Source organism: Gordonia effusa NBRC 100432 (assembly GCF_000241305.1).
Classification (GTDB): domain Bacteria; phylum Actinomycetota; class Actinomycetes; order Mycobacteriales; family Mycobacteriaceae; genus Gordonia; species Gordonia effusa.
Genome location: NZ_BAEH01000022.1, coordinates 1 through 56475, shown reverse-complemented (window position 1 = coordinate 56475; position 56475 = coordinate 1). Strand labels below are relative to the sequence as shown.

General features: G+C 61.9%; 57 protein-coding genes and 1 pseudogene (1 of these 58 only partly in view). 32 read left to right on the top strand and 26 right to left on the bottom strand.

The genetic code is table 11. The features are described from left to right. Together dnaN and dnaA are read right to left on the bottom strand one after the other, a co-directional pair. A protein-coding gene (gene dnaN, locus GOEFS_RS04105) for a DNA polymerase III subunit beta (protein ID WP_007316616.1) crosses the window boundary here: on the bottom strand, positions 1-967 show its 5' portion. 203 nt of this gene lie to the left of the window's left edge; the window shows 967 of its 1170 coding nt (coding positions 1-967); it begins with the start codon at positions 965-967; its stop codon lies beyond the left edge, outside the window. Between the two features lie 450 nt (positions 968-1417). Further along, positions 1418-2944, bottom strand: coding sequence for a chromosomal replication initiator protein DnaA (gene dnaA, locus GOEFS_RS04100; protein WP_007316615.1), 1527 nt, complete (start codon positions 2942-2944; stop codon positions 1418-1420). A gap of 473 nt (positions 2945-3417) precedes the next feature. On the opposite strand from dnaA, the gene rpmH reads away from it, so the two are divergent. From rpmH to GOEFS_RS04055, 9 genes and pseudogenes are all read left to right on the top strand, one after another. After that, positions 3418-3561 carry a 50S ribosomal protein L34 gene (rpmH, locus tag GOEFS_RS04095; RefSeq protein ID WP_006337454.1) on the top strand — a complete coding sequence of 48 codons (144 nt, stop codon included), beginning with the start codon at positions 3418-3420 and terminating at the stop codon, positions 3559-3561. A gap of 30 nt (positions 3562-3591) precedes the next feature. Next, complete coding sequence (gene rnpA / locus GOEFS_RS04090) at positions 3592-3978, top strand: ribonuclease P protein component (protein ID WP_007316613.1); 387 nt, start codon at positions 3592-3594, stop codon at positions 3976-3978. After that, positions 3975-4226: pseudogene (gene yidD / locus GOEFS_RS04085) on the top strand (membrane protein insertion efficiency factor YidD); the annotation flags it as partial. The gene rnpA and the pseudogene yidD, both read left to right, overlap by 4 nt. Positions 4227-4259: 33 nt before the next feature. Continuing rightward, positions 4260-5372 carry a membrane protein insertase YidC gene (yidC, locus tag GOEFS_RS04080; protein ID WP_007316611.1) on the top strand — a complete coding sequence of 371 codons (1113 nt, stop codon included), beginning with the start codon at positions 4260-4262 and terminating at the stop codon, positions 5370-5372. Between the two features lie 57 nt (positions 5373-5429). Beyond that, positions 5430-6047, top strand: coding sequence for a Jag family protein (locus GOEFS_RS04075; RefSeq protein ID WP_040524474.1), 618 nt, complete (start codon positions 5430-5432; stop codon positions 6045-6047). A 154-nt stretch (positions 6048-6201) separates the two neighbouring features. Then, complete coding sequence (rsmG, locus tag GOEFS_RS04070) at positions 6202-6888, top strand: 16S rRNA (guanine(527)-N(7))-methyltransferase RsmG (RefSeq protein ID WP_007316609.1); 687 nt, start codon at positions 6202-6204, stop codon at positions 6886-6888. 113 nt (positions 6889-7001) lie between these two features. Then, the gene (locus GOEFS_RS04065; protein ID WP_007316608.1) at positions 7002-7961 is read left to right on the top strand and encodes a ParA family protein; all 960 of its coding nucleotides are present in this window, start codon (positions 7002-7004) and stop codon (positions 7959-7961) included. Then, the gene (locus GOEFS_RS04060; protein WP_007316607.1) at positions 7958-8959 is read left to right on the top strand and encodes a ParB/RepB/Spo0J family partition protein; all 1002 of its coding nucleotides are present in this window, start codon (positions 7958-7960) and stop codon (positions 8957-8959) included. Before GOEFS_RS04065 ends, GOEFS_RS04060 begins: the two co-directional genes overlap by 4 nt. Before the next feature lie 139 nt (positions 8960-9098). After that, positions 9099-9809, top strand: a complete 711-nt coding sequence (locus GOEFS_RS04055; RefSeq protein ID WP_007316606.1) for a hypothetical protein — start codon at positions 9099-9101, stop codon at positions 9807-9809. Between the two features lie 6 nt (positions 9810-9815). On the opposite strand, the gene GOEFS_RS04050 is transcribed toward GOEFS_RS04055, so the two are convergent. The 10 genes from GOEFS_RS04050 to GOEFS_RS04005 all read right to left on the bottom strand — a co-directional run bounded on the left by GOEFS_RS04050 (position 9816) and on the right by GOEFS_RS04005 (position 17477). Continuing rightward, positions 9816-10985 (bottom strand): N-acetylmuramoyl-L-alanine amidase, encoded by a 1170-nt coding sequence (locus GOEFS_RS04050; protein ID WP_007316605.1) that lies wholly within the window; start codon positions 10983-10985, stop codon positions 9816-9818. Between the two features lie 138 nt (positions 10986-11123). Next, complete coding sequence (gene trxA / locus GOEFS_RS04045; RefSeq protein WP_007316604.1) at positions 11124-11456, bottom strand: thioredoxin; 333 nt, start codon at positions 11454-11456, stop codon at positions 11124-11126. A 22-nt stretch (positions 11457-11478) separates the two neighbouring features. Then, a complete protein-coding gene (gene trxB, locus GOEFS_RS04040) occupies positions 11479-12450 on the bottom strand; it encodes a thioredoxin-disulfide reductase (protein ID WP_007316603.1) in 972 nt (323 codons plus the stop codon). 87 nt (positions 12451-12537) lie between these two features. Continuing rightward, a complete protein-coding gene (locus GOEFS_RS04035; RefSeq protein WP_040524458.1) occupies positions 12538-13257 on the bottom strand; it encodes an RsmA family anti-sigma factor in 720 nt (239 codons plus the stop codon). 62 nt (positions 13258-13319) lie between these two features. Beyond that, the gene (sigM, locus tag GOEFS_RS04030; protein WP_007316601.1) at positions 13320-13886 is read right to left on the bottom strand and encodes an RNA polymerase sigma factor SigM; all 567 of its coding nucleotides are present in this window, start codon (positions 13884-13886) and stop codon (positions 13320-13322) included. A 118-nt stretch (positions 13887-14004) separates the two neighbouring features. Next, on the bottom strand, positions 14005-14502 hold the full coding sequence (locus tag GOEFS_RS04025; protein ID WP_007316600.1) for a nuclear transport factor 2 family protein: 498 nt from the start codon (positions 14500-14502) through the stop codon (positions 14005-14007). A gap of 19 nt (positions 14503-14521) precedes the next feature. Beyond that, complete coding sequence (locus tag GOEFS_RS04020; RefSeq protein WP_007316599.1) at positions 14522-14821, bottom strand: winged helix-turn-helix domain-containing protein; 300 nt, start codon at positions 14819-14821, stop codon at positions 14522-14524. After that, positions 14818-15282: a hypothetical protein gene (locus GOEFS_RS04015; RefSeq protein WP_007316598.1), complete on the bottom strand. Its 465-nt coding sequence runs from the start codon at positions 15280-15282 to the stop codon at positions 14818-14820. The genes GOEFS_RS04020 and GOEFS_RS04015 overlap by 4 nt, the downstream gene beginning before the upstream one ends. Before the next feature lie 54 nt (positions 15283-15336). Beyond that, positions 15337-16857: a glycerol-3-phosphate dehydrogenase/oxidase gene (locus GOEFS_RS04010; RefSeq protein WP_007316597.1), complete on the bottom strand. Its 1521-nt coding sequence runs from the start codon at positions 16855-16857 to the stop codon at positions 15337-15339. Continuing rightward, a complete protein-coding gene (locus tag GOEFS_RS04005) occupies positions 16857-17477 on the bottom strand; it encodes a TetR/AcrR family transcriptional regulator (protein WP_040524457.1) in 621 nt (206 codons plus the stop codon). The genes GOEFS_RS04010 and GOEFS_RS04005 overlap by 1 nt, the downstream gene beginning before the upstream one ends. A gap of 59 nt (positions 17478-17536) precedes the next feature. Here GOEFS_RS04005 and GOEFS_RS04000 point away from each other — a divergent pair, with 59 nt between their 5' ends. The 3 genes from GOEFS_RS04000 to GOEFS_RS03990 all read left to right on the top strand — a co-directional run bounded on the left by GOEFS_RS04000 (position 17537) and on the right by GOEFS_RS03990 (position 20971). After that, positions 17537-19117: an FAD-binding oxidoreductase gene (locus GOEFS_RS04000; protein WP_007316595.1), complete on the top strand. Its 1581-nt coding sequence runs from the start codon at positions 17537-17539 to the stop codon at positions 19115-19117. Continuing rightward, complete coding sequence (locus GOEFS_RS03995; protein WP_007316594.1) at positions 19117-20037, top strand: YegS/Rv2252/BmrU family lipid kinase; 921 nt, start codon at positions 19117-19119, stop codon at positions 20035-20037. The genes GOEFS_RS04000 and GOEFS_RS03995 overlap by 1 nt, the downstream gene beginning before the upstream one ends. Positions 20038-20401: 364 nt before the next feature. Then, entirely contained in the window at positions 20402-20971 is a 570-nt protein-coding gene (locus GOEFS_RS03990; RefSeq protein ID WP_007316593.1) for a TetR/AcrR family transcriptional regulator, read from the top strand. Positions 20972-21017: 46 nt separating this feature from the next. On the opposite strand, the gene GOEFS_RS03985 is transcribed toward GOEFS_RS03990, so the two are convergent. From GOEFS_RS03985 to GOEFS_RS03970, 4 genes are all read right to left on the bottom strand, one after another. Then, positions 21018-21950, bottom strand: coding sequence for an MBL fold metallo-hydrolase (locus tag GOEFS_RS03985; RefSeq protein ID WP_007316592.1), 933 nt, complete (start codon positions 21948-21950; stop codon positions 21018-21020). A 203-nt stretch (positions 21951-22153) separates the two neighbouring features. Beyond that, positions 22154-22546, bottom strand: a complete 393-nt coding sequence (locus GOEFS_RS03980) for a hypothetical protein (RefSeq protein ID WP_040524456.1) — start codon at positions 22544-22546, stop codon at positions 22154-22156. Positions 22547-22863: 317 nt separating this feature from the next. Continuing rightward, positions 22864-24303, bottom strand: coding sequence for an aldehyde dehydrogenase family protein (locus GOEFS_RS03975; protein WP_007316590.1), 1440 nt, complete (start codon positions 24301-24303; stop codon positions 22864-22866). 200 nt (positions 24304-24503) lie between these two features. Continuing rightward, a complete protein-coding gene (locus tag GOEFS_RS03970; RefSeq protein WP_007316589.1) occupies positions 24504-25523 on the bottom strand; it encodes an alcohol dehydrogenase catalytic domain-containing protein in 1020 nt (339 codons plus the stop codon). 335 nt (positions 25524-25858) lie between these two features. Between GOEFS_RS03970 and GOEFS_RS23120 the strand changes: the two genes are divergently transcribed. Next, a complete protein-coding gene (locus GOEFS_RS23120) occupies positions 25859-26077 on the top strand; it encodes a hypothetical protein (RefSeq protein WP_138917872.1) in 219 nt (72 codons plus the stop codon). A 21-nt stretch (positions 26078-26098) separates the two neighbouring features. Here the strand turns inward: GOEFS_RS23120 and GOEFS_RS03965 are convergent, their stop codons facing one another. Further along, positions 26099-27109 carry an alpha/beta hydrolase fold domain-containing protein gene (locus tag GOEFS_RS03965; protein WP_007316587.1) on the bottom strand — a complete coding sequence of 337 codons (1011 nt, stop codon included), beginning with the start codon at positions 27107-27109 and terminating at the stop codon, positions 26099-26101. A gap of 98 nt (positions 27110-27207) precedes the next feature. Next, a complete protein-coding gene (locus tag GOEFS_RS03960; RefSeq protein ID WP_050949776.1) occupies positions 27208-28599 on the bottom strand; it encodes an ABC1 kinase family protein in 1392 nt (463 codons plus the stop codon). Between the two features lie 296 nt (positions 28600-28895). Between GOEFS_RS03960 and GOEFS_RS03955 the strand changes: the two genes are divergently transcribed. The 14 genes from GOEFS_RS03955 to GOEFS_RS03890 all read left to right on the top strand — a co-directional run bounded on the left by GOEFS_RS03955 (position 28896) and on the right by GOEFS_RS03890 (position 43349). Further along, complete coding sequence (locus GOEFS_RS03955; RefSeq protein ID WP_007316585.1) at positions 28896-29798, top strand: MlaE family ABC transporter permease; 903 nt, start codon at positions 28896-28898, stop codon at positions 29796-29798. Then, on the top strand, positions 29798-30664 hold the full coding sequence (locus GOEFS_RS03950) for an ABC transporter permease (RefSeq protein ID WP_007316584.1): 867 nt from the start codon (positions 29798-29800) through the stop codon (positions 30662-30664). The genes GOEFS_RS03955 and GOEFS_RS03950 overlap by 1 nt, the downstream gene beginning before the upstream one ends. Before the next feature lie 3 nt (positions 30665-30667). Beyond that, a complete protein-coding gene (locus tag GOEFS_RS03945) occupies positions 30668-31714 on the top strand; it encodes an MlaD family protein (RefSeq protein WP_007316583.1) in 1047 nt (348 codons plus the stop codon). Next, complete coding sequence (locus GOEFS_RS03940; protein WP_007316582.1) at positions 31711-32721, top strand: MlaD family protein; 1011 nt, start codon at positions 31711-31713, stop codon at positions 32719-32721. The genes GOEFS_RS03945 and GOEFS_RS03940 overlap by 4 nt, the downstream gene beginning before the upstream one ends. Continuing rightward, entirely contained in the window at positions 32712-33755 is a 1044-nt protein-coding gene (locus tag GOEFS_RS03935) for an MlaD family protein (protein ID WP_007316581.1), read from the top strand. The genes GOEFS_RS03940 and GOEFS_RS03935 overlap by 10 nt, the downstream gene beginning before the upstream one ends. Before the next feature lie 2 nt (positions 33756-33757). Further along, on the top strand, positions 33758-34876 hold the full coding sequence (locus tag GOEFS_RS22315; RefSeq protein ID WP_007316580.1) for an MlaD family protein: 1119 nt from the start codon (positions 33758-33760) through the stop codon (positions 34874-34876). Beyond that, positions 34873-35892: an MlaD family protein gene (locus tag GOEFS_RS03925; protein WP_007316579.1), complete on the top strand. Its 1020-nt coding sequence runs from the start codon at positions 34873-34875 to the stop codon at positions 35890-35892. The genes GOEFS_RS22315 and GOEFS_RS03925 overlap by 4 nt, the downstream gene beginning before the upstream one ends. 27 nt (positions 35893-35919) lie before the next feature. Continuing rightward, on the top strand, positions 35920-36840 hold the full coding sequence (locus GOEFS_RS22310) for an MlaD family protein (protein WP_007316578.1): 921 nt from the start codon (positions 35920-35922) through the stop codon (positions 36838-36840). 58 nt (positions 36841-36898) lie between these two features. Then, on the top strand, positions 36899-37822 hold the full coding sequence (locus GOEFS_RS03915) for a hypothetical protein (protein ID WP_007316577.1): 924 nt from the start codon (positions 36899-36901) through the stop codon (positions 37820-37822). A gap of 77 nt (positions 37823-37899) precedes the next feature. Further along, on the top strand, positions 37900-39492 hold the full coding sequence (locus GOEFS_RS03910) for a flavin-containing monooxygenase (protein ID WP_007316576.1): 1593 nt from the start codon (positions 37900-37902) through the stop codon (positions 39490-39492). Further along, positions 39489-40358: an SDR family NAD(P)-dependent oxidoreductase gene (locus GOEFS_RS03905; RefSeq protein WP_007316575.1), complete on the top strand. Its 870-nt coding sequence runs from the start codon at positions 39489-39491 to the stop codon at positions 40356-40358. Before GOEFS_RS03910 ends, GOEFS_RS03905 begins: the two co-directional genes overlap by 4 nt. Then, on the top strand, positions 40355-41974 hold the full coding sequence (locus GOEFS_RS03900; protein WP_007316574.1) for a flavin-containing monooxygenase: 1620 nt from the start codon (positions 40355-40357) through the stop codon (positions 41972-41974). Before GOEFS_RS03905 ends, GOEFS_RS03900 begins: the two co-directional genes overlap by 4 nt. Before the next feature lie 80 nt (positions 41975-42054). Continuing rightward, entirely contained in the window at positions 42055-42711 is a 657-nt protein-coding gene (locus GOEFS_RS03895) for a TetR/AcrR family transcriptional regulator (RefSeq protein WP_007316573.1), read from the top strand. After that, positions 42708-43349, top strand: coding sequence for a TetR/AcrR family transcriptional regulator (locus tag GOEFS_RS03890; RefSeq protein WP_007316572.1), 642 nt, complete (start codon positions 42708-42710; stop codon positions 43347-43349). Before GOEFS_RS03895 ends, GOEFS_RS03890 begins: the two co-directional genes overlap by 4 nt. A gap of 25 nt (positions 43350-43374) precedes the next feature. Here GOEFS_RS03890 and GOEFS_RS03885 read toward each other — a convergent pair whose 3' ends face one another. The 4 genes from GOEFS_RS03885 to GOEFS_RS03870 form a co-directional block, all read right to left on the bottom strand. Next, positions 43375-44928: a flavin-containing monooxygenase gene (locus GOEFS_RS03885; protein ID WP_007316571.1), complete on the bottom strand. Its 1554-nt coding sequence runs from the start codon at positions 44926-44928 to the stop codon at positions 43375-43377. 25 nt (positions 44929-44953) lie between these two features. Then, positions 44954-45481 (bottom strand): SRPBCC family protein, encoded by a 528-nt coding sequence (locus GOEFS_RS03880; protein WP_007316570.1) that lies wholly within the window; start codon positions 45479-45481, stop codon positions 44954-44956. A 240-nt stretch (positions 45482-45721) separates the two neighbouring features. Beyond that, complete coding sequence (locus GOEFS_RS23020) at positions 45722-46069, bottom strand: DoxX-related protein (protein WP_085949504.1); 348 nt, start codon at positions 46067-46069, stop codon at positions 45722-45724. Between the two features lie 224 nt (positions 46070-46293). Continuing rightward, on the bottom strand, positions 46294-47292 hold the full coding sequence (locus GOEFS_RS03870) for a stage II sporulation protein M (protein WP_040524454.1): 999 nt from the start codon (positions 47290-47292) through the stop codon (positions 46294-46296). Between the two features lie 85 nt (positions 47293-47377). Between GOEFS_RS03870 and GOEFS_RS03865 the strand changes: the two genes are divergently transcribed. Next, positions 47378-48232 carry an RDD family protein gene (locus GOEFS_RS03865; protein WP_007316567.1) on the top strand — a complete coding sequence of 285 codons (855 nt, stop codon included), beginning with the start codon at positions 47378-47380 and terminating at the stop codon, positions 48230-48232. A 13-nt stretch (positions 48233-48245) separates the two neighbouring features. Here the strand turns inward: GOEFS_RS03865 and GOEFS_RS03860 are convergent, their stop codons facing one another. Then, entirely contained in the window at positions 48246-49433 is a 1188-nt protein-coding gene (locus GOEFS_RS03860; protein WP_007316566.1) for an acyl-CoA dehydrogenase family protein, read from the bottom strand. Positions 49434-49502: 69 nt separating this feature from the next. Here GOEFS_RS03860 and GOEFS_RS03855 point away from each other — a divergent pair, with 69 nt between their 5' ends. Beyond that, a complete protein-coding gene (locus GOEFS_RS03855; protein WP_040524453.1) occupies positions 49503-49868 on the top strand; it encodes a TfoX/Sxy family protein in 366 nt (121 codons plus the stop codon). Positions 49869-49874: 6 nt separating this feature from the next. Here GOEFS_RS03855 and GOEFS_RS03850 read toward each other — a convergent pair whose 3' ends face one another. Next, the gene (locus tag GOEFS_RS03850; RefSeq protein ID WP_007316564.1) at positions 49875-50267 is read right to left on the bottom strand and encodes a hypothetical protein; all 393 of its coding nucleotides are present in this window, start codon (positions 50265-50267) and stop codon (positions 49875-49877) included. Between the two features lie 164 nt (positions 50268-50431). On the opposite strand from GOEFS_RS03850, the gene GOEFS_RS03845 reads away from it, so the two are divergent. Further along, positions 50432-50992 (top strand): Uma2 family endonuclease, encoded by a 561-nt coding sequence (locus tag GOEFS_RS03845; RefSeq protein ID WP_211600639.1) that lies wholly within the window; start codon positions 50432-50434, stop codon positions 50990-50992. An 8-nt stretch (positions 50993-51000) separates the two neighbouring features. Here GOEFS_RS03845 and leuS read toward each other — a convergent pair whose 3' ends face one another. Next, the gene (leuS, locus tag GOEFS_RS03840) at positions 51001-53862 is read right to left on the bottom strand and encodes a leucine--tRNA ligase (RefSeq protein WP_040524452.1); all 2862 of its coding nucleotides are present in this window, start codon (positions 53860-53862) and stop codon (positions 51001-51003) included. Positions 53863-53897: 35 nt separating this feature from the next. On the opposite strand from leuS, the gene GOEFS_RS03835 reads away from it, so the two are divergent. Then, positions 53898-54410 (top strand): SdpI family protein, encoded by a 513-nt coding sequence (locus GOEFS_RS03835; protein ID WP_040524451.1) that lies wholly within the window; start codon positions 53898-53900, stop codon positions 54408-54410. Between the two features lie 2 nt (positions 54411-54412). Beyond that, on the top strand, positions 54413-55408 hold the full coding sequence (locus GOEFS_RS03830; protein WP_007316560.1) for a bile acid:sodium symporter family protein: 996 nt from the start codon (positions 54413-54415) through the stop codon (positions 55406-55408). Here the strand turns inward: GOEFS_RS03830 and GOEFS_RS03825 are convergent. Beyond that, a partial coding sequence (locus tag GOEFS_RS03825; protein WP_007316559.1) for a CocE/NonD family hydrolase occupies positions 55405-56475 on the bottom strand: 1071 nt, incomplete at its 5' end. The genes GOEFS_RS03830 and GOEFS_RS03825 overlap by 4 nt on opposite strands.

Below are 56475 nucleotides of genomic sequence, written 5' to 3'. Positions count from 1 at the left end.
TGGTCAGCGGCTCACCGTAGAAGCTGACCGGCAACTCCTCCTCGGCGCGGCCAGCGTCATCGCCGCCCGCGGTGAGCAACACCGATCCTTCGCTGAATTCCATCCGGACCTGGGCACCACGCTCGGCGACCAACGCGACGCGCTTGATCGCCTCAAGCAGCGGTCCGCTGTCTATGGTTGCGATCGAGGTGTGGCTGGCCGGCAGTAGCTGACGGAATTTGGGGAATTCGGCGTCGAGCAACCGAGTCGTGGTGCGCTTGCTCGCGCCCAGGATGCCGAGGATGCCCTCGCCGCCGATTGCCGAACCGCTACCGAAGGCGAGCGAAACGTCAGTACCGGCCTCCGAACCCGCGGTTTTAGCCGATTCGGAAAGAGTCTTGGCCGGCACGAGCACGGCGCCGGTGACGTCGGAATCCGTTGGCTGCCATTCGAGTTCGCGCACAGCCAGCCGGAATCGGTCCGTGGCGGCCAGCACAACTTTCGCACCCTCGATCTCCACCCGGACACCGGTCAGCATCGGCAGAGTGTCATCACGTCCCGCAGCGACAGCAACCTGGGAGATCGCTTCAGCAAAGATCGTGGCGGGCACCGTGCCGGTGACCGTCGGAACCTCGGGCAGCTGCGGGTAGTCCTCGACCGGCATCGTCGGCAACGAGAATCGCGCACTGCCGCAGCTGATCGCGACTCGTGAGCCGTCGAGAGCGACATCAACCGGCTTGGCCGGCAGCGCCTTGGTGATCTCCGCCAAGAGGCGACCGGAGACGAGCACGGTTCCGGGTTCGGCGATCTCGGCGGCAAGGCTTTCCTGCGCCGACACCTCGTAGTCGAAGCCGGAGACGCTCAGGCCGGTGTCAGTGCTGGTGATCAGAACGCAACCCAAGACAGGAACGGGTGGCCTCGACGGCAGGCTGCGAGCAACCCAGGCAACTGCGTCTGCAAAGTCGTCGCGTGCAACACGGAATTTCATGCCTGGGAGTCACCTTTGCCTGAAGTCGATCGTCGGTTGGGATTCCACTGTAGAACGCCAGGACGTGGTGGGGGTTCCCTGGGCCAGATTCGCCCGCACTCGAACTCAAGAACCGGCTTGCGAACCACAGTTGTGCACACACCTGCTTTTAAAGATCTTCTTAAAGAAAGAACTACTCATAGTCATAGGTCCTGTGGATTCTGTGGAGAACTGTCGTCGTCGCTGGCCAGCCCGGAAATTGGCATGTGTACGAGCGGTGGACGACACCGGCGTGATCGGGCGAGGCTGTGTACAGCTACGAAACTGTTCGTGAACTGTCCCCGGTCTGTCCACAGGTTGTTGTAGTTGTCCTCATGTTTGTGCACAGGCGTGTGGGAGTGGTGACAGCGGTATTCGACGACAGAACGGGTGAGAAAAACTCTCGGGCAGCGGTTGAGAGTCGGGCTTCGATCAGCCTTCTGCGCCCTGCTTGATTCGCGCGGTGAGTTCTTGAACGTGGTTGTACACATCTCGACGTTCAGCCATCGCGCCACGGATCTTCTTGTCGGCGTGGATGACCGTGGTGTGATCACGGTCGAAGGTCTCGCCGATCTTCGGCAGTGACAGATCGGTGAGTTCACGGCAGAGATACATCGCGATCTGCCTGGCCTGGGCAATGGCACGAGTGCGACTGGGCCCACGTAATTCGTCGACGGAGAGGTCGAAGTAGTCCGCGGTGGTGGTGAGAATCCGTGCGGCGCTTACCTCGAAGGCATTGGTTTCGGGCAATAGAGCCTGCAGCACAACCTCGGCTAGCGAGCGATCGAGTTCGGTGTTGTTCAGCGATGCGAACGCGGTGACACGGATCAGAGCACCTTCCAACTCACGAATATTGCGCTCGATCTTCGACGCGATGAGCTCAAGCACGTCGTCGGGCACGGTGATGTCGTCCATCTGGGCTTTCTTGCGCAAGATGGCGACCCGTGTCTCGAGGTCGGGCGGCTGGACGTCGGTGATCAGTCCCCATTCGAACCGCGTGCGGAGCCGATCCTCAAGTGTCGCAAGCTGTCTCGGCGGTCGGTCCGAAGAAATGACGATCTGTTTTCCGGAGTTGTGCAGCGTGTTGAAGGTATGGAAGAACTCTTCCTGAATACCCTCGCGGCCCATCAGGAACTGAATGTCGTCAACGAGAAGGATGTCAATGTCGTCGCGGTAGCGACGTTTGAACGCGACGCGGCGATCGTCACGAAGTGAGTTGATGAAGTCGTTGGTGAATTCTTCGGTCGATACATATTTGACGCGCATACCCGGGAACAGACGTTGAGCGTAGTGGCCGGCCGCGTGCAGCAGGTGTGTCTTGCCCAGCCCCGACTCACCCCAGATAAAGAGTGGGTTGTAAGCCCGCGCCGGCGCTTCGGATACCGCCACGGCAGAAGCGTGGGCGAAGCGGTTCGATGCGCCGATGACGAAGGTGTCGAAGGTATATCGAGGATGCAAGCTACGGGCAGTAGGCCCGGTCATGCTCGTGTCGGGCGTTTCGTTGCTGAAATACGTCGACCAGTCGCCGCGAGTATTCGCGTCCGGCTCGTCCCGACCGGAGAAATGTCGACGCTCGGGATGGTCGTTGATTCCGGTGGCCTGGCTGGTTTGTTCTGCTTGAGGTGCGTCGAAGACAGTCGGTGCTGGCTCGCCGGACGCCGGAGTCGATTCCTCGGTCGGCGGTGCGATGCGAACCCCCAACTCGACCGGTTGGCCCAGGTGACGGGAGAGTGCCGACCGAATTGGTTCACGAAGTGTTCGTTCGATCTGTTCCTGTACCAGCGGCGTCGGCACGGTCAGCAATGCGAAGCCTTCGGCCAGGGTCAGCGGATGAACCAGTGAGAGCCAGGCCTTTTGTTGCCTGGTCAGCGGCTGGTGGTCGATCGCGTCGGAGTTGGCGTTGAGTTCGGCGACAACGCGAGCCCAAACCTCGCTGAAAGATTCACGTTCCGATGTCATCGGTCCCAGGACCTCCTGCACGTCGGTAGTTTCGACAACTGTTCCGCAGTGACATTGCCATTGATTGGGCTCGAGTGCCAAGTTGTCCACATGATCTATCCACAGGTGTGAACAAGTGGTGCAGGGATAGCGGAAGCGCGCCACAATGCGCGCGGGAAGTGCCCCAGTCCCCGGGGCGTCTGGAGAAACTTAGCAGAGCTGTATGTCGTTGCGAAAGAAGAATCTGAAATTTATGTTGACCCCGGGCGTGTCGCAGCCAAAGTGTTACCGAACACCACGGTTTGATTTGTCACCGCCAGATCAGTAGTCTCGAGCGGTCTACCAGGTGTGGATTTGCGGACTGGCCTGCGCGAAAACTCAGGCCGTCGAACCGAGATCACTCGGCACCACCCCGGGACCGCCAAGACCGCAAATGCTGTCAATCAAAGGTGCGCGTGTGCCTGGGGTTGATGGCCCGATACGAGGAGTACCTCATGGCCAAGGGCAAGCGTACCTTCCAGCCGAACAACCGTCGTCGTGCCCGTGTGCATGGATTCCGTCTGCGTATGCGGACCCGCGCCGGCCGCGCGATCGTGAACGGTCGCCGCAGCAAGGGTCGCGCCAAGCTCACCGCCTGAGCTCGTCGGGCAAGTCCTGACTAGGCGTCGATGAATGCACAGCAGACTTCGCGCCGATTGGTTCGCGGTGACTTTGGCCGCACGATCAAATCCGGTGCGCGCGTGGGTAGTCGGGATCTGACTATCCACTTCCTCAGGGTCGGCTCGGCCTGGCCCGACGCCGCCGGTGTGCGTAAAGACGTCGCTCTGGTCGGCGGACCCTGGTTTGGACTGATTGTCAGCAAAGCCGTCGGCAACTCGGTAGTGCGCCACACTGTGGCCCGCCGGCTGCGGGCGGCTTTCGCGTATCTGTGCGATTCGGTGGATCTTGGCGAGACCTACGTGGTTATTCGAGCGCGGCCGAGCGCGGCTACCGCGAGCAGCCTGGAACTGGGCAAGCAGTTGGTACAAGCGCTCAAGAAGATGGAATCGCGATGACAGAACACTCCTGGTGGTCGGCGATCTACCGGTCGCCGCGTCGAGCCGTCATCTTCATCATCGAGCTGTACCGCACCTGGGTGTCCCCGATGCGGCTTCCCACGTGTCGGTTCGAGCCGACATGCAGTGCTTATGCGGTCGAGGCACTGGACACACACGGATTTCTAATTGGCAGTTGGCTGTCGGTGGTGCGGCTCGCGAAATGCGGCCCGTGGCATAAGCCTGGATATGACCCGGTCCCCGAGCGCCGGGTCAGCAAAGCAGTGAGGGGTTCATAAGAAGTGCTCAACTTCATCTACTACCCAGTGTCGGGAATCATGTGGGTGTGGCATTGGCTATTCGATGCCATTCTGCCCAGCAGTCCCGGGTGGGACGGTTTCGCTTGGGCCTTGTCGGTCGTGTTCCTGGTGTTCACCCTCCGCGCGATTCTCTACAAACCTTTCGTCAAGCAGATTCAGACGACGAAGAAGATGCAAGAGATACAGCCGCAGATGCAGGCTGTGCGTAAGAAGTACGCCAAAGACAAGGTCAAGATGACCGAGGAGATGCAGAAGCTGCAGAAGGAGCACGGCTTCAATCCGCTCCTGGGCTGTTTGCCGATGCTGCTGCAAATCCCGGTGTTCATTGGTCTGTTCCACGTGCTGCGGTCGTTCAACCGGACCGCGACCGGTATGGGTCAGCTCGGGCTCACCCCCGAAGAGACCAGGGAGCTCCCGAACTACTTCTTCAGCGTCGATCAGGTACAGAACTTCCTCGACGCCCGGTTCTTCGGTGTACCGCTGTCGTCCTTCATCACCGAACCGATCTCTGAGTGGCAAGCCTTCATGGCTCATCCCACCGACCCCATCGACTTCACTCGCGGCAATATTGCTGTCGTCGTCATTCCGATCATGCTCGTCGCTTCCTTCGCCACCTATATGAATGCGCGGGCGTCGGCAAAGCGGATGACCGCCGAGGCTCTGGAAAATCCACAGACCCGATTTATGACGATGCTGTCGCAGTACATCTTCCCGCTCGGCATCTTGGTGACCGGACCGTTCTTCCCTGTCGCCATCCTGCTCTACTGGGTGTCCAACAACGTCTGGACTTACGGACAGCAACACCTCGTCTTCGGTCGTATCGAGCGTGAAGAACAAGCAGCGCGCGAGGCGAAACAAGAAAAGCTCAAGGCGAACGCGCCTAAGCCGGGCGCACGTCCCGATCGCAATAAGACGAGCCTCGCGAAGGAATCTGGCGACGCCGACGATGTAGCCGCGACGGTTGACACGACCACGAAGCAGAAGACGACGAAAACATCCGCCGGATCGGGTCAGGGGCAAGCGAAGAAGCCCCAGCCTCGTCCGAACAGCAACAAGAATCGGCGTAAAGGCGGCCGTAAGGGTGGGCGGCACTGACCTGATGGTCGGGTCGCGAGACGAACTTTATTGAAGGCAGAGAGTTAGGTGAACGAGATGACTACGGAAGCTGCGGCACAAGACGCCGCACAGTCCGACGCGGCGGAGACGGCGTCGGCGGACGCGGTAGAGGAAGTACACTCCCCCGCCAACGAGACGGTAGCCGAAGTGGAAGACGCGGCAGACGCCGCTGCAGACGAAGGCGACGAAGAGGATCGGCTTGTCGAGGAGGGTGAGATCGCGGGCGACTACCTCGAGCAGTTGCTCGACGTCCTCGACTTCGACGGCGATATCGATCTGGATGTCGACGGCGATCGTGCGGTCGTGAGCATCGACGGCGGCGACGACTTGACGAAGCTGGTCGGTCGGAAAGGCGAAGTCCTCGATGCGTTGCAGGAGCTGACCCGACTTGCGGTTCAACAAGCGACGGGTGATCGCAGCCGACTGATGCTCGATGTCGCTCGCTGGCGCGCCGATCGTCGTGATCGCTTGGCTCGGTTGGGTACCGAGGTTGCCAACCGCGTCGCCGAGAAGGGTGGTCGCGAAGCTCTCGACCCGATGACTCCGTTCGAGCGGAAGATTGTGCACGACGCTGTCGCGGCCGTTGCTGGTGTAGTCAGCGAGAGCGAGGGCGTCGAGCCCAAACGTCACGTTGTGGTGATCAAGACCGACTGACACATTAGAGTGTTGCGAAGGAAGTGAAGAGTCCCGGCTTCTAGCCGGGACTTCTTTCGTTGTAGGGCCATAAATTACGAGGGTGTAATTCACCGTGCTGTCGACACGCGGTATCCGTGTTTCACGTGAAACATCACCCCGGAGGGATCGATGAATGCCTGACGCCGCAGCGCGGGACGCACCCGCGCTCGCACGAGAGATCTTCGGCGCACAAGTAGATGTCGCCGAGAAGTACTGGGATTGGCTCGCGGAAGCCGCGGTTGTCCGAGGATTGATAGGGCCACGCGAAGCGCCGCGTCTATGGGAACGCCACTTGATCAATTGCGCTGTCGTGAGCGAGTGCCTTGCCGAGGGCGAGTCCATCGTCGATATCGGGAGTGGCGCGGGTTTGCCTGGAATCCCGTTGGCGATTGCACGACGGGATGTGCGGATGACACTCGTGGAACCGTTGCTGCGCCGTGCGACCTTCCTCGAGGAAGTCATCGCGGACTTGGGTCTCGCGATTGAGGTGGTGCGTGGTCGAGCAGAAGAGAGCGCGGTGATTGACCGTGTGGGCGGCGCCGACGTCGTGACTTCGCGAGCGGTTGCACCTCTCGATCGATTGGCGAAGTGGTCCGCTCCCCTGATCCGCACTGGCGGCCGGTTGGTCGCGTTGAAGGGGTCGTCGGCAGCGGAGGAGATCGGCGAGCATGCGGAGGCAGTCAATCGGCTGGGCTTAGTCGATCTCGAGGTGCGCGAGTGCGGTGCTGACCTTCTGTCCGTCCCGACCATCGTCGTCGTCGGGACCAAGGTTTCGGTCTCGAAGTCGAAGCGACGTAATCGATCGTCTGGAAGGTCTTGAAGTTGGCTTGGAAGCGCGCGAAAGCGCACAATAGAGATCGCGACAGGACGGCGTCCGTAGCCGTCGAAGATGTCGATTCGCATTCGTCGAGTGAAGCACCGAGGAGTTCCAGCGTGGCCCAGAAGAGACCGACTGTTTCACGTGAAACAAGTGGATCCGGCACCGCTGGACGGTCACCGCAGCCTGACTTCAACGACACCCCGATCGCCGCTGCCGCAGCACGCGCCAGTCAGGTTCTGACGCCGGGTGCCAGTGGTCAACTCCCCCGCCCCCCAGCTATCCGCGTGATCACTGTGGCCAATCAGAAAGGCGGCGTCGGCAAGACCACCACCGCGGTCAATATGGCGGCCGGCCTCTCGATACATGGGCTCGGCGTTCTCGTGATCGATCTCGACCCGCAGGGAAATGCGAGCACCGCGTTAGGAATCGACCATCGGCAGCCCGACATCGCGTCGGTCTACGAACTACTCCTCGGCGAGGTCACACTTCGGGAAGCGATTCAGAAGTCCCCTAGCAACGACAATCTCTACTGTGTCCCGGCGACTTTGGATCTCGCCGGCGCCGAGATCGAACTGGTCTCACTGGTCGCCCGAGAGAACAGATTGCGCAATGCGATAGACCAGGACACGCTCGCCGAACTTGGTATCGACTACGTGCTCATCGACTGCCCACCATCGCTTGGGCTACTGACGGTCAACGCGATGGTGGCTGCGCGCGAGGTGCTGATCCCGATTCAGTGTGAGTACTACGCACTCGAAGGCGTGGGCCAGCTACTTCGGAATATCGAGTTGGTCCAGGCTCATCTCAATCGCGATCTTCATGTCTCGACGGTGCTATTGACGATGTACGACGGCCGGACGAAGTTGGCCGATCAGGTCGCCGAGGAAGTACGCACTCACTTCGGTGACAAGGTATTGAGCACGATCATTCCGCGAAGCGTCAAAGTCTCCGAAGCTCCCGGCTACGCGATGACGATCATCGAATACGACCCGGGTTCACGTGGAGCGATGAGCTATCTCGACGCCGCTCGTGAGTTCGCAATCAAAGCGGTTAGCCCGGAGGGGGTCAAGTGAGCCGGGAAACACAACGCCGTGGCGGTCTGGGCCGGGGTCTGGCGGCCCTGATCCCGACGACACCGACCGAAGAAGCCGGGCCCGGATTGGGCAGCGCGGCCGCCGACGTCGTGATCGGCGGAGGCGCTCCCCCAAGCACCGACGCGCCGACGCCGTCGGTCTCCGACGAGATCGCCGTCTACCGCGAGATCGCTCCCAAGCTGATCCAGCCAAACCCGCACCAGCCGCGAACTGTCTTCGACGAAGAGGCAATGGATGAACTCATCCATTCGATCCGCGAGTTCGGGCTGATGCAGCCGATCGTCGTCCGGACGCTTCCCAAGCCGACCGCCGACGGCGTCAAATTTCAGATCGTCATGGGCGAGCGTCGCTGGCGCGCGAGTCAGGAAGCGGGTCTCGAGGCAGTCCCCGCCATCGTCCGGGAGACGAATGATGGCGACATGCTGCGCGACGCGCTCCTCGAAAATATTCATCGGGCGCAGCTGAACCCGTTGGAAGAGGCAGCCGCATATCAACAGCTGCTCGAAGAGTTCGACGTGACACATGAGCAGTTGGCCGCGAAACTAGGTCGTTCGCGTCCCCTGATTACCAACATGATCCGACTGCTGAAGTTACCAGTCCTGGTGCAGAGTCGAGTCGCTGCCGGAGTTCTATCGGCCGGACACGCTCGCGCATTGCTCGCTCTGGAGACCGGAAGCGACGCACAGGTCGAGTTGGCCGCCCGCATCGTTGCCGAAGGTATGTCGGTCCGCGCGACTGAAGAAGCGGTCACGCTCGCCAACCGGGAAGACGCTCCGACTAAGCCGACCACACAGCAGCGCCGCAAACCGATGCAGATGCCGGGTCTTCAAGACGTCGCCGAACGGCTCTCCGACAAGCTCGATACCCGGGTGACGGTGAGCCTCGGCAAGCGCAAGGGCAAGATCGTCGTCGAGTTCGGCTCGGTCGATGACCTCGAGCGGATCGTTGGGATGATTTCCGAACAGAGTCGCGGATAGAGGTGAAATTCTCCCTTACACGGACACCAGGGAATAACGTCACAGTGACGATATCGTCGGAGAAGGTTGGCCATCGTGCGAAAAGCATTGCAGGACAACAGTTTTCGAATGACTGCTGCCACGGTCGGGTGAACTGACCGTGGGACTGTCGATTGTGCGCCTCGATCTCAGTGGATTCGAGAATTTGCCGTCGCATACTCGCCGGTGTGTCTTCTGGGAGGTGGACCCGGCGACCATCGAGCAAAGTTTGGCCACTCCGATGTTTGCCGAGACCGCGTCGACGACGACGGCGATCTTCGAGAGCGAGTTCGACAAGGAAGCGTGGGTTTCCGGGCTGCTGCTCGAGTGGGGTACCTGTGCGCAGCTCGCCGTCGACACCACCATGCAGTCGGTGGTCGGCACCGCGTTCTACGCCCCGCCCGCCCGAGTACCTCGCGCGAGCCACTTCCCTACTTCGCCGGTGAGTCACGACGCCGTGCTGTTGACGTCGATCACGGCCGAGGCCGGTTTCACCGAGGCGGCGCCGATTCTGCTCGACGCGGTGGTGTCCGATCTGATACAGCGTGGTGTCCGCGCGATCGAAGCATTCGGCATCATCGGAGCCGACGACGGCATTGCCGAGCTCATCAGCGAGTTGTGCACCAACTGCATGATGGATGCCGAATTCTTGAAGGACTCGGGCTTCGACCTCGTCGCTCCCCATCCGCGGTTCCCGCGGTTCCGGCTCGAACTCGACGAAGGCCTCGGCTGGAAATCCGCCGTCGAAGGTGCGTTGGAGAAACTCGTGATCGAGGCAACGATGGAGTTGACCTCGCGTGAGCGCAAGGTCGACGCGCTGCCGGTTGGCTAAGAGCGACTAGGTCGCGACTTCTTCGGCGGCCAATAGATCGGCGAAAGTGTATGTGCCAGTAGGGCGATCGTCTGCGTCGAGTAGATACAGTCGCTTGACGGCAACGAGAATGGCTTCGGCGATTACGTCGCGGGTCCGCGGATCGTCGAGCTTGCTGGCGTCGAGCGAGTTGGTCAGATACCCAATGTCGATGAGCGACACCGGCATTCGGGTCAACCGAAGAAGATCCCAGGTGCGTTGATGGGATCGGCAGTCGGCGAGTCCGGTCCGCGCGACGATCTCCCGCTGGATGAAGCCGGAAAGGTTGCGGCCGATCATCGACGACGAACCATGCGAGTTACCGAAGTAGAACGTCGCGACCCCGTTGGCGGATTCGGTGCTGCTTGACGCACAGCGGAGCGCCAAAACTATATCCGCGTCAACGGCATTCGCGACGCGGGCACGTTCTTCATCGGTCGGCCGCTCGCGGCCATCGTGCGACAGGAAGGTTTCCATTCCAGCCGCCGACATCCGTCCTTCGAGCCGTGACGCGAGATCCCAGAGCACCCGTGCCTCGAGGTCGGCGAGCTCTTCGGTTGGCTGACCGCTCCCCGAGCCGGGGTCGATGACGATACGTTTGCCGGTCAGTCGAGGTCCGGAGCGTCGAACGCGCTCTTCCTCGCGAATGGCATGCGGTGAGCCACCGGTAATCCGGGTGCCGAGACGTTCGAGCGATCGCAGCGTTGCCGGACCGCAGATGCCGTCGGAGGACAGTCCATATTCACTTTGGTAGAGACACACCGAGTTATGGGTGGTCTCGCCGAAGATACCGTCAACGATGGACGTGTAGTACCCGAGATTCTGAAGCCGGGATTGGAGCGTCGCGACGTCGTCGCCAACCATCGGCGAGGACAAGCGATACAGCAAAACCCGTGCGCCCAGGTGGTATGACGATTCGCGCAACGCACGATAGGTCGCCTGGCCGACGACGCCGTCGACGAGAAGTCCGCGCTGCTGCTGAAAGGCGCGCACCGCATGATCGGTCGCGACGTCGAAAACGGCGTCGGGGCTGGTCCAGCCGTTGGCCGAGACCACGGCACCCTCGGAAACAGACCCGGCCAGGAGACCTTGGTTGATCAGGATGGACCGGATCTCGGCGACTGCCGAGCCGTGGTCACCCAACCTGAACGACGGCATCCAAAGCTCTCCTCGCTGACAATCTGGGTACGGACAATGTGGCAAGTCAGATTGTCGCAGGGTTAGGCGTCGACAACCAAATAATCGTGAGTTATCGCATCATCTCGTCGACTTTACCCAGGCCACGACCTTGGGCGACTACCCTTCGACGACGCTACCGAGCTCGCGCAGCAGGGCAGCTTTACCCTTGGCGCCAACGATGGTTTTGGTCGCCTTCCCGTTCTCGAACAGGATCAGCGTCGGAATCGACATGACCTGGAAGTCGCGGGCGGTCGTCGGATTCTCATCGACGTCGAGTTTGGCGATGGTCAACTTGTCCGCGTAGTCGCCGGCGATTTCTTCGAGAACAGGTGCGACCATCTTGCATGGTCCGCACCAGGTTGCCCAGAAGTCGACGAGAACCGGCTTACCGGACTCGATGACATCGGCCTTGAAGGTGGCATCGGTGGTGGCAATTGTGTTGTTACCCATGGGATCTCCCTAGATGATGGTGTTAAGAAGCGGAGGCAGCGGCGACGGGCGCGGCATGCTTTTGGTCGGCGAGCCAGCGCTCGGCGTCGATGGCGGCGGCACAGCCGCTGCCCGCGGCGGTGATCGCCTGACGATAGGTGTGGTCGACCAGATCGCCCGCGGCGAAGACGCCCGGCAGCGACGTATAGGTGGTGCGGCCCTGAACCTGTACATAACCCTCGGCGTCGAGCTCGACCTGGTCGCGTACGAGTTCGCTGCGCGGATCGTGGCCGATCGCGACGAACATGCCGGTGACGTCGAGGGTTGCCGTTTCGTCGGCGACGTCGGTCTTACGCAGTGTGAGACTGGTGACGCCGGTCTCCCCGTGTACCGATTCGACCGCGGCGTTTGTGATGAACTCGATCTTCTCGTTGTCACGGGCGCGGTCCAGCATGATCCGCGAGGAGCGGAACTCCTCGCGCCGGTGGACCAGGTAGACCTTGCGGGCGAATTTCGTTAGGAAGGTTGCCTCTTCCATCGCGGAGTCGCCGCCGCCGATAACGGCGATGTCTTGGTCTTTGAAGAAGAAGCCGTCGCAGGTAGCGCAGGCGGAGACGCCGCGGCCGAGCAGGTCTTGTTCGCCGGGGACATCGAGGTATCGGGCAGCGGCGCCCATCGCGAGAATCACCGCGCGGGCACGGTGCACTTCACCGTCTACCTCTACTTCTTTGATCTCGCCGGTCAGGCGGACCGCGTCGACGTCTTCCATGCGCAGGTCAGCGCCAAATCGGAGCGCTTGCTCGCGCATCTCGTCCATGAGTGCCGGGCCTTGGATGCCGGACTGGAAGCCGGGGAAGTTCTCCACCTCGGTGGTGGTCATCAACGCGCCGCCGAATTGGGTGCCCTCGAATACAACCGGAGACAGCTCAGCGCGGGCCGCGTAGACGGCTGCGGTGTAACCAGCGGGGCCCGATCCGATGATGATGATGTCGTGGATCTGGTCGGTGTCGGTCAATTGGTCCTCCGGGTTACCTGGCGTGTTATTCGGCTAATTCAACATAAGGGTAGAGATAGTTGTTCCCGGCCGGTGGGACCGGCTTGATCAGGCACCGATCGTTGATCTGGCGATGGTGGTCGGGGTGCCCGTGTCACATCCCGCTCCGACTAGCAGAACGTCGAATCTTCCGGCGATGCCGGTGGCCAACAGAATCATGACGGCGGTCCGCTGACGGACCTGGACCGGTCCGTAACCGACGATCGCGGTCGACTCGGGAACACCGTTTGCCGCGGTGCACCTGCGAAGTGCCCGAGTGTCGGCGAACGGTGCACCCGAGACTCGCCCCAGCAACGCCAAGCTGGCGATAGTTTCGTTGGAGCTGAGGGTGATATCGGAGCCGACGTCGGGCGGGGTCGCCGCGTCGGGCCGGGTGATTTGCCAGATGCTCAGCGCCAGCGCCGCGACGACCAGTACCGACGCCGCGGTCGCGACCAGGGAAATCCGGCGATGCGGGCCCGCGACTCGGTGATTTCGGTCAGCGACGTCGGCGGCGACAGTGGCGAGGGTCCGATCGGTCGCGGCGCGAACCGCCGGTCGCACCTCATGCTCGACGACCGGTAACTCACGCAATAGCAGCTGGGTTCGGTCGAGGGAGGCGAGAGTTTCCCGCGCTACCGGATCGTCGGCGATACGCGCCCTGATGTGAGTGGCGACGTCGGGCGGCAGGACATCGGCGTGCAGGTCGGCCAGAAGTTCCGGTGGATAGGGCGGTTCGGGTGGACTGATAGACCCAGGCTCGGTTCTGCCGCGTGCCGGTGGGGTCATTGCCATGCTTTCGTCGACTTCATGGGATGGGTCGGTCAGGTTCTATTACTTTACGACGTGTCTCAGACTGGTTCCTGGAGATGGCCGAGAAGTGTCGCGAGCTTCAAACGTCCTCGCGCACAGCGACTTTTGATGGTTCCCGCTGGCACTCCGAGACGTCTGGCAGCCTCATGGACCGGCAGTCCTTCGACGTCGACGGCGACCACGGCAGCTCGCTGGTCGGGCGGCAGAAGGTCGAGGGCGCGGCCGACGGACACGGCTAGGTCGACTTCGGTGGTGTGGTCATGTGGGTCGGCGAGCGGCAAAATGTCGAACTCGGGAATCGGAATGGTCCGATGGCTCTTATTCCGACGGATTCGGTCGAGGCATGCATTCACGACGATGCGGTGCAGCCACGAGATCACCTTGGCTTCGGCCCGGTAGTGCGTCGCCATGCAATGGGCGCTCAACAGAGCTTCCTGTAAAGCGTCGTGTGCGTCTTCGGGGTTGTTGGTGGTGCGATAGGCGATCGCGAGAAGTCGGGGTTGATGTCGCTCGATCAGCCTGGCGAAGGCATCGGTATCGCCAGCAATATGTGCGTTGAGTAGTTGTTCATCTGTACGGCCATCACCGTTATCCCCCCGGGTCATGCGACGACAGTAATAGCGCGAAGTGCACTTTTCGGCCTATCCGGGAAAATCCCGCGAAGATCTGTGGACAGCTGGGTTCAGCAAGAGCGAGTGTGCACAATTGGGTGGTTGATGCGTGTTAGTACTTTCCCATCTGCGCGTACCACGCGGCCGCCTCGTCGGTGATCGTTCCCAACTCTCTTGCCCGCTCACACCACCCTTTGGCCGAGGCGAGGAACTTCATCGGATTGTAGATATCCTCTTCCTTCGCCCACTGCCCTTCGCCGGCGTAGGTGAGGATGGTGAGATTCGTGGCCGAATGGACCGAGCCGTCGCCCGGGTCGCGGAGCGGATTGTCGATCTCGTAGATAACTCGTGCGGTGTCCTCATCGATCACGTGCCACAGCGAGGGGAAGGCGACCATATGATTGCCCGGAAATCGACCCATTGTCTTCTTGATCCACGGACGGATCTCCTCGCGTCCGTGGAACGTGCCCATCGCATGCTCCACATAGAGCGCGTCGACGGCGAACTGCTCGGCCCACGGGTCCCAATCATGTGTCTGCGCAGCAGAATTCGCGCGGCCCTCGAAAAGCTGAAATTCGGCTTCGATCTCGGCTCGGGTGAACTGTCCCATCTCAGAACTGTAACACGTTCTACTTGGCGAGACTCTGCGCCACAATGGCCTGCAGCGCAGCCATATGCCCGGCGAACGCGTTTCGTCCACGATCGGTCAGCTGCGCCCGCACCGTTCGACGACGCCCGGTGGCCTGCCGATCAGTGGTCAGGTATCCGGCGTCCTCCAGCGTCGAAAGTTGTTTGGAGAGAGCCGAATCCGACAGTCCGAGTTGCTCCTTGAGATAGGCGAACTCGGCCCAGTCGGCGGCGGCGAGGGTGGCCATCAACGACAGTCGCGTACTCGGATGGATCAGTTCGTCAAAGCCATCGGGTGTCATGCGTGCACCAAACGTCTTGTGCCGGAAAGGATTTCTGGGCCGCCGAAGCCGACGATGGCCGCGACCGTCAGCGCAGCCCAGGTGCCCGCATGACTGGCCCCGTCGGCGTTGAGGCCGAATCCGAGCGCGATGGTCAGTGCCGTCATCGCGAGCAGTACCGCGATGACCGCCAGTGGGATTCGCTTGCCCGCGACATCCCGGCTGACCTGTAGTCGCGAAGTTCGACGGCGCCCGTCGAGCAGCGTTGACGCGACGACCGAATGGCCGAAGGCGAAGGCGATTGTCGCGACCGTGGTCACCCACGACGGTGCGAAGTCGCCGAGTACCCCCAGGGCGAGCCAACCCGCGGCCAACGCCCACCAGTACATACGCGGCAGGCCGACTTGGCCGGCCACCGATCGTTGTGCGCGCGCAGCGGCATCGAGCGCGTCTTGCGCCTGGTTGTGATCGAGATCTGACATGGCTTCCTCACTTTCCTTGTTGGAAAGTAGCGTGTCACTTTCCTAGTAGGAAAGTCAAGAGGCGGCTGCGACGACGTCCTCGACCGCCTGCCTTACCCGCGCCGCATCGTCGGGAACCAAACCGATCCTCGTCCGGCGTTCAATGACATCGTCGGCACTCAGAGCGCCCTCGTGGGTCACTGCGTACTCGACTTCGGCGCGGGTGACATCTATGCCGTTGGCGATAGATGCCGTGGCGTCGGGAATGGACGCGCTATCGAGCACCCGTGCCGACTCGGTGCCGAATCGTGCGACCAACGATGCGGGCAGGCCGCGTCGCACGGCGCCGCCGGTGGCGCCGATCAACGGCGTCGACGTGGTGATACACGAACCAGATTGCAGCCCAGCCGCTTTCACCGCGGCGTCGACGGCATCCTGTGCCATTCGGCGGTAGGTGGTGAGCTTGCCGCCTACGATGCTGACCAACGTCGAATCATTCACCCGCACAGCATGTTTACGGGACACGTCGGCCAGTGAGCCTCCGTCGCCGCCCGCGCCGTCGATGAGTGGACGAAGACCCGAATAGGTGCCGCGAATATCGGAGCGGGTAAGCGGTTGTCGCAGAGCGACATTCACCGTATCGAGCAGAAAGTCGATCTCCTCGTCGTCGGCGTCGGGAACGTCGGGGATCGCTCCCGGTGCGTCGACGTCGGTAAGTCCCAGGTATACCCGGCCGAGTTGTTCTGGCATCGCGAAGACGAACCGGCTGATTGAGCCGGCGACCGGAACCGTCAGTGCCGCGGTCGGATTGCCGAAGGCGGCGGCGTCGAACACGAGGTGGGTTCCGCGGCTCGGCCGAATGGTGAGCGTCGAATCGACGTCGCCCGCCCACACGCCCGTCGCGTTGATGACGCTGCGCGCGGAGATGTCGAAACTCTCGCCGGTCAGCGAGTCAGTGAGTGTCGCGCCGGCGCCAGAAACCTTACTGGCTTTGGTGTAGGTGCAGATATGGGCACCGAAAGCCGCTGCGGTGCGGGCAATTCCGACGACTAGCCGCGCGTCGTCGATGAGCTGCCCGTCGTATGTGCCGACGCCGCCGCGTAACCCGGCGCGAGCAACGGTCGGCGTGACCGTCGCCATCTCCTCGACACTCAGGTTGCCGGGTCCCGGGAGCACCGACTTTGGGGTGCGCGCGACTCGTCGCAGTGCGTCCCCCGCACGGAATCCCGTCCATACCAACTGCTTTGTGCGGCGTTCACCAAAGTCGGGTACCACCTGACGCAGTGGTGAAACAAGATGGGGCGCAATGGTTGTCATAAGGTGATGACGTTCGATCGCGCTTTCGTACGCGATTCCGACGCTGGCCGAGGCCAGGTACCGCAAACCACCATGGACCAGTTTGCTGCTCCAGCGCGATGTTCCGAACGCGAGGTCATGCGCTTCCACCAGTGCCACTGAAAGACCGCGTGATGCGGCGTCGAGCGCTGCGCCGCAACCGGTTACGCCGCCGCCGATCACGAGAACGTCGAGTGGTTCGCGGCGATCGGCCAGTGTTTGTAGGTCCGCGCGGCGTCGCTGTGCGGTCAAGGCAGACATCAAGAGTTCTCCGGTTTCAGATAGGCCGACAGCGCGTGATGAAGTTCGATAGTCCAGTCATCGCCGAGGATCGGTTCCACCAGCGGCCGCGACTGCACCGCCGATTGCGTGATCAGTAGAACCATCGCGGCGAGTTTGTCGGGATCGCCGGCCCGGATATGTCCGTCGCGCTGACCGTCGGAAATCCCATCGGCGAGCAGTCGGAGCAGGCCACGCTGACTCTCGCCGAGACGGTCGAAGACGTAGGGCGTCATGAAGTCTGAGCGTGCGGTCCACAACACCGCGAATAGCTCGTCGTCGCGCATGGCCGCCGCGATACGCACGACTTGATCGATAGTCGCGTCGAATCGCGGGCCGGTGTGCAGCGGAGTGGTTTCGGTGACGGCGGCGACGATCCGGCCGACTTCGCGGGTCATCAGGTCGCGCAGCAGAGTGTCCATGTCGGGCCAGCGGCGATAGACCGTCGGGCGGCTGACGCCGGCCTCGCGAGCTACTTCGGCGAGAGTGACCCGCCTGCCCTGATGTCGTAGCACCGCCGTCCGGGCCGCGTCGAGAACGCGGTGGGCGATCTCGTCGACCTCTGAACTGGGATTACGAGAATAGTCGTTACGGATTGACATTATGTGTAACACTGTAGCTCATGACGACAGATCGCGCCGCTCAATTTCCACAGCCGCCGATGAAGTGGAATGCCTGGGGTGACCCCGAGTCGGCCGCGCCGCTATCGGAATCGGTGTCGACACTGATACGCGGCATGCTGGGTGTGTCGGGTGAGCCGTCGGCGCAGGTGAGTGCCGCCGACGTCGAGTTGACGCCGTCGCGGTTGAGTGCGGCCGACGTGGAGGCGATTGCCGGGATCGTTGGAGCGCAATGGATCTCGACCGCTGACGCGGACCGTCTGCCACGCGCCGGTGGAAAGTCGACGTTGGATTTGCTCCGTCGCCGGCTAGCCGCGCAGGATGCGCCCGACGCCGTGGCACTGCCCGCCGATGGCGACGTCGTCGGACAATTGCTGCAGTGGTGTTCGGCCAATCGCGTAGCCGTCGTGCCGTTTGGCGGCGGGACGAGCGTCGTCGGCGGGCTCGATCCCCTTGCCGGCGATCTTCGCGCGGTGCTCAGCGTCGATCTGTGCAGGCTCGACTCGTTGATCGCGCTCGATGAAGTATCCGGTATCGCGACGTTCGGCGCCGGTGTCACCGGTCCGGCGGCTGAGGCCGCGCTCGCGGAGCGGGGATTCTCGCTCGGTCACTTCCCGCAGAGTTTTCGATTCGCCACCATCGGCGGGTTCGCGGTAACGCGATCGTCGGGCCAGGCGTCGGCGGGGTACGGCCGTTTCGACGACATGGTCGTCGAGCTGACATTGGTCTCGCCATCGGGTGTACTGACCGTCGGGCGGGCGCAGAAGTCTGCCGCCGGCCCCGACCTGCGGCAGCTCATCATGGGTTCGGAAGGGACGTTCGGCATCGTCACGCAGGTGTCGGTACGCGTGCATTCAGTGCCCGAAACCACCGGCTACGAGGCGTGGCGGTTCGACTCCTTCGACGCCGGAGCGGACGCGTTTCGCAAACTCGCCCAAGAAGGTGTGATGCCGACGGTCCTGCGACTGTCCGACGAGGCGGAGACCGCACTGAATCTGGCCCGCCCCAGCGAAATTGGTGAACAACAAGCTGACGATGCGCTCCCTTCGGGAGGTTGCCTGGCAATCACCACCTTTGAGGGCTCCCCCGCCGCCGTCGCGGCGCGGATGACTGTTGCGCGCGAAATCTTCGCCGCGGCAGGAGGACTCAGCGGTGGCGAGATGCCCGCGCGAACCTGGGAGCATGGGCGCTTCAACGCGCCGTACCTCCGCGACGCGCTGCTGGATATCGGAGTTGGTTGCGAAACATTGGAGACCGCAACGGTCTGGTCGAAGGTTGACGACGTAAAGGCGGCCGTTACAACGGCATTGACCGCTTCTCTCCCCGAGCCGACGGTCGTGATGTGCCACATCTCCCATACCTATGCCGCCGGTGCATCGTTGTATTTCACCGTCGTCTATCGGCAGGAAGGCGATGCGATCGCGCAGTGGTCGGCAGCTAAAAAGGCTGTGTCGCAGGCGATCATCGATGCCGGTGCGTCGATCACTCACCACCATGCGATCGGAGTGGACCATAAACCCTGGCTCGCGCAGGAGGACGGCGAACTCGGAGTCGCAGCACTCGCCGCGGTGAAACGAGTATTCGACCCCGCCGGGGTATGCAATCCCGGCAAACTGATCTGATGACAGCTATCAAACAGGTTGCGCTGCTGGTCAATCCACACTCGCGGCACGGACACGGGGCGGCCGTCGCCGCGCAAGCCCAGGAGGCATTCGCCACGCTGGGCGTGAGGGTCGAAGTGCTCACCGGGTCCGACGCCGCCGATGCCGAACGGCTTGCCGTCGAAGCCTGTGAACGAAGCGATGTCGACGCGCTCGTCGCCATCGGTGGTGACGGCAGTATTCGTTTAGCGGTGGACGCTGCACTGGAGGCCGGCGGCACGAAGCCGGTCGGGGTGATTCCCGCCGGTACCGGAAACGATCTGGCGCGGGCGTTGAACGTCCCGATTGACGATGTGCCAGAGGCAGTTTCGGTGATCGCCAGCGGCCGAACGACGAAGATCGACCTCGGGCGGGTGAGCCTCGGCGACGGCGTGACGACCACGTTCGTAACCGTTGCCGCAACGGGTTTCGACGCCGAGGTCACCGCACGGGCAGTGTCGATGGCGTGGCCACGCGGACAGGCCAGGTACACGTTGGCCGCTCTTCGCGAACTAGTGGGGTTGAGTTCGCGGCGGTACCGGATCGTCGTCAATGGTGAGCTCAAGGTCGACGGTGATGTGGTCTTTGCTGCGGTTGGCAACACCCGCTCCTACGGTGGCGGCATGCTCATCACCCCCGGTGCTTCGCTTACCGATGGCGAGTTGGATGTGACGCTGGCGTCGTATCAACGGCGATTCGGCCGGATCACCGTCGCGCGGATCTTCCCGCGTGTCTTCAAAGGAACTCACGTCGAACATCCGTTGGTACAGACCTTGCGCGGCGCCAAGATCGAAATCAGTTCGCAGCCAACGGCTTTGGTGTCGGTGGACGGTGACGTGATCGGCTCGCTGCCCGCGACCTTCGAGGTGTTGCCGTCGGCGGTGGCTGTGCTGACGCCGTAGGACGAGACTAATGGGCGACGTCGGTTAGGCAACGCGTTTGTCTTTGGTGTCGAGGAGACTGCGGACGATGTGCGAACCAGGGCGATCCGTCCCTCGGGGATGACGTCGCACCGGCTGAAAAGACGTGGATTTGACCGTTGTAGACGGCGGTGACTGCGAATGCCGCCGACGAGGAAGGCCCGCCGTGCAAGTACAAGATCGCGCGCGGTTTCTCCGCCCCCCAGACGGTGACCTCGTTGGTCTGAAACGGCCCTTTGACCGCGCGCGGCAGATCTCAGTGCGTGCCGGTCGGCGGCGACCTAGCCGCAGGTTCGACGGCTGGTTAGTTGCCGGTAGGTGCAGGTACAGCGGGTACAGTTACTCCGTGCCACCTAATGCCTCCGCCACAAAACAGCGCTTGCTGGGTGCCGCGCACGTCGAATTCGCCCAGTACGGTTTGGCGGGGGCCAGGGTCGATCGCATCGCTGAGCGGGCCCATAGCAACAAACGACTCATCTACGTGCATTTCGGCAACAAAGACGCGCTGTTCGACCTAGTGGTAGCTAGAGCGTTAGCTACTATGGCCGAACGCGTTCCGTTTACGGAGACTGATCTGCCGGGCTACGCAGCCAATCTCTACGACTATCTCGAAGCAAATCCCGATGTGCTTCGACTATCAAATTGGGCCGTGTTGGAACGATCTCATGCTGCAGAAGCTGAGGTCGATGCCTATCGACCCAAGATAGAGGCAATTTCGCGGGCCCAACACCAGGGACTCGTTGAACCCGCCATTCGAGCCGAAGTACTGTTAGCGCAAATATTGGCCCTAGCCACCGCTTGGGCCAACTCGTCGCAGTCACTGCGCACCCTCGCCATTGACAGGGGCATGCGAGACGTGCGAACAATACCGGCTGCACTTGCTATTGCCACTCGCAAACTCATTGCACCGTCGTAAGGCATGGACTACTAGTGCCACACTGGCACCGCCGCGCGGCTTGGGCTCAGCTGGGCGCCTCGAATCTGTAAGTGTCGCCGTCCGCCACGACCACGCCTGCCCACGGTTCGGCGAAATGTGTACCGACTAGCAGCGTGTCAGTCCCGACTAATTCAGTTAGCAGTGCACGTCGGGAGGCAAGCGCCTGCACCGAATCAGAGTCAGGCACGGCGACGTTGTCTGGTCGCGCGAGCTGGTACGGGTGGTGGAACATATCGCCGGTGACGATGGCGCGCCTGCCCTCGCTGACGATCTCAACGCTGATGTGACCAGGGGTGTGGCCAGGGGTGGGGAGCATGCGTACGCCGGGGACGACGTCGTAGGGCGGGTCGACCAGGTCAACAAGTTCTGCGTCGACCACAGGTTGGATGGACTGCGTGAATACGCGGCGTTGGGTGTGCTCGAAAGACTGAAGGAGCGCGTCGCGGTGGTTGCTGGGGTCTCGATCCAACTGGGTGGGATCGTCCAGCAGGGCTCTCCAGTGGTCGAACTCGCGCCTGCTGAAAATGTGGCGCGCGTTGGGGAACATCACTTGCCAATTCGTCCCGTCCCATCGGGTCTGCCAGCCCACATGATCGACGTGTAGGTGCGTGCACAATACGTAGTCGACCTTGTCCGGAGTCACTTGCTCGCGGAGTCGTTCCGGATACGGTGAGTGCAGGTTGTTCCAGCCCTCTACGACGGTCACTTCCTTGTCGTTGCCGACACAGGTGTCCACCAGAATTGTCGTGCCCTCGTGGTGGACGAGGAAGGACTGGATGTTACCGACGAGTTCACCTTCGGCGGTTGCGTAATGTGGTGCTAGCCAATCAATTTGGCGCACTTGGTCTGCGCTGGCATCAATCAGCATGTTGATATCGCCGAGGGGTTGCTCATAGATCCCGGTGATCGTGGAGTTTCCGACCGCAATCTGTATGGCCGCGACGTGTTCTACGGACATTCGCTAGGCCTTTCTGGGAAATACGTTGTGTACTCGGGACTCGCTAATCGCCAGTGTCAGTGGATCGACTCCGAGGCTCCCTGGGACCGTGCCGACTCGCCATGTAACGCAGCTAATGTGGCTACCACCACGGACCCGAGCCCGCCAGAAACCACGTGAGGTGCTACCGCCCTATGGCCAGCACGTACGCCGCCTTCGGACTCTCACCGCTGGCCCAACCGCCAAGCGCGAGCCGCCATAACGGCCGCGCCGACCCATCCCAGTGCCGCCACATCGATGAACCAACCAACTAGGTAGGGCGCGCGGTGCCGGTAGACGTCCACAACGCCAATAGCGGCTCCCGCCGCGATCACTATGTCGGCGATCACAAGAGTGGATGCGGCTGGTCTGCCAAATACGGCGACTGTTCTGGAAATGTGTCGCGTCCCGATCAGCGAAGCGGCACCTGCGAGTGCGGCAACCGCAATAAGCTCTCCCCGAACGTCTGAGACCGTCTCATCGCTTACAAAGCGGAAGCCAAAGAGCGAGGCGAACGCGATTGCCGGCATCGCGAACGGAGCTACCCCATTACCGGTCCGAGCTTCGACATCAACCATTCTGCACACCATCACTTCCTTTCGCCGAGAGTGAGCTGCTAAGGGTGGGTAACTATCTGGATAGTGACAGCATACGCTTTCCGCATCGTCAAGGTCCGCAGGCGCTTAGGCGATTCAGTCGGGCCCACATGACACTTGCAGGTGCACATATCGAGAATTCTTGCCGTTACGCGATGGCGCCTTTGGCGTCTAAAGCCCTAGTCATGTCCAACAGCGCCCCGGTCCACGTATGTCCTGAGGAATCACTACGTGGAAGCTGTAGTGGAGTGGGTTGACTGGACAATCAGCACAACGGCCCACCGTGGTCGTGTATCGAATCAGCCAGTGAGACCGACGATAGATTTGGTTTCGAGGTATTCGCTGATACCGAACTCGCCCCACTCGCGGCCGTTGCCAGATTGTTTGTATCCACCCCATGACGTAGTGAAGTCAAACTGGGCGTCGTTGATGAGCACGTATCCGGTACGCATCTGCTCAGCGACTGCACGGGCTCGCCCCAAGTCTGCGCTCGTGACGTAACCACACAACCCGTAGGGTGAGTCATTGGCGATACGGATCGCATCGTCGACTGTGTCGTAGGCGATCACGGACACGACCGGACCGAATATTTCTTCTCGGGCGATGGTCATGTCGTTGGTGACGTCAGCGAATACGGTGGGTCGGACGAAGTGGCCGCCCTGTAGTGGCTCGGGTAGACCTGGCTTTCCGAGCCCGCCGATGACCAGCCGGGCTCCCGCAGCGATGCCCTGCCGTATGTAGCCCTGGACCGTCTCCCATTGGTCGGCGGAAACAACTGGGCCCATAAACGTGTCCTCTGCGTGCGGATCACCGATCTGTAATTCGTCGATGCGTGCAACTAGTGCCGCTAGGAACTCTTCGAGACGCTCGCGAGGTACCAAAGTGCGTGAGGCAGCACCGCACGTTTGCCCGGAGTTGCCCAGACAGTACGTCACGGCCGTCTCTACAGCGACGTTCATGTCGGCGTCGGGCAGCACGATCTGAGGCGACTTCCCTCCGAGCTCTGTCACCAAGCGCTTCGCCGAGGGTGCTGCGGCCGCCGATACACCTTCTGCAACAGGGCCGGAGCCGGTGAACGAGATCATGTCGACGTCCGGGTGTGCGTTGAGGGCGTCACCGACCGTTGATCCCCGCCCTAGCAGCAGGTTGAACACGCCGTCCGGGACTCCGGCGTCGTCGAGGATTTCTGTGAGAATCAGTGCCGAATACGGACTCAGTTGAGCTGGTTTTAGTACTACTGTGCATCCTGCAGCGAGAGCCGACGCCACCTTGCCAGCAGGTTGCAGAGCGGGATAGTTCCATGGAGTGATCAGCGCGCACACGCCGATTGGCTCCCGTCGTACCGACGTTGTGCCGCGCTGCTCAGACATGTCGATTCTGCTCAGTGCCTCGGCAGCACTACGAAACTGAGTGTGAGCTGAGCGGACGTGCAGATTGCGCGACAGTTCGATGGGTGATCCCAGTTCGGCGGTCACAGCCTGCGCCATATCCTCAGCACGGCGGGCGTACTCAGCACCAACCCTGTCGAGGATGGCGATGCGCTCGGCGACCGTCGTGGAACTAAAACCTGGGAACGCTTCACGCGCGGCCGCGACGGCGCGGTCGACATCGGCAGTGCCGCCCAGCGTGATCCTTCCACTCGGTTTTCCGGTGGCCGGGTCGGTCAGCTCCTGGATGGTGCTGCTGTCGACAGGCGCGGTCCAAACTCCGTTGATATACAGGTGTTGCGATTCACGCATTTAGTTCTCCATTGTCGTTGCCGAGTAACAAAACCCAAAGGTTTCGATGCGACCCTTTTTCGATGCGACCCGTAAAGGAATTCGCCGCGAGGTCTCTAATCGCGCAAGAGTTGGGCACCAGCAGATTCGCAGACGGCCGCCACCGACCAAATCGCGGTGGCGGCGGCCGTCTGCGACGAACTACTACAACGGGCAGGTGCTCACGCGCTCGGCGTGAACACTCCCCGGAATCGCAGGTCACCAGAGGTCAGGCGACTGTAGGCTTCGGCTGCTTGATCGAGCGAGAAGGTCTCGACAATCGGTTCGACTCCCTTGTTCGCAGCCAGGTCGAGGACTTCGCTGAGGATGTGCTGGCCGCCGTGGGTGGAACCGATCACCTGTTGACGCATCATGTGGAACGGGGTGCCTTCGGAGGAAATGCTGAACGGGTGGTTGAAATCGAGTCCGCACAAGACCACTCGCCCATCGGGGCGCAACCCGGTCATAGCCTTTTCCACTGCATCAAATGCGTTGGTGCAGGCCAACAACACATCGGCGCCGCCGGCTTCCTTGAGCTCGTCACCATTACTGAAAACCTGATCCGCGCCCAGCTGGGTGGCCAGTTCGTGCTTATCGGGCGAGTGGGTGACTGCGATGGTCTCAAACCCCGAGGCTTTAGCTAGCTGGATTGCAACGTGCCCGAGCCCGCCGATCCCCACAATGGCAATCTTGTCATTCGGCAACGGAGCCGCATCCCTAATTCCACCCCAAGTGGTGTAACCGGCACACATCATCGGCGCGGCATTGATGTAGCTCAAACCTTCCGGGAGCAAGACCGTGCCCTCTGAGGACAGAGCAATGTACTCTGCGTGTCCACCTTGCGAGGTAAAGCCCGATAGGCGCGCATCGACGCAGTTCATTGCTGTCTGGCCAGTAAGTGGGCGATTCTCCAGGCAGTACTTACATCTGCGACACGAGGACTGCACCCACGTCGCCCCCACCCGGTCGCCGACCTGGCGGCCATGCACGCCGGGCCCGACTTCGACGATTTCCCCGACGATCTCGTGTCCGGGCGTTTGGGGAAACAAGTCACCCCCGTACCCCTGAGTCGCCCAAGCATCGGTGTAACACATGCCCGACGCATGCACCTTGACCAGCACCTGTCCCGGTTGCACCTCGGGAGTCGGCACCTCGTGCACCTCCCAGGGATTGCCGGCACCTGTCATCACTACTGCCTTCATTGCGGACTCCTTAGACGATTGAACAGGACCCCCACAGTGGGGAGACCAGCTAGCCGCGCCCGGCGTTCCGGGGGTAACTATCTGGTTAGTACCCGACCGTATGCATGGTCCTGCATACTGTCAACATCTGAATTTTCAACCGCATTCTTGTCTGAGGCGGAGGCACTCGTGGCTAAAACCTATTGAGAGTTGGAACCGAATGCCTCGAAGAATTGAACTCACTGAGCACTGCGCAGATGCGTTGCGGGCGCTGGACGTGGTGACTAGCCGCCCCGCGCAAGTGGCGAACGTCGATGGGCGGCGCCTTGCGTGTCGGTTTAGATTTCGGCCGTTACGTGACTGCGACGAACACGGACTGGACTAAGTCTCCCCAAGCGAGGCGTTCAGTGCGTGGCGGTGGATTGCTCCTACACCATCCGCCCGGCCGGATGGTGTACCAAGACTGCATCGGCGTCCTGGCGCCGTTCTGCTTCACCTACGCCTGCAGCGATCACGGCGACGCCGACGTCGAATCGCTGGATGCATTCGCCGCGGCTACACCGCGATCAGCGTAGGCCGTTACAAAATTGACCCGGTCAGGCAACGCGTTCGTGTTTGGTGTCGAGGAGACTACGCCTAATGTGCGAACTCAGGCGGTCCAGTGCGATCCGTCCCTCGGGGATGACGTCAGCACCGGCTGAAAAGACGTGGATTTGACCGTTGTAGATCTCGATCCGCGCCTGCCCGCCGCCTTCCGAACTCAGCGCAACCAGTCTGTCCGAGTCCGGACGGAGAATCTCTCCGCTGCCGATCTGGATGAGCAATGGCGGCATGGCGGCTAGATCGCTTGCCGTGGCCAGTGCCGCGGTTCGGAGACTGTCAATACCGTCCTTGTGTTGCTCAGCGGCTTGGGCCAGTTCCCACATGGTGATGAGGGCTGAGGGCGGAAACAGGGGGTCGCGATCGGGATCAGGTTGGGCGAGTTTGGTGGTCGGGTCGAGATCGAGGATCGGCGAGATGCAGCCGACGGCGCCGAGTTGGCCGATCTGTCCGCGTCGTGCTTCCAGTGCGAGGCTGACTGCCAGATAGGCGCCCGCCGAGTCGCCCACGACAGCGATGTTGTGCGGAGCAACGCCCGAGTCGATCAGGTACCGCAATCCGTCCATCGCATCTTCCAGTGCCGTACTGATTGGATGCTTCGGCAGTTTTCGGTAGTTCACCGCGAGCGAGGGAATGCCTGTCGTGCGAACGAGGCGGGAGACTAGACGGCGGTGGCTGCGAATGCCGCCGACGAGGAAGGCCCCGCCGTGCAAGTACAGTATCGCGCGTGGTTCCTCGTCCCCCGGACGATAGTCGGCTGGACGCTGTCGCTCGGCTGTGCAGTTCGGCAACCGAACCCGCGTCCGATCGATTCCCGAGACCGCCGGTAGGACACCGGCGAGCAGATCGAACAAGCCATACGGCCATGGGAAATCTGGATGCCGTGCCCACAGCGCGATGACTGGCTTGACGAACAGTCGGGCACCGACTGACGCCAACGCGGCCATCACGCTCGTGCCATCATGCGTCCACTCCGCCGATACTCGGTCTATCGCAATCTCACTCATGCCCCACTTCGCTCCTGTCGGTGTTAAATTGACTGATGTATCATTCTGCGGTTCTGACGGGTGACAACGTGGGTCTCGCCGACACGTCTACCGCGCCGTCACACTGTCTCCGCGAGCCACGCCGCCACGCTTTCGCCCATCGACGTGGCAGGTCCGCTCATGCCGAGGCTTTCCCGCGCGATCGCCGACCACTCGGCCGTCGCGCCGAGCCGCCCGAGCATCGAGCAGGTCGCCAGTTCGTTTCGGCGACCGAAGGTATGCGCCTGAAGCAAGCGCTGGGACCCCATCCCCGCCATGTGCCCGCCGCTGGGCAACATCGCCGCGGCCGCCGCCGCCGATGCCTGGTCGGGCGTGATCGTTACCGCTTCGGGGGTGAGGTGCCAGCCGATAACCGCTCTCAGGTACTCACCGAACTCGCCAGCGCCGACCGAATCGGTGTCGACGATGAAACCTCCGTCTATCGCGATCCGAAACGCGGTATCGACATCCCCATCCAGGAGCGCCCGGAACACCGCCCGCTCAGTTTCCAATTCGTCGGGTGTTAGTTCTACACAGAGTCCGAAGTCCACGAAGCCGACCTTTCCGTCGGCCAGAAGGAGGACATTGCCAGGGTGGGGGTCTCCGCAGAACCTTCCCGTCCGGTACATCTCCCCGCAGTAGAACCGGTAGATCGCCTCGCCGAGCACATTCCGCCGGTCGGACGTCCATGTCAGAGCCTGGGCGAACGGTGCGCCGTCGAGGAATTCGGTCACCATGACCTCGTCGCTGCACAATTCAGGCACCGGCGCTGGTATCCGAAAGACCGGGTGATCGCGGTAGCGTTCGGCGAACTCGCTCTGATTTGCCAACTCTCGTCCGAAATCGAGTTCGCGAGAGATCTGCTCGGTCACCTCGGCCGCGATCTCCTCGATATTCGCCGCCGATACGTACTTGCCGAGCACGCGGACCAGAAGCGTGAGGTTCCGCAGATCCGCACGCACCATCCAGTCGATTCCGGGGTACTTCACCTTCACCGCGACGGTCCTGCCGTCAGACAGCGTCGCGCGGTAGACCTGGCCGATCGAGGCGGCCGCGATCGCGTCTTCGAGCGGCGAGATCTGTTGGGCACGCTTCCCGAGCGACTTCTCCACGACGGCTCGCATCTGCGCGTCATCCCACGGCGGCGCGGATGCGAATAGGGGTTGCAGACGATTGTGAAATGCGTCACGCGCCTGCGGACTCGGTAATCCCAGATCGAGCATTCCGATCAATTGGCCGAGCTTGTGTGCTGCACCTCGCATCCCGCCTGCCACCAAGACAATGTCGTCGGCAAGTTTCAGCATCGTGGCCGTGCGAGCAGCGTCAGCGACCTCATCGGTCTGGAAAGGCGCTTTGACAGCGCCCGCGGCTGATCTCATTGCGTGTCGGGCGGCGACCCCGCCCACCTTTCCGCCACGACGAATGCGGCCGCGTTCCTGATCGTCAGCGTTCGGGCCTTGCCGTGTTGCCATCTTCTGCCTCTCGATACCGCATGTCCGCTCGGGAGTGCAGCGGTCGCGTGGAATCTTTGATCCGCACCCAATATTGACACATCACTCCGATCGATGGTGACGGCATGGTCGATCGCGATGCGAAGGCGCAGCACAGCCGTCTGTCGGCGTACCGTCTCGCAATGCGAGCCGGCGTCATATTGCTGCCCGGACAGGGCGAAACGGCGAGTCGCGGAACCTTGCTATTCAGATTGCCTGAGGCGACTGAGACGTCAGTCTGCTAGGCTACCGATCGGTAACTGAGAGGAGGCTCACACATGACTATGCGGAATGACGTCGATCAAACCGGGACGACCGGAGATGCCATACCAGCGCCGCGGGAGGCCGAGTGGAAGTGGCTCGACACCGCGTCGGGCCGCGTGCGGGGGTACGTCACGCGAACGGTCGTCGACTCGATGGCGACGTTCGGACGCTCGATTCAACTGGCTGTCGGCTCTGTCATCTACGCGGTGACCGACATAATCAGCGGCCGGTTCTCCTGGCGAGAATGCATCAAGCAGTCGTGGTTCATCGTCACGGTTACCGCCACCCCGACGGTGCTGGTCGCGATACCGTTCGGGGTTATCGTCGCCGCACAGGTCGGAAGTCTTACCCAACAGGTCGGCGCCACGAGCATCTCCGGCGCCGCCGGCGGGCTCGGCGTGATCCAGCAGGGTGCCCCAATGGTTTCGGCGTTGCTCTTGGGCGGTGCTGCGGGGGCAGCGGTCGCCGCCGACCTCGGAGCTCGCGTGATTCGCGAAGAAATAGACGCACTTCGCACGATGGGAATTGACCCGATTCGCCGATTGGTGGTCCCGAGGGTGGTGGCCATGGTCTTCGTCGCGCCACTTATCTGCTTCCTCGCAGTCGTCATGGGCATCACCACCGGCTACTTCATCTCAATCCTCTTCATGGATGTCACGCCTGGTTCTTACCTATCGTCGTTCGCCTCATTCTCGTCCCTCACTGATGTAGCGATCGCCGTGGTCAAGGCAATTATCTTCGGCTTCACGGTGGCCGTCGTCGCGTGTCAGCGCGGCCTGTCGACTAAGCACGGAGCCAAGGCGGTCGCTGATTCGGTCAATGCGGCTGTCGTCATCGGAGTCGTCGCCGCATTCGGCCTCAACCTGGCACTCACGCAGTTGACGACGTTGTTCTTCCCGTCCAGGGCGATCGTCTGATGGCCGCTCCGTACTTGCCGCTAAAGCTCGGCGGCATCTGGGCTTCAACTAGGTCGACCCTCACCATGCCGGCTACCGCCGCGGCGATGGTCGGGCATCAGGCGCGGTTCGTCTATCTCAGCCTGCGCGCGATCCCGTTCGCGTTGACCCACTACCGGCGCCACATCCTGTCCCATATCTCCGCGGTCGTTTTCGGGAAGGGATCGATCATCGTCGGCGGTGGCATGCTCGGCGTGCTGGCGTTTATGGGTATGGCGATGGGCGGCACTATCGCCATCCAGGGCTTCTCGCTCCTGGACATGGTGAATATGGGTCCGCTCACCGGCGTGATTTCCGCATTCGCGACCACTCGTGAACTCGGTCCGCTGATCGCCGCGATCGGGTTCGCGGCCCAGGTGGGCTGTCGTATCACCGCAGAGGTCGGCGCCATGCGGATGACGGAGGAGCTCGACGCACTCGAAGGTTTCGCGATCCGTCCGATCCCATTGGTGATCACTACCAGGATCATCGCCAGTGTCGTATCGATCCTTCCGCTGTACCTGATGACCCTGGTCATCGCCTATCTGACCTGTGAAGTGATGGTGTCGGTGGTGCACGGGCAGTCCAGTGGCACCTATGGACACTATTTCTCGTCGTTCATCGGCAACTGGGACATCGTGTTCTCGATCATCAAGGCGGTTGTCTTCGCTATCGCCGTCGTGCTGATCCACGGCTACCAGGGCTTCTACGCGGTCGGCGGGCCCGAGGGCGTCGGAGTGGCCGCCGGCCGGGCGATTCGTGCCAGCCTCGTCGTGGTCGTTTCCCTGGACATGGTGATGACGCTGCTCTTCTGGGGCTTCGACTCGGGCGTGCGGATTACGGGGTAATCGATGGCACTGTATAAAGACCCGTCTGGCCGTGAGCCCGAGCCAACCCAACTCGCGCAGATCGGCATCGTCGTTCTGCTCGTCACGGTGCTAGTCGGTTCTATTTTCACCTACTGGACCCGTGGTGGCTTCAGCAAACAGTTCACCGTCACGCTCGTGTCCGATCGGATCGGTGACGGACTGAAGACGGGAACCGACGTCCGGTTCCGGACCCTGCGAATCGGCAAGGTCGACGACGTCACGGTCACCCCGTCGGGGCAGCAGCGAGTGAAACTGTCCATCGACCCGGAACAAGCGCGCGCGCTGACCACCGATGTCGTCCCGATCTACACCGCCGCGAGTATCTTCACCGCGACCGACATCGAGTTCGTCCCGGGGCCGGTTCGCGGAGCGCGGCTGGAGGATGATCGGGTCCTCAACGTGCAAACCGGGACTGCACTGGGCACGCTCACCAGCGTGCTCAACCAGGCCGGAAAGCTGACGTCGGTAATCGGTGATCCCGAGGTCTACGAGGCGATCGAGCGCCTGTCGAACGACTCGGATCCGTATGTACGCCTCCTCCAGGAGGTTCTGCCGACCGCGGCCGAACTGACCCGGGATCAGGTGGTCCCCCTGTCGGATCTGCTCAAGCATCTATCCGAGCTGGTCGACGGCGTGCGCCCGCTTGTCGTGCCGGTGCTCGACACCGTCGACTTCGCCATCGACCAATCGGGATTCATGGACGACCCGCGCATGTTCAAGGGAGCCAAAACGGCAATCCACGACCTGTCGAAGAAGCTGGTACTGGGCATCGGCGGAACACTGGACCGGAACCAGAAGTCGCTCACGAGCCTGATCCATCTCTTGCTCGATGTCCTCACCCCCGCCGTTGTATCGCTGGGCACTATCCCGGACGCCTACAACCGCCTGGGTTCCCTGATCACCGGCACCTCCGACGCCTTTACCGTCGGTCGAGACGGGCGGGTTCGGTTGAACATCGAGCTACTGCTCGCTCATGCGCCTCAGGTGGTCGGCCCCGCCTTGATCTACAAGGAGCGGACCGACCGATGACTCGATTCAAAACGGCGTTCGTGTGCATCATCGTCTTCTCAATCATCGTCTGTGCGGCTATGTACGTGATCGGCCGCACGATGGTGGCACCGGTCGGCGGCGAGCAGCGCACCTATTCGGCTGTTTTCAACGACGCTTCGGGTCTGTACACGGGCAGCTCGGTCCGGCTCGCCGGCGTCGCGGTCGGAAAGGTGGATTCGGTGTCGGTCGACGGAACGTTGGCCAAAGTCGAGTTCACGGTTCAGTCCGAGCATGCTCCCGACGACAACTCGCAGTTCGCGATCCGTTACCAGAATCTGGTCGGTCAGCGCTATCTCGAGATGATCCGAGTCGATGGAGCCCGCGGCCGACAGAACAGCGCCGACGTGATCCAGACCGACCGCACCATTTCAGCCTTCGACGTCACCGAGGTGTTCAGTAACGTGGTGCCCCTCATCGGGGACCTCGATCCCGGCGACCTGAACAAGTTCGCCGAAAACTTGGGACTTGTACTCCAGGGCGACGGCGCCGGAATGGCGCCAGTCTTGGAGTCCGTCGCCAAGATTGCCGGATTCGCGAAGAATCGCGATCAGGTGATGGTGCTGATGGTCGAGAACCTGAACCGGCTGGCCAAGCAGATCGGCGGACGGTCCGAACGGGTTGCTCAACTGGTCTCGAACCTCAATGCCGCGATCATGCGGCTAACCACGCAGATGGGGGCCGTTCAGGAATCGCTGGACTACGCCGACGGTGTGCTGCCGCAGTTCGTCGACATTCTCGAGACGCTATTTGGCGCATTCGACAACAACGCGCCGGCTCTCCTCGCGATGGCCAATCGGGTGGTACCTGCGACCCCGCAGATCCTGGCAGCGGTGGCGGCGATCCCCGGGCTGCTGGAGAAGCTCAACAAGGCCCTGCCGGCGGTACCCAGCGAACCCAAGGATTTGGTCTGTGCCAACGGTCGAATCAACCTCGCCGACACCGTTCAGGTCCTGATCGGCGGAAAGGATGTGATCGTATGCAACTGAACCGCGAAGCTCTTGTCGAACGTGCCCAGGATCTCCTCGGCACCGGGCGCCTGCGCACACCCGAGGAGCATCGGCGCGATGAGATCTTCTTGGGGATCTGCGCCGTGGTGGTGGTGATAGTCGTGACGATCACGTTGGGCGTGATCTATCTGCGGCCGCCGGGGAACGTCGGATATCGGGCCGAGTTCGGAAACTCTTCCGGCGTGCGCACCGGCGATCAGGTCCGCGTCGCTGGAATCACGGTGGGGCGGGTCGACGACGTGCGAATCGCCGGCGACCGCGTCGCGGTCAAGTTCAGTGTCCAGCGGGACGTTCGACTCGGCGACGAGACCAGCATCGCCGTCAAGATGCTGACACCGGTCGGCGGGCGATATCTGATGGTCGCCCCCAAAGGGACGCGGGCGTTGGGAGACGCGGTTATCCCCGCTTCACGGGTCACCGGCACCTATGACATGAGCGCGATCATCGAGACGGCCACACCCAAGGTCGAACAGCTCGACGGCAGCAAACTGCGCGAGGTGCTGACGGCCGCGCGAAAGACGATGACCGGAGATACGAACGCGATCGGACAGATCGTGAACTCGGCCGCACATTTGCTTGACGAGCTCGGCCAGCGCGCCGTACGCCTGCAAGGAGCGCTCAAGGTCTCCGATGAGTACCTCAGTGCGACCACCAAGGACCGCACGATCCTGATGAACCTCGTGAAGAGCTTGGCCGATCTCGGGGTCGGTCTGGGGCCCCGCTATGACCAGGTGCGTCGGGTGTTCAACGAACTCGGCCGATTCTTCGCGGTGATCAAGCGAATCACCACTATCTACGAGGCTGGATTCGAGAAGGCCGTCGTCGAGGGGTCGAAGTTGCTGGAGCGGCTGCGCCCGAACGTCGACTCGATCGGTGACATCCTGCAGAACCTCGACGGTGTGCTCGAGCGGTTACGAAAGTCGCTCTCCGCGAACGGCGCGACGATCGATCAGTCCGCGCAGAAGGCGCGTGGCCTGCGCGTATGTGTCCCTAATGCGGCGAAGAGGTGTTGAGCGTGGCTGCTAAGAGTAGGTCGAACGGGGCGTGGATGGCGCGGGCCGGCGGCATCGTCCTGGTGCTCGCCGTGATCGCCGGGGCGTCGGGCGGCTGGTACCTCAATCGGAACGGGGTAATCGGGGACCGTCGGCAGGTGTGTGCCGATTTCACCGATGCGGTCGGCGTTTACGCCGGAAACACGGTCAGCTTGATGGGGGTGGGAGTCGGCAAGATCAACAGCATCACTCCACGCGACGGTGGGGTCCGGATGATCCTCGACGTCGATCGCGACGTAGCGCTGCCCGCCGGCGTCGGTGCGGTGGTCATCGACAACTCGATCGTGACCGACCGTCGAGTGGAGTTCGACCGGGCCTACACCAAGGGTCCGATGCTGTCGAAGGACGAGTGCATTCCGCAGAGTCGGACCAGGACACCGCGCGGTATCAGCGACACGTTCACCGCCAGTAACAACCTGCTGGGCGGCATCCTCGGCACAGACGTGGGTAACGGCAGCGAGAAGAAGCTGACCAACGAGATCGGCGAACTGGTAGACGCGGCTGACAAAGCCACGGCGGGCCGAGGTAAGCAGATCAACGGGTTGATGCGCGACTTCGTGAAGCTTCAGGGAAACGCGCCCGAGACCGACGCCATCCTTCGACGTCTGTTGGAGAACTCCGAGACGATGACCAACCAGTTCAACGAGCGCTGGGACGAAGTGGACACGTTGATCGGCAGCGTCAACAACGCGGTGCTCGCCTTCACATATTTCTCCGAGGAGTTCCGGGATGGGCTAGTGACGGCGATCGACTTTTTGCCTCCGTTGGCTCGATTCGCCGATCAGCTGGGCGATCGATTGATCGTGATTCTCAAGAACCTCGGTCCGTGGGTGAAGGCGTTGGCGCCCCACGCGACCAGTCTGGCCGACATCGTCGCCAAACTGCCGGGCCTCGCGACTGCGACCGACCAAATCTTCGACAAGAAGACCGGGGCACTGCGGGTTCTCTGGAAGCCACCGTCCTTCGACCTGAGTAGGTCCGACCTCACTGGTCTGTGCGCCGCGCTAGGCCGCCCGCAAGGCTGTGTCAAAGACTCCGCCAATGTCGGTCTTGTGCAGATGATGATGGGTGGTCCGCGGTGAGTACGCGGGTGCGGCGCGCGGCCGTGGTTGCGTTGATAACACTGCTCACCGCGGTGACCGGGTGCTCGACGACGATGGAATCCATTCCAGTACCCGACGGGATCTCCGGCGAGACCTACCGGGTGGAAATCGAATTCTCCAGCGTCCTGAACCTTCCGGGCGGCGCTAGGGTGCTAGCCGACGGTTCGCAGGTGGGCCGACTCGAAAGCGTCCGGCTCGACAAGCAATCCGCGACCGCCACCGTCGGCATCCTGAAATCAGTGCATCTTCCAGTGGCCACGCGCGCCGAACTCCGGCAGAGCACCCTGCTCGGCGATCTCTACATCGCGCTCACGTCTCCACCCCAGAATGGTTCTCGAGGCGAGACGCTGCGGGAGGGATCGAAGATACCGATGAGCCAAACCTCGCCGCCGGACAATGTGGAGACGGTCTTCCTCAGTGTCGGGCAGCTCATCAATGGCGGCACCATAACGAAACTGCAGAAGCTAATACGGGAAACGAACGCGGCTTTCCCCGGTGATAAACGCGAACTATCCGAAATGGTTCGCAATGCCACCAAACAGGTCGTCGACCTCGGTGGCTCCACCCAGGTGATGAATGATCTCATCCAGGACGGATCGGGCATCCTCCAGAGTCTGACCGACAAGGTCGGCGTCATCGATCGCGGTTTGCGTCTGGGGCCCGATCGGTTTAAGAAACTTCAAGAGTTGTTCCTGGTCATCGTCGACCTGATCGCTGATCTACGCCAATTGACCAAGCCGGGCGGCGCGCTGTTGACGCAGCCAACTTATCGGGATCTCAAAGCGGTGGTGTCCACCCTCGATCCGATGCTGGCCACTCTCGGCGAGCTGGATCGGTCGATCGCCAGCAACAGTGACCTGATTGGCACCCTTCTCTCTAAGAAGATCGGTCCGTTTCTCTCTGGGCAGGGCACTGTCAACGTGGTGCGGGCCCGCGACGCGGGTGGTCGCGCGGTGGTACTTACCAACTTTCTGCGTGCGATCGGGATGGTGTGAGAAGTGCTTAGAGGACTTATCTCGATAATGACGTTGATCACGATCGGCGCCCTGTGCGCCGGATACGTGATGTTCGCGGTGCTCGACGTCAACCCGTCGAAGAAGACCTTCACTGTGGTCGCGGAGATGGACAAGTCCGCGGGCCTGATGGACACCTCGCCGGTGACCCTGTTCGGCCTGCAGGTCGGCAAGGTGCGGTCAATCACTGCGCACTCAGACATGTTGAGCGTCGAGCTGGAGATTGACGCCGACCGGGAGATACCGGCTTCGACCGCGATCTCGGTGCGCAACCTGTCCGCGGCCGGCGAACAGTACCTGGATCTGCGGCCCGCCAACTCTGGCGGTCCCTACTTGACGTCGGGTTCGCGGATTAAGGCAAGCCAGGTAATTCCGATGGCGACCGCTGGTGACGTCACCGCGAAGATCGCCCGGCTCGGCGAGATGGTCAACCCCGATGCGATCCGGCGGCTCGGGGATCTGATGGTCGAGATCACCCGCGATCAGGGAACGCTGGACAGAACCAGGGTGATCGCCGCTCTCATGGCCGAAACACTGAAGGACAAGCGGGGGAATATCGCCGACCTGTATCGCGGCGGCCAGCTTCTCGACCAGCGTCTTGCCGGTGCCGGTGCCACGCAGGAGATCAAGAAGGTCGCACCGGTCGTGGATCGTCTCGCGCCCGCACTGGGTGGACTGATCCGACAGCTGGGAAAGCTGGCTGGCCTGGCGCTTGAAATCGACCCGTTCACCATGGTGACGCCGCTACTGAACACGCTCTACGAGGAACTCGATCGCATGATGCCGGGCATCGGTGCGCTTTCGGCGACTCTCACTCCGGTGACAGCGCAATTGCGAGGTATTCGCGTCAACGTCGGCGCCTTCGCCGACATGTGGGCCCAAGCTTTCCCCGGCGGCGGACCTGCGCGCGTGCGGCTGACCGTCAAGTGAGGAGGACCGACAACCGAAGCCGGTGGACGGCGATACGAACAATCAAGGAGCCAGACATATGAACGAACGAGATAGTGAACCGCACAACGAAGTCGGCGAACAGTCGGACCGAGGCGAGTCAGCCGACGACACGCGGGCCACGCTGGCGGCTGCGGCCGATGAACAATCGACTGAGGCCATGGACAATACGGAACCGAATACCTCCGGACATGACACGACATCTATCGCAACAGGGGACGCAACAGGGGACAAAACCGGGGACGCAACAGGGGACAATAAAGGGGACAAAACAGGGGGCAAATCCAGCGCGGGCGAAGCGGACTCGGACGAGAAACAGGCGCGGGCGGACAAAACGCCCGATGTCGGTTCCCGTCGTCGACGTTCCCGGGTGTCGCTCCGAGACAAGCGGGTACGGGTGGCGGCAGTAGTTGTGCTCGTGCTCGCAATCGTGGTTGGCGTGGGCGGCTGGGCGTTCCAATCGCGTTCGGATGCTCTCGCTGAGCGCGATAATGCCGTCGCCAAGTTGCGGTCGTCGACAGAGGACCTGAACGCCGCCCGCAAGGCCGCCGAGGCATACACCAATAAGGCGATCACGATCGACTACAACCGCTCGGAGGACTATGTCAAGGATCTCGCGGTCGGTGCTACCGCGACCTTCGGCGACACCTTCTCGACCAAACCAGACGGGGCGGGCCAGCTGATCATCGAACTCCAGCAGCAGTTGCGCATGCATGCGAGCGGAAAAGTGGTCCACACGTTGTTCACTGGCGACATCGCCAATCCCCCACCGCCGGGGCAACCGTGGGACATGATCGTCGTAGCCAACCAGACCACGTCGACGGCCCAGCAGCCGGAGCGATCCACACAGGTGATGGTGCTCAAAGTGACGGTGGTGCGGCTGGACGGCGAGTGGAAGATCGCCAACTTCGGCCCTGACCCGCAGTCCATGGGCTCGGCTGTAGCGATTCCCGGCGCCAACTAGCACCACCGATCGAGCGCAGTCTCGCTCGATTGACTTCATAGTAATGACGTGTCAGTCTTACTCTAAGGAGGAGAACGATGACACAGAGTCCGCAACACCAGATCGCGATAATCGGAGCAGGACCCGGCGGAATTTGCGCGGCTGCGCAGCTCGTCCAACGCGGGAACCGCGACTTCGTGATTCTGGAGCGGGAATCGGAGTTCGGCGGAAGCTGGCGGGACAACCACTATCCGGGACTGGGGGTGGACGTGCCGGGCTTTACCTACCAGTACTCGTTCGCGCGCAACCCCGACTGGACGCGACTGTTTCCCAAGGGTCGCGAGGTGTACGAGTACCACCGCACGGTAGCCCGCGAGTTCGACCTGTACGGCCATGCGCGCTGGGGAGTCACCATTGTCAAGGAACAGTGGGACGACGACGCCGGGTTCTGGCGCCTAACCACCGCGGAGGGCGAAGAGATCACGGCCAAGTTCGTGATCTCGGCGATCGGCGCCTATATCAAGGCCAAAGAGGACCCAGGAATCCCGGGCTACCGGGACTTCGCGGGCAAGACGCTTCGGCCCAACGCGTGGGATCACGACTACGATCTGCGGAACAAGCGTGTCGCCATCGTGGGCACCGGCGCGAGTTCGGTGCAGATCACCCCGTCGATCGCCCCCGAAGTCGCATCGCTGGCGGTCTTTCAGCGCACGCCGGTCTGGGCCTTGCCGAAGCCGGACTTTCCGATGCCTCGGTGGGCGCGAGCGATGATGTCGCTCCCGGGCGTCGGTACTTTGCTCGGCATGATCGCCAACGTGGTGGTCGAAGTCGGGCTGCGGTTGGTGTACCAAACACCGCGTCGCCTGTTCCGCGGCCTGGCGCCGCGGTTCGATAAGGTCTCGCGCGCGGCCTACCGCACATACCTGCGCACGACGGTTCATGACCCGAAGGTGCGCGAGGACCTGATGCCCGACTACGGGCCGCTCGGTAAGCGGCCCACTCTGTCGAATTCGTTCCTTCAAGCCTTCAACAGAGACAACGTCGAACTGATCACCGAGCCGATCGAACGCATCGTGCCCGAGGGCGTGAAGACCACCAGTGGCCGACTCTTCGAAGTCGACGCGCTTGTCCTGGCGACTGGCTACCACTTGTTCTCGGATCCGGAAAGCTATGTGGTCGGAACCGTGCTCGGACGCGACGGCTTCGACCTCGGCACCTTCTACAACACCGAGCGGCTACAGGCCTATCAGTCGGTCTCGGTGCCGAAGCTGCCGAACCGATGGATTCTGGTTGGACCCTACTCGTGGATCGGCACGGGATGGCACGAACTCGTCGAGATCTCCTCTGGTCACGCGGTTAACGTGATCGATGCGGCCATCAGTCAGGGTAGTGACATCGTCGAGGTGCGCCAGGACGCGCACGACGCCTACCACGCGATGATCCGCCGCAACGACGAGAACATCGACTACTACTTCAACACCGTCAATGCCGGGCTTCGCACGTATTACGTCAACTCCGCCGGCGATATGCCGTACATCCGGCCCACGAGCTTGTTCGAAGCTCGAAAACAGAGTTCGCAGGTAGATCTGTCAGCGTACGAGTTCCGTAGTGCCCGACGGCTCTTGGACAGCGCGGAGCGCCCGGAGAACGAACTCAACGGTGACCATCACGAGGACAAGGCTAAGGCATGAAGTTCACAGCATTTGACGTCGAGGGAGCGGTGGCACTGGTTACCGGTGGCGCGCGCGGCATCGGGTTCTCGATTGCCGAACGGCTGGTCAAGAAGGGCGCCACCGTGATCATTGCCGATCTCGATGAGGAGGCAGCGGCAAAGGCGGCGCTCAGTCTTGGCAAGGGTACGTGCGGGCGACAACTGGACGTCGGCGATGCCGCAGCGTACGAGGCGCTGGTCGATGAGATCGAGTCGCACGTCGGACCGCTCGACATCGTTGTCAACAACGCGGGCATCATGCCGGTCGGACCGCTGCTGAACGAAAGCCTGGGAGTTGCCGCGGCGACGATGCGGGTCAACTTCTGGGCGCACTATCACTCGTACCGGATTGTCGCGCCGAGGATGGTGACGAGGGGACGAGGACACTTCATCAACGTCACTTCCGCGGCGGGGGCAATCCATTCGCCGGGGTTGGCGACCTATGTCGCGAGCAAACATGCCGCGACCGGGTTCGCCCGGAGTGCTCGTGAAGAATTGGTGGGCACGGGCGTGACGATTAGTGCGGTCCTGCCGACCGCGGTTCGCACGGAGCTGGTCGACGGGATCCCGTTCAAGTGGTGGGAGCGTGTCGGGATCATTCCTCCGGGGTTGGTCGCGCGCCGCGCCGTCGGCACGTTGAAGCGACGTCCCGCGCTAGCCGGCGCGCCATTCGGAACAGTTGTAGGACTGCGTCTGTATCCGCTGGTCCCAGAGTCGCTGTGGCTGTTTGGCCGCAAGCTGACCGGCGCCGATCGGACCCTCGAGCCATATGACACGGCCGCCCGAGACAAGTACGACTCGCGGATCACCAGCCAGGCTGCACTCGCGGAACAGGAGATCGCATGAGGAAGACGAGGGGTAAGAGGCGTGGCACTGCGACGACGCCTCGGCAACCCGACCACAAAGTCGCGATCATCGGAGCCGGCTTCGGCGGTCTGGGCGTGGGCATCGGCCTATTGGGTAAGGGCATCGATGATTTCGTGATTCTTGAGCGTGCCGATGGTGTGGGCGGCACGTGGCTTGCGAACTCGTACCCCGACGTCGCGGTCGATGTTCCAGGGATCATTTACCAGTTCTCGTTCGAAAAGAATCCAAACTGGTCGCGCACATTTCCCAAAGGCGCCGAGGTACGTGCATACATCGAAGGATTGGTCGAAAAGTATCAGCTCGACGCTCACCTGCGATTTGGCCACGACGTCGTCGCGCGGGAATGGGACGAGGACAATCAGTGGTGGAATCTCAGTATTGCCGGGGCTGGCACCCTCACGGCCAAGTATGTCGTCACCGCGTTGGGCGCATTCGTCGAACCGCGAACTCCAGATATCGAAGGCCTCGAGACCTTCGAGGGCAAGGTGATCCAGACCCAGCGGTGGGATCATGAGTACGACTTCACCGGAAAGCGTGTCGCCGTGATTGGGACCGGCGCGACGTCGGTGCAACTGGTGCCGCAGCTGGCGCAGATGGGCGAACATCTCGACGTATATCAGCGTCGGGCGATCTGGGTATTCGCCAAGCCGGATTTCCCGATACCCGCAGTGGTGCGTACCGCTTTTGGATTCGCGCCGATTCTTCAGTCGTTGATCCGCGGGGTGGTTGCGGCGGCGGTGGAAGTCGGTTTGGTGGGCGTCACGGTTTACGGCAAACAGGTGGCGCCGTTGACGTTGATCCCTAACTGGGCCTGTCGCGCATTCCTCTTTACTCAGGTACGAGACCGCGCTTTGCGTAAGAAGCTAACTCCCAACTACGGATTTGGCTGCAAGCGGCCGAGTGTGTCGAATATCTATTACAAGACGTATACCCGCGACGATGTGGAGCTGGTTACCGATCCGATCGCGCGGGTGACACCCACTGGGATCGAGACCCGCGACGGTATTCATCGGCCGATCGATGTTCTAGTGACGGCCACCGGATTCGAGATGTCACAGTCGCCGGAACCCTTCCGTCGACGACCGGTTCGTGGCCGGGACGGCTTTGATTTGGCCGACTTCTACGAGAACAATCGCGCGAAGGCCTACGAGGGTGTGTGCATGCCGCAGCTTCCGAATCACTTCATGGTGTTCGGGCCGTTCGCGTGGAGCGGCAGCAGTTGGCATGTGATGGTGGAGAACGCGATCCGGATCATCACGCGACTGATTGGGGAGACTGAACGTCGCGGTGCCACGTCGGTCGCGGTATCTGAGCGCGCGAATGACGAGTTCTTCGAGTTCATCTCTGAGCGCGGGAAAGAAACCCTTATGCACGGTAAGGCTTGTATCGGTGCGAACTCGTACTACATCGATAAACACGGAGATTTCGGTTTCCTGCGACCGACCACCGCGTATCAGTCGACCAAGGCGAGTAAGACATTTCCGCTATCGGATTTCGACTTCGGGTTCGGTCCGAGAAGCGACATATCGGCAAAGACTGGTAAATCCGGTGTGCAGGCTTCGGGGGTGGAGAAACTTGCGGACCAGCAAGCGTGACCGCCGCGTAGCGATCACCGGCTCTTTTTCCGAGTGTGGCGCCGCCTCATCGAAAGTTGCGATGGATTAGGCTCTCTTCTATGGCGGATGCGGGTTCGGGTCGGTCGAGCTCGGCGGGGCTCGCCGAGCGTCGTCGCGCCGATCTGACGGACGCCGCTTTCGATGTCTTCGTCGAGGATGGATACGAGCGCGCGGCCGTCACGGAGATCGCACGACGGGCGGGGATGGGCCAGGGCACGCTGTATCGGTATGTGGGCGGGAAACGTGAACTGCTCGAGTTAGTCTTCGACCGGTGTGTGGATGAGCTCATCGCGGCGGTCGCGCCCGACGAACTGGTGGACATCGTCGCTGGGGACGACGATGTAGTCCCCCAGCAGGTCATCGACCAACTCGGTGAACGTCTCTTCCGGCTCGTAGATCAGAAACCCGGACTTCTGAAAATCATCACCGTTCAAGCCGGCGCGGTCGACGAAGAGCTCCGGTATCGCATTCAGAGCCTGGTCCACACTTTCGATTCAATGATCGGACGCGCCCTCGACGAGGCGGCGAAAAAAGGTGTTGGCGGCCTTGGTACGAAGGAGAAGGATCGTCTTCTCGCTCGTCTGCTGCCTGCGCTGGTACTGCCGGGAATGACAACAGCCCTCACTGGCGAAGGTGACGCGGATCGCCGGAACTCCTATGTGGAAGCCACCGGGCAGCTACTCCGACACGGTATCGCGGCAAAGGCGAGGAATTGACGACCGAATTAGCACGCGGCGGGCGGGCCGCTGAGCTGTTGGACGCGGCTATTGCGGAGTTCGTCGAGAATGGCTACCCCTCTACCGGTGTTCGGGAGATAACCGCGCGGGCCGACGTTAGTCACGGAACTTTTTACAATTACTTCGATAATCGCCGTCAGATGTTGTCGGTATTGATTCAGCGGGAATTCTCAAGCCTTCTCGATGTCATTTCCCGGGCGTCGGAGGATTACTCCGACGCATATACCGAGGAATCGCTCCGCAAGGTATTGGTCGAGTTGAGCGCGGAGATCTTCAGCCTGGTGTCCGGGCGAGTTGCCGTATACACATTCTTGCTGATGGAGGCGCCGGGAGTCGACGCAGATGCGCTCGCCGAATTCGTTGAGCTGTATTACGAGGCCGCGCGTCGCATCGACGTCATCTTTCAGCGCGCACGGGACGCAGGGGTAGTCAACTCTGAGATCAATCACGACTACGTGAGTCAGGCCTGGGTCTCGTTCGTCCTCGGCATCATTGCCGGGATGATCGTCGACATTGAGGTCCCCGATCCAAAGTTGGCAGCTAAGACGCTTACCGGAATTCTGTTGCACGGTGCGGAGATCGCAGCGGCCGAGGACTCGCCCGCTGCGATCGACTGAGGTCCCTGCCGCCCGCGCCGCGTGATCAGCGGTAGCTGTAGTCGTCCTCGGGGAACGCGCGAGAAGCCCTGCGTGCCGCCAGGATCGTGGTCGCACGCAAGATCGGGATATCGCCCGCGGAGTTGACCCAGTACGAGTGAATCCCGTGGTTGAGTTCGGTGAAGTAGAACTTGAGGTGCCGCCCCTGCCTCAGCATCAGATCAGTGAAGCGTTTGAGCGCTGTCGGGCGCACCTCCATTCGTGTCGCACCACGGGCGTCGGCCAGGCTGATCGCGCGAACGATGTGGGTGACGGCGTTCTCGGCGAGCCCGTGCCACCCGGTGCCCGTCCAGGAGTAGGGGCCCACGATTACCCACCGATTGGGGAATTCGGGTACGGCGACCGATTCGTATGCCTGCATTCCATGCTCGGCCCACCACTCCCCGATGTCTGTACCGTTGACGCCGACGACGCGGCCCTTGGGATAGCTGCTCGGCTCGCTGAAGAGTTCGTGTCCGGTGGCGGCGATGATGTAGTCGAACTCGTGCTCGGTGCCGTCAACGGTGCGGATTCCCTTGGGAGTCACCCGCTCGATCGCCGTGGTGCACAGGTTCACGTCGGGTAGGTTGAACGCTTTCGGGAACGTCGAGTTCAGGGTCGGGCGATTACCGAATATGCCGAATGTCGGTGTTAACTGATCCGCGGTTTCCGGGTCGTCGACGATGCGGCGCAGATACTGCCGGTAGAGCCCTCGGACCACCTTGTCGAACCCGCGCATCAGGGGTCGGATGATTGCTCCGGGTGTGTTGATCACGAACCACAGCCCAATGTGCGCGCCGGCCAGGCCGATGGCGTTGAGCGCGGCCCCGACGCCGGGAAGTCGGAACACCAGCTGCACCACCCGGGGAATCGGGAAGTCCGGCTTCGGTACGCAGTAGACGGGCGTGCGCTGAAACACCGTCATCGACGCGACATCCGGAGCTACGTGTCCAGCGAGTTGTACCCCGGTCGCTCCGGTACCGATCACCGCGACCCGCTTGCCATTCAGATCGTAGGAGGCGTCCCAGCGGGCCGGGACGGCGACGATGCCGTCGAAGTCTTCGAATCCGGGAATCCCGCTGCCGTCCGGCTTCGGGTTGATGAAGGGGCCGACGGCCGAAATCACGAAGCGGGCGGTGATCGATGTGCCATCGGCGAGGTGCAGACGCCACAGGCTGGCTTCGTCGTCCCACTGCTCGGAAGTGACCTCGACGCGGAACCGGAAGTGAGGCCGGAGCCCGAAGTGCTCGACCACGTCGAGGTGATACTGATGAACCTCGGCGCCGGGGGCGAACACTCGAGACCAGTTTGGATTGCGGTGGAAGGTGAACTGGTACGCCAGCGACGGAATATCAACCGCGACACCGGGATAGGTGTTGTCGCGCCAGGTTCCGCCCAGGTCGTCGGCGCGATCGATAACGATAAAGTCATCGATTCCGGCTTGCTGCAGCCGAACCGCCGAAGCGATGCCGCTCAGACCCGCCCCGATCACGACGACGTGGTGGTCGGGAGACGGCGCGGTCTCCGGCTGGGTAAGTTCGTTACTTTGAGTGCTGGTCATGGTTCCTCGAACGATAAGAAGGGTTTTAGTGTGTTGCCGCGAGCTGGCGTGTCAGACGACGCAGCCCCGGCCGGATACCGATGGTGAAGGCGAGTCGCAGCGCCGGTTCAGTCCAGTGCAGAGGCAGTCGGCCGACGATCGTCGGCGTCATGGCGACCTTCCAGCGGAGCGTGCAGGACGTGTCCGAGGTCGGCTCCAGCCGGTAGTTTTCGGCCCAGAGCCGCAGCAACGGCCAGCTCCCGTGGGAGGCGTAGTAGGCCAGCGCACGGTTGGCTTCGTAGCCGGTGAAGACTTCGCGCTGACGCCAGAACCACCGCAGCGGGCGGCGCACGCTGCCCATCTCGCGGACCATCCCAACTCCGCGCGGCGCACCGTTATCGGCAGGCTCAAGGTAATCCACACCGCAGGTTGGGGCGAGCCATCGCCAGGCGAGATCGCTGTCGAGGGCCCGGAACACGTCTGCGGCCGGGGCGTCAAACGAGTGTTTGGTTGAGATGACGATCGCCGCTTGGGCGAACGGATTCTTCGGGGGCGTTTCAGAGATTGTGAACATCCGAGCTCACCGTCTTTCATTCGCTAGTGGTTGCATGCTGCCTTCGTTTCCCGTTGTCCTGTCCAGTACTCCATGGTCATCCGACCGTGGCAAAAGTGACATATCAGTCTTCGGTTGCAAGAGCTATAGGTCGGCAATCGCCGCGCGACGAACCTCAAGGGGGCTCGATGACGCGCCATCAACGACTGGCCCGTTCAACGGGATGGGTCAGGGCCAGCGTCTTTCTACGTCGAGGTCATGTCAGTCGGCAAAGGAGGGCGCAGAGATCGCCTCGTTCTCGCGAAGTCGCGCGACCACGGCGGTGCCGGCGCGCTCACCGAGGTGAACGCCGTAGACAACCAGCCCGACCAGTCCCAGCAGGCGGGTTCGCCGATCGATCAGCGCGAACCCGATCACTGCCTCCGACGTACCGTTCACTTTGACCCAGTTAGCCGTGTCCTCTGGGAAGACCGGCCTGGTAATCGCCTCGAAAACCCGTGGCGCTGCGAAGTGTGACAGCCCCATAATCGCAGTCGCCGCTCCTGCACCACGAAATCCGCGCTCGACCAGATCAAGCCGCGATAGCAACCGCTGCGCTCGGTTAAACATGCTCACCCTCGTTCGTTAGTCCTGTCCGAAATGGCCAAATTGGTCCACTTGGGGACAACCGGCTTTCAGTAAGACTGGCATGTCAGTCCACTGAATTTCAAGCCCCAAGTCCCCAGACGCCATTAAGGTCGTCTGCTCACCGCACGACTCCGGGGCGCTCCCCCGCCACGCCGTTTACGACTCCGGAACTTTGAGCTAGGGACGGGTGTCGAGACGTCCAACCGCTATGCGGCTACCGGCGCCGCGTAGCCGCGCTCGCTCTCCGACTCCAGGTCACCGGTCGCGCCGTCGAGATATGCGTTGCGGCCCAACGTGAATACGTATGCGAAGAAGCCGATCTCGGCGAGAACTCCCACCGAGATACGCGCCCAGGTCGGCAGACCCGACGGCGTGACGAAGGCTTCAATTACGCCTGTTAGCAACAGGAATGCCACCAGACCCATCGCGATTGCCAATGCTGTTCGACCTTCCTCGGCCAACGCCTGAACACGACTTCGTGCCCCAGGCGCCACCCAGGTCCAGAACAATTTCAAACCAACCGATGCAGAGACGAATAGACATGTCATCTCCAGCAAACCGTGCGGGATGATCAGCCCGAAGAACAGGTCTCCCCGACCATGACTGATCATCATCGATCCCACCACGCCCAGGTTGATGACGTTGTTGACGAGGATGTAAATGACCGGGATACAAAACACCCCGAACGCGATGCATACCGCCGCAAGCCAAAAGTTGTTAGTCCACACCCGGAATGCGAATGCACTGGCGGCACTCTCCGAGTAATAGCTCTCGAAGTCGTTGTTGACTAGTTTATCGATCTCCGCCGGCGACGCCAGTGACGATTCGATCCGCGGATGCGAGATCATCCACCAGATGACTATGCCGGTCGCGAAGAATGACGCCGCCATCGTCGTCATCCACCACCAGCGCAGCCGATACAGTCCAGCCGGCAAGGTGCGGCTGAAGTAGGTGCCGACGTCGCGCAACGACATTGCCTTGGTGCCGGTGGCCCGGGACCGGGCGCGAGCCAGCAACGCGGAAAGATAGCCGATGACACCAGCGTCAGGTGCCGTCGATCGAATAACCGACAACTGGGTAGCGACTCGCTGGTAGAGGTCGAGAATCTCGTCAGCCTCGTCGCCGGTGAGAGTACGGCGCCGCGATAACTCATTGAGCCGGTGCCAACCGCCCTGGTGCGCGGCAACGTATGCGTCAAGGTCCACGACGGTCAAGCCTAGCGCTACTTCGCCCGTTCATGCCTCGGTCACATGACCGACGCGCAGCCGCGTGAACAGTATTGTTACTGCCATGACCTATCGCCCTCTGCCGCCGCCGGTGTCAGTGTCGACCAGCGCGACGATCGGCGTCGGTCGGGACGACCTGGTGTCAGGCGAAGCGGTTGCCCTCGATCTTCCCGCCGCTAATATCGGTCTGCGCATCCTGTCCGGGCTGATTGACTGTGTGGTCGGCATAGCGACTTACGTCGCGCTGTCTTTCCTTCTCCTACAGGTATTCCTTAGCAGCAAGCAGTTCGACAACACGGGTATCGCGGTTCTGCTGTCGATACATGTCTGCATCATCATCTTCGCGCTGGTCGCGATACCCACCATTAGCGAAACCGTCACTCGCGGAAAGACTCTGGGCCACTGGATCCTGGGATTGCGCACCGTCCGAGACGATGCCGGCCCAATTACCTTCCGACAGGCCGTGACTCGCGCCATGCTCGGATTCGTCGAAATCTACAGCTGCTGGGGGTTGCCCGCGTTGTTGTGCGCGGCTACCAATCGCAAAGGTAAACGGTTCGGCGACCTGTTAGCCGGTACTTACGTTGTGCGCGACCGGTTTTCCTTGAATCTGCCGGTACCCGCGCAGATGCCTCCGCAGCTCGAACAATGGGCGGCAACAGCCGACGTCGCTCCCCTACCGATACCGCTGACCATCGCCGCCCGTTCTTTCCTCGGACGGGTAGATAAGCTCAATCCCATTGCGCGCCAACAAGTCAGCGGTCAGCTGGCCGGCCAGATGCTGCGGTTCGTGGCGCCGGCTCCGCCCGCCGCCGCGCCACCGGAAATGGTGTTGCACGCAATACTCGCCGAGCGACGCAAGCGCGACGCCGCGCGGATCGAGCGAGATCAGCGCCTGCGTGAGCGGGTGGCGGGCTAGCCCCGATTCGTCGTCACTTGAGTTGGGCGGATGTCCGGCCGAGGATCCGACGGGCGATGACCAGCTGCTGGATCTGCTGGGTTCCCTCGAAGATATCTAGGATCTTCGCGTCCCGTGCCCACTTCTCCACCAGATCGCGCTCGGAATAGCCTGCGGTAGCGGCGATTTCGACAACCTTGTTAGTCAGCTCGTTGACCATTCGGCCGGCCTTCGCCTTCGACATCGAAGCCTCGGCGGAGTTCGCGTCCTTGTTGTCACTCATCCACGCGGCGCGCAGGGTGAGCAACCAGGCGGCTTCCAAATCCGCTTCCAGCCGGAGATATTCGGCAACGGCTGCATGCTGACTGGCCGCCGGCCGGTCGTAGTCGATCTCATGACCGGCGTCTTGGAGAATCTTGGTGTACGACTCCAGCGCCGCCTGCGCCAGCCCGACGGCCATCGCGGCGACGACCGGGCGGGTGTTGTCGAAGGTTTGCATGACGCCGCCGAACGCCTTCTTGGTGTCGATCTCCGGCGAGCCGAGCAGGTTCTCAGCCGGCACTCGGGCGTTTTCGAATCGCACGACGGCAGTATCGGAGGATTTGATCCCCAGCTTGTGCTCGAGCCGCACGACGGTGACACCGTCGGTGTTCATCGGTACGACAAAACTCTTGATCGCGGCGCGGCCGGCGGATTTGTCGATAGTCGCCCACACCACGACGTGGTCGGCGCGCGAACCCGCGGTGACGAAGATCTTCTCGCCGTTGATCAGGTAGTCGTCGCCGTCTCGTGTCGCGGTGGTGGAGACCGCGGCGGAGTCGGAACCGAAACTCGGTTCGGTAATGGCCATCGCGGCCCACACGTCACTGAACCGCTCGAGCTGTTCTTCGTTGGCGACCGCGGTGATGGCGGCATTACCGAGGCCGCGGCCCGGGATGGAGAGCATGAGGCCGACGTCGCCCCAGCTCATCTCGCGCGCCGACAGTACCGCACGCATGTTGGCGCCGTTGACGGTGTCGGCCGGCTTGGCGTCACCGTCTTCCTTACGTTCTGTGGAAGCGGCTTGTTTGGCGAGTTTTGCCAGTTCGTCGAGTTCTTTGGGGTACTCGTGCTCGGCCGTGTCGTACTTGCGCGAGATGGGCCGGAAGATGTGCTCGGCAGCGAGATGTGTGCGCTCTACCGTCGAATTCAGCTTCTCTGGGAGCTCGAGATTAATTGCCATGCGACTACCTTACTCCCCAGTAAGATAAAAGGCCAGTGCGCCCGGTCACTCGCGCGTAGTCTCAGCCGCGTGGCATACGACGACGACTTGGCGAACCGGGTACGAGAATTGTTCGCCGAGTTCTGTGGCCGCGACGACGTATCCATCACGGCGTCATCGATTACCGAGAAGGCCATGTTCGGCGGACTCGGGTTCATGGTGAATGGTCATATGGCCATTGCGGTGAGCCGCGAGGGCGGAATTCTTGGTCGATGCGACCCCGACGACACCGAGTCGATCTTGTCCCGTACGCACACCGCGCCGATGGTTATGCGCGGACGCGACCTCGCGGGTTGGTTTCGGGTCGACGCCGACGGCGTCGGTACCAAACGCCAACTACGGGGCTGGATGGAGCTGTGCAGCCGTTACGTCGCACAGCTCCCGCCCAAACACTGACGAAACTTAGAACTGCGTCCAGATGGTGATCGGCCGCGGAAGGTGCTTGTTGTACGAGACCCAAACGCGTCCATTGGGATGATGTGCGGCCTCGTTGACCAACTTCTGCACGGTTGCCTTGATGACATATCCCCGGCCGGGAATGAAGTAACTCTTGTAGACGGAGTCACGGTCTTGCTGTGCATAGAAGTACGGACGCACCTCGGGCCGGCTGAAGATCGACGAAACACCGCTGTGCGCGATCTGCTTGGTTTCGGACGGGGTGAACCCGACCCATACGTAGTCCCGCGTTTCCTGAACCGATGCCGCTGCCGCCGGCGAGCTGCTGCCGACAACAATCGACGCCCCCGCTGCCGCAGCAATGCCGAGTGCTGCGGTCACGATCTTCGCTGAGCTCATCACATCCCCTTATTCTAAAAGTTAAATTGCACATTCACATTAAGGGATGATCCATGGGTTGGCAATTGGGCTCGGCGGATGGATGAAACTGTCGACCGGATTCACCAGTGCGCTGGCGCCGAAGTAGCTAGCATCGACCGCGTGGGGGGTGCACCATGGAGGTCATGACTAGCGGACGTACGCCGACCGCCGGATCAGGCCCGATGACGGTGTCTGATCTGGGGGGGATGCCCAATGATGGTCGTCGTTACGAGCTTATCGACGGGGTGTTGGTCGTGAGCCCCGCGCCGGGCACGCGGCATCAAAGTGTCGTGGGCAAGTTATTCGCGATTCTCGACGCTGCCTGCCCACCGAATCTCGCGGTAATCATCGCGCCCTACGCGGTCCGCGACGGAGACAGCGTCGAGCTTCAACCAGATGTCCTCGTCGGAAACGTCGACGACTTCACCGCCCAGGATCTGCCCACACCCCCGCTGCTCGCCGTCGAGGTACTGTCGCCAAGCACCGCGCTCCACGACCTGAACACCAAGAAGGCCGCCTACGAGCGACTATCGGTTCCCAGCTATTGGATCATCGACCCAACGGCAGTCACGTTCACCGTCTTCGAACTCGAGGACGGACGCTACGTCGAGAAAGCAACCGTCGCCGGCTCCGAATCCCTTGTGGTGCAACTCCCCTACCCCGTCGAGGTGACTCCGGTCGACCTACTCGGTCCATTCCGCTAGCCGAGGGGCTACGGCACCACGTTGACCATTCGGCCGGGTACCACGATCACCTTGCGCGGCTCCCCGTCGAGCAACGGCACGATCTTCTCGTCAGCGAGAGCCGCCGCGCGAATCGTTGCCTCGTCCGCATCGACCGCAACCGTAATGCGGCTTCGGACTTTACCTTTGACCTGAATCGGGATCTCGATGGTCTCCTCCACCAGGAACGACACGTCGGCGATGGGAAAAGGTCCGCGAACAAGCATGCCGTCGTGGCCCAATCGCAGCCACAACTCCTCGGCGATATGGGGTGCCAGCGGCGCCAGCATTGTCACCAGCGGCTCAACCGCGGCGCGCGGCGCTCCACCGGAATACTGCTTGGTGAGGTGATTGGTGAACTCGATGAGTTTGGCGACCGCGGTGTTATTACGAAGTGCCGCATAGTCTTCGCGCACGCCGGCAATTGTCTTATGGAGGAGTTTGACGGTGTCCTCGGACGGCTCGACGTCGGCGACGACCACCTCGCCCGTCTCCTCATCGACGACCAGACGCCAAACACGCTGCAGAAAGCGTTGTGCGCCAACGACATCCTTGGTCGCCCACGGTCGCGACTGATCCAACGGCCCCATGAACATCTCGTAGACCCGCAGGGTGTCCGCGCCATAGTCGCGGGCGATGTCGTCGGGTGCCACCGAATTCTTTAGCGACTTACCCATCTTTCCGTATTCCTGCGTGACCGGCTTGCCATCGTGGAAGAACGCGCCGCTTTCCTCGGTGACCTCGTCGGCCGCAACATAGACGCCGCGCTCGTCGGTATAAGCGAATGCCTGAATCATGCCCTGGTTGAACAACTTTCGGTACGGCTCGACGCTTGTGACATAGCCGAGATCGAAAAGCACCTTGTGCCAGAACCGCGAGTACAGCAGATGCAGCACCGCATGCTCCACGCCGCCGATATACAGATCCAGACCGCCCGGGTCGTTCTCGCCGAACTCGGCGGGACGAGGACCCATCCAGTACGCTTCGTTTTCCTTGGCGCAGAACTCCGCTTCGTTGGTTGGGTCGATGTAGCGCAGTTGATACCACGAGCTACCCGCCCACTGGGGCATCACGTTGGCGTCGCGGGTGTACGTCTTGGGCCCGTCGCCCAGATCCAGCTCGACAGTCATCCATTCGGTGGCCTTCGCCAGTGGCGGAGAGGGCTCGGAGTCGGCGTCGTCGGGATCGAAGGCCACCGGGGCGTAGTCTTCCACCTCGGGTAGCTCAACCGGCAGCATCGACTCCGGTAGCGCATGCGCGCGACCATCGGCGTCGTAGACGATAGGGAAGGGCTCACCCCAGTAGCGCTGCCGCGCGAACAGCCAATCACGGAGTTTGAAAGCGACTGTGCCCGAACCGCTTCCGTCATTCTCTAGCCGCTCGATAATCGCCGCCTTGGCGGCTTCGACATCGAGTCCGTTGAGGAAGTCGGAGTTGACCACGGGGCCGTCGCCGATGAATGCCTCGGCGGTGATATCCGTGTCGGAACCGATAACCTCGATGATCGGCAGCCCGAATTCGGTAGCGAATTCGTGGTCGCGACTGTCGTGGGCGGGCACGGCCATGATCGCGCCGGTGCCGTAGCCGATTAGCACATAGTCGGCGATGAACACCGGGATCTGTTGCCCGTTAACCGGATTGGTGGCATAACCGCCGGTAAAGACGCCGGTCTTCTCTTTGTTCTCTTGGCGTTCCAGGTCGGATTTCGCGGCGATCGCCGCACGGTAGCCAGCGACCGCCGCCGCTGGGTTCGATTGTCCGCCAGTCCATTTCGGATTCACGTCCGCCGGCCAGGCGGAAGCGGTCAGGTCATCGACCAGCGGGTGCTCTGGCGCCAGCACCATGTAGGTCGCACCGAATAGGGTGTCCGGACGAGTGGTGAAGACCTCGATCGACGCGTCCGTGCCGGGTACCGGGAAATGCACCCGCGCGCCTCGCGAGCGTCCAATCCAGTTGCGCTGCATGGTCTTGACCTTCTCCGGCCAGTCCAGCAGGTCGAGATCGTCGAGTAAACGATCGGAGTAGGCCGTGATGCGCATCATCCACTGGCGCAGGCGCTTACGGAATACCGGGAAGTTGCCGCGATCGCTGCGTCCGTCGGCGGTTACTTCTTCGTTGGCCAGCACGGTACCCAATCCAGGACACCAGTTGACCAGCGAATCACTCTGGTAGACAAGGCGATACGAGTCGATGACCGCCGCGCGCTCGGCCGCCCCGAGCGCGGTCCACTCCCGGCCGTCTTCAAGAGTTCTTGCCCCAGAATCGAATTCGGCAACCAGCTCATCAATGCGGCGGGCCCGCTGCGCCGCCTCGTCGTACCAGGCGTTGTAGATCTGCAGGAAGATCCATTGGGTCCAGCGATAGAAGTCGACATCGGTCGTAGCGACACGGCGACGTTCATCGTGGCCAAGGCCCAACCGACGGATCTGCGTCAAATAGCGCTCGATATTGGCCTCGGTGGTGGTGCGGGGATGCGTACCGGTTTGTACCGCGTACTGCTCGGCAGGCAATCCGAACGAATCGAAGCCCATCGTATGGAGGACGTTGCGTCCGTCCATACGGGCATATCGTGCGAAGACGTCGCTGGCGATGAACCCCAGTGGGTGTCCGACATGCAGACCCGCGCCGGACGGGTAGGGGAACATGTCCTGGACGAACAGTTTGTTCGACGCGGCGTCGGCGCCACCGAAAGCATCCAGATCGCCGGCTAGCGGACCAACCGGATTGGGTGCCTCGAACGCCTTACGTTCGGTCCAAGTCTGCTGCCACCGCTGCTCGACGGCACCGGCCAGGTCGGCGGTGTAGCGGTGGGGCGCGGTGGCCGCGGCGTCGGGGGAGTTCGATCCAGTCACCCCACCAGCGTAAATCGTGCGCACATTGACGAAGTATGGTGGGCATCGTGAGTGTTGTGTCTGTCGTCGTCGCCATCATCGGTTTCGCTCTCGCGGCGCTGTGGTGCGCGGTCGGCGTGGCTGGCCTGTCCGGTCGGCTCAAGCGCAACAAATGGATAGGCGTGCGCGCCGACGACACGATGCGCTCGGCCAAAGCATTCGAGGTCGCCAATCGCGTCGCTGCTCCCGGCGTCCTGATCGCAGCCGCCATTACCGCTGTGGGCGCGGCGCTGAACCTCGCAGTCGGTGGAGTCTGGGGACTCGTCTTCGCTATCGGTGCCGCTATCGCCTCGTTGCTGGTCATCGGCATGGTGAGCAGCCTCGGCATCCGGGCCGCCAGTTCGGTTCCCGTCGAGGACGACTCGGCCGGCTGCGGATCGGGCTGCTGTTCGGGCGGCGACGACGAGCCGGCCGCGCACAACACTGATCCGGCTCAGGATTGCGGCCAATCGTCGTGCGGCTCCTGCGCGTTGTCGGGCCTGTGCACCAACGAGGCCGCTCAGGCCTAGAGATGGCCGCAAAGATCCCCGGCGCTGGCCTGCTCAAGCGCTCACCTATTGATGGCTTCGTACTGGCCATTTTCGGGGCGGTACTTATCGCTGCGATACTGCCCGCCCGCGGCGCGTTCGCCGATGTTCTCGATTGGGTAGTCGTCGCGGCGATCGCGTTGCTCTTCTTCCTTTACGGCGCTCGTCTGCATCCGCGCGAGGCCCTTGCCGGTTTGGCGCATTGGCGTCTGCACCTGACAATCCTGGCTTTCACCTTCATCGCGTTTCCGCTCATCGGACTGGCGCTGAAACCAGTGCTGACGCCGATCATCGGCTCCGATCTGTACGCGGGTGTGCTGTTCCTATGCCTGGTTCCGTCGACCGTGCAGTCGTCGATCGCGTTCACGTCGATCGCGAAGGGCAACGTTCCCGGGGCCATCGTCAGTGCATCGGTGTCGAATCTGCTCGGAGTGTTTCTGACGCCACTGCTGGTGGTGTGGTTGATGAGTTCGACGACGTCGGGCCTCCATATCGATGCATCGTCGATTTTGAAGATCGTCGCCGAGATCCTGGTGCCGTTTATCCTCGGTCAGCTCGCGCGGCCGTTCATCAGTACCTGGCTGTCGCGCTACGCCGAGCCGACCAAACTGGTCGACCGCGGCTCGATCGTGTTGGTGGTCTACGCGGCGTTTAGCGAAGGCGTCGTCGCCGGGATCTGGTCGAAAGTCGACGCGTGGCAAGTCATCGCGATGATCGTGCTGGCATTCGTGCTGGTGGTTGTGATGCTCGGCCTGACCCGCTGGGTTCCCGAGCGGATGGGTTTCGATCGCGCCGATGTGATCGCTATTCAGTTCTGCGGCACCAAGAAGTCCCTCGCCACCGGCCTACCGATGGCGACGGTGCTGTTCACCGGTTCGACGGTTGGTCTGATCGTGTTGCCGCTGATGATCTTCCATCAGATTCAACTGATCATCTGTGCGTGGTTGGCAACCCGCTATGGCCGCAAAGCGATCGCCTAGCGGGCCAGCGGCTCCGACACCGGGATATTCACGAAACTCGGCCGGTTCGGATCGAGCTGAATGTGTTGCGGACGAAGTCCGGTCTCATTCAGTAAGGGCCGCAACGGAAGTCCCCTCGGTAAGTTCATCGCGTAGACGTCGATGCGCAACCGATGGCCGGGCTTCAGCATCGCTTCGGTCGGCAGCAAGCCGATATCGAGCGACACCGCCCGACCCGGCTTCACGCGTTGCCGCGAGGCTAGCGTCAACGTGTAGAACGGATCGATGATGTCACCGTTATCGGCATAACCACTCTGCGACTTGTCCACTGCCCGAAGCGAAGCCATCACCTGCCCGGAACTAATCGGCCGGGACGACCCGTCCGGAGCGACGTCGGTAAGCATGGCGGTCCAGTAGCCGTCGGTGGCGTCCATGACCGCGTTCAGGTGCAGGTTGACGTAGCCCGACAGTGTCCGTGTTTTCGTCACGGGCGCCGTCGTGAATGTCAACGCGTTGTGTTCAGCAAGGCGATTATCCTTGCCGCAGAAGGTAAACAGTGCCGTGACACCTGCGGTCTGCTGGGCCGAGTCGCGTGAGCATAGTGTCAGCACGCCGGGTGAGATCGTCAGGCGCCCACGCGAATTCGACTTCTTGGGGCTCATGCTTCCATCGCGCACCGCGTACGGAGCAGTCCGTGACGGACGGTCGGAGAGATAGAGTCGCTGGCGAGTCATCCCCGCCCGCGGGAACTGCTTGGCGCTAATCCACTTGTTGCCCATCTGATACAGCGTCGCCGGACCGTAGCTGTCCACGCCATTGTCAATTCCCTTGAGCCACTTGTCATACCAAGCCTTCGCCAGGACGTCCAAACGAGGCGGCTTGCCATATTCACCGAACCCCATACCGGGCGTGACGTGATAGGTCTCGCCCATGATCAGTTGTTTCTGACCGGGGGGCAGCGGGATCTTGTTGTACATGCGCACTTCAGAGTTGGTGAACAGGTCGAACCAACCGCCGTAGATCATCGTCGGGGTCTTGATGCGTTCGGCGTGGTCCTGCCAGCTCCGACGTTCTTCGGAATTGGGCGA

Excerpts from the sequence above, each read along its gene's own strand:
- dnaA (WP_007316615.1), bottom strand. The coding sequence starts at position 2,944 with ATGACATCGGAACGTGAATCTTTCAGCGAGGTTTGGGCTCGCGTTGTC.
- rpmH (WP_006337454.1), top strand. The coding sequence starts at position 3,418 with ATGGCCAAGGGCAAGCGTACCTTCCAGCCGAACAACCGTCGTCGTGCC.
- rnpA (WP_007316613.1), top strand. The coding sequence starts at position 3,592 with ATGAATGCACAGCAGACTTCGCGCCGATTGGTTCGCGGTGACTTTGGC.
- GOEFS_RS04075 (WP_040524474.1), top strand. The coding sequence starts at position 5,430 with ATGACTACGGAAGCTGCGGCACAAGACGCCGCACAGTCCGACGCGGCG.
- rsmG (WP_007316609.1), top strand. The coding sequence starts at position 6,202 with ATGCCTGACGCCGCAGCGCGGGACGCACCCGCGCTCGCACGAGAGATC.
- GOEFS_RS04050 (WP_007316605.1), bottom strand. The coding sequence starts at position 10,985 with ATGCCGTCGTTCAGGTTGGGTGACCACGGCTCGGCAGTCGCCGAGATC.
- trxA (WP_007316604.1), bottom strand. The coding sequence starts at position 11,456 with ATGGGTAACAACACAATTGCCACCACCGATGCCACCTTCAAGGCCGAT.
- GOEFS_RS04035 (WP_040524458.1), bottom strand. The coding sequence starts at position 13,257 with ATGACCCCACCGGCACGCGGCAGAACCGAGCCTGGGTCTATCAGTCCA.
- sigM (WP_007316601.1), bottom strand. The coding sequence starts at position 13,886 with ATGACCCGGGGGGATAACGGTGATGGCCGTACAGATGAACAACTACTC.
- GOEFS_RS04025 (WP_007316600.1), bottom strand. The coding sequence starts at position 14,502 with ATGGGACAGTTCACCCGAGCCGAGATCGAAGCCGAATTTCAGCTTTTC.
- GOEFS_RS04020 (WP_007316599.1), bottom strand. The coding sequence starts at position 14,821 with ATGACACCCGATGGCTTTGACGAACTGATCCATCCGAGTACGCGACTG.
- GOEFS_RS04015 (WP_007316598.1), bottom strand. The coding sequence starts at position 15,282 with ATGTCAGATCTCGATCACAACCAGGCGCAAGACGCGCTCGATGCCGCT.
- GOEFS_RS04010 (WP_007316597.1), bottom strand. The coding sequence starts at position 16,857 with ATGTCTGCCTTGACCGCACAGCGACGCCGCGCGGACCTACAAACACTG.
- GOEFS_RS04005 (WP_040524457.1), bottom strand. The coding sequence starts at position 17,477 with ATGTCAATCCGTAACGACTATTCTCGTAATCCCAGTTCAGAGGTCGAC.
- GOEFS_RS04000 (WP_007316595.1), top strand. The coding sequence starts at position 17,537 with ATGAAGTGGAATGCCTGGGGTGACCCCGAGTCGGCCGCGCCGCTATCG.
- GOEFS_RS03995 (WP_007316594.1), top strand. The coding sequence starts at position 19,117 with ATGACAGCTATCAAACAGGTTGCGCTGCTGGTCAATCCACACTCGCGG.
- GOEFS_RS03985 (WP_007316592.1), bottom strand. The coding sequence starts at position 21,950 with ATGTCCGTAGAACACGTCGCGGCCATACAGATTGCGGTCGGAAACTCC.
- GOEFS_RS03980 (WP_040524456.1), bottom strand. The coding sequence starts at position 22,546 with ATGGTTGATGTCGAAGCTCGGACCGGTAATGGGGTAGCTCCGTTCGCG.
- GOEFS_RS03975 (WP_007316590.1), bottom strand. The coding sequence starts at position 24,303 with ATGCGTGAATCGCAACACCTGTATATCAACGGAGTTTGGACCGCGCCT.
- GOEFS_RS03970 (WP_007316589.1), bottom strand. The coding sequence starts at position 25,523 with ATGAAGGCAGTAGTGATGACAGGTGCCGGCAATCCCTGGGAGGTGCAC.
- GOEFS_RS03965 (WP_007316587.1), bottom strand. The coding sequence starts at position 27,109 with ATGAGTGAGATTGCGATAGACCGAGTATCGGCGGAGTGGACGCATGAT.
- GOEFS_RS03960 (WP_050949776.1), bottom strand. The coding sequence starts at position 28,599 with ATGGCAACACGGCAAGGCCCGAACGCTGACGATCAGGAACGCGGCCGC.
- GOEFS_RS03955 (WP_007316585.1), top strand. The coding sequence starts at position 28,896 with ATGACTATGCGGAATGACGTCGATCAAACCGGGACGACCGGAGATGCC.
- GOEFS_RS03950 (WP_007316584.1), top strand. The coding sequence starts at position 29,798 with ATGGCCGCTCCGTACTTGCCGCTAAAGCTCGGCGGCATCTGGGCTTCA.
- GOEFS_RS03945 (WP_007316583.1), top strand. The coding sequence starts at position 30,668 with ATGGCACTGTATAAAGACCCGTCTGGCCGTGAGCCCGAGCCAACCCAA.
- GOEFS_RS03940 (WP_007316582.1), top strand. The coding sequence starts at position 31,711 with ATGACTCGATTCAAAACGGCGTTCGTGTGCATCATCGTCTTCTCAATC.
- GOEFS_RS03935 (WP_007316581.1), top strand. The coding sequence starts at position 32,712 with ATGCAACTGAACCGCGAAGCTCTTGTCGAACGTGCCCAGGATCTCCTC.
- GOEFS_RS22310 (WP_007316578.1), top strand. The coding sequence starts at position 35,920 with ATGACGTTGATCACGATCGGCGCCCTGTGCGCCGGATACGTGATGTTC.
- GOEFS_RS03915 (WP_007316577.1), top strand. The coding sequence starts at position 36,899 with ATGAACGAACGAGATAGTGAACCGCACAACGAAGTCGGCGAACAGTCG.
- GOEFS_RS03910 (WP_007316576.1), top strand. The coding sequence starts at position 37,900 with ATGACACAGAGTCCGCAACACCAGATCGCGATAATCGGAGCAGGACCC.
- GOEFS_RS03905 (WP_007316575.1), top strand. The coding sequence starts at position 39,489 with ATGAAGTTCACAGCATTTGACGTCGAGGGAGCGGTGGCACTGGTTACC.
- GOEFS_RS03900 (WP_007316574.1), top strand. The coding sequence starts at position 40,355 with ATGAGGAAGACGAGGGGTAAGAGGCGTGGCACTGCGACGACGCCTCGG.
- GOEFS_RS03895 (WP_007316573.1), top strand. The coding sequence starts at position 42,055 with ATGGCGGATGCGGGTTCGGGTCGGTCGAGCTCGGCGGGGCTCGCCGAG.
- GOEFS_RS03885 (WP_007316571.1), bottom strand. The coding sequence starts at position 44,928 with ATGACCAGCACTCAAAGTAACGAACTTACCCAGCCGGAGACCGCGCCG.
- GOEFS_RS03880 (WP_007316570.1), bottom strand. The coding sequence starts at position 45,481 with ATGTTCACAATCTCTGAAACGCCCCCGAAGAATCCGTTCGCCCAAGCG.
- GOEFS_RS23020 (WP_085949504.1), bottom strand. The coding sequence starts at position 46,069 with ATGTTTAACCGAGCGCAGCGGTTGCTATCGCGGCTTGATCTGGTCGAG.
- GOEFS_RS03865 (WP_007316567.1), top strand. The coding sequence starts at position 47,378 with ATGACCTATCGCCCTCTGCCGCCGCCGGTGTCAGTGTCGACCAGCGCG.
- GOEFS_RS03860 (WP_007316566.1), bottom strand. The coding sequence starts at position 49,433 with ATGGCAATTAATCTCGAGCTCCCAGAGAAGCTGAATTCGACGGTAGAG.
- GOEFS_RS03850 (WP_007316564.1), bottom strand. The coding sequence starts at position 50,267 with ATGAGCTCAGCGAAGATCGTGACCGCAGCACTCGGCATTGCTGCGGCA.
- GOEFS_RS03845 (WP_211600639.1), top strand. The coding sequence starts at position 50,432 with ATGACTAGCGGACGTACGCCGACCGCCGGATCAGGCCCGATGACGGTG.
- GOEFS_RS03835 (WP_040524451.1), top strand. The coding sequence starts at position 53,898 with ATGGTGGGCATCGTGAGTGTTGTGTCTGTCGTCGTCGCCATCATCGGT.
- GOEFS_RS03830 (WP_007316560.1), top strand. The coding sequence starts at position 54,413 with ATGGCCGCAAAGATCCCCGGCGCTGGCCTGCTCAAGCGCTCACCTATT.